Below are 55,730 nucleotides of genomic sequence, written 5' to 3'. Positions count from 1 at the left end.
CCTCCACCCTCACGCTGTCCGTCGGCTCGTCGGCGGCGCAGGGCAGCTACCGCATCACCGTGACCGGTACGGGCTCGGCCACGCACACCGCCGTCTACACCCTCCAGGTGGGCACATCGACCCGCGACTTCTCGATCTCGGCGAACCCGGGCTCGGGCACCGTGCAGGCGGGCTCGGCGGCCACCACCACCATCGGCACCACCACCACGGCCGGCACCGCGCAGGCGGTCAACCTGTCGGCGACCGGGCTGCCGACGGGCGCCTCCGCCGCCTTCAACCCCGCCTCCGTGACGTCGGGCGGCTCGTCCACCCTGACGATCACGACGGCGCCGACCACCCCGGCCGGCTCCTACACCGTGACGGTGACGGGCACCGGCGAGACGGCGTCCCGGACGGTGACGTACGCGCTGACCGTCCAGGGCACCTCGGGCGGCCGGACGTTCACCAACGGCACCAACTACACGATCTCCGACTACTCCACCGTGCAGAGCCCGATCAGCTCCACGGCGACGGGCACCGCGACCTCGCCCGTCAAGCTGTCCGTCACCATCAGCCACACCTGCGCCGAGGACCTCGACATCTGGCTGCGCGGGCCGAGCGGCCAGTGGTACGCGGTCGACCGGTACGGCGGCACGAGCTGCACCTCCTACGGCACCAGGACGTACACGGTGCCGGTGAGCCAGCAGGCCGCGGGCACCTGGACCCTCGAGGTCACCGACGAGTACCTCGGTGACACCGGGTTCCTGGACTCCTGGAGCATCACCGTCTGACCCGCACACCGAAGGCCCCGGCCCGGGAGGAATCCCGGCCGGGGCCTTCGCCCGTCACGACGGCAGGATCACGTCGTTGCGGGAGCGGACGCCGAGCTTCTGCAGCACCTTGGCCACGTGCGTGTCGACCGTGCGACGCGACAGGAACAGCACCTCGGCGATCTCCCTGTTGGTCCGGCCCTGCGCCACCAGCCCGGCCACCTCCCGCTCCCGCGGTGACAGCCCGCCGCCGGGCGCCTTGCGCGCCTTGCGCGGCGGCGCCCCGACGCCGATCTGCCGCAGCTTGTGCCGGCAGCGCGCCGCGTCGTGGGTGGCGCCGAGCGTCGCGTACCGCTCGGCGGCGTCGGCCACGATCCGCGCGGCCTCCTCCCGGTCGCCGAGCTCCAGCAGCGCGGCCGCCTCGGCCTCCGCCGCCCGCGCCGCGCCGTAGGGCCGTGGCATCGCCTCGTACGCCGCCCTTGCCCGGCCGTGGCACGCCACCGCCTCCTCCAGCCGGCCCGCGTCCCGTGCCAGCGCGCCGCGGACCACCTCCAGCGCCGCCATGGCCGACGGCGCGTCGCGGCCCTCGATGCCCTCCGCGAACTCGGCCACCAGCTCGGCCGCCTCCTCCCGGCGCCCGGCCGTCAGCAGCGCGCCGACGGCGGGCGGCACGAGCTGGTCGCCCCACACCCACACGCCCTTGCGGCGCAGCCGGGCCACCGCGCCACCCGCCTCGGCCAGCGCGGCCTCCAGCCGGCCGTGGATCAGGCAGAGCTCGATCAGGCCGCCGGACGCGGTGGCGGCGACCGGGAGGAACGCCGAGTCGCCCGCCCGCACCCCGGTGGCCTCCAGGCGCAGGCCGGCCTCCTCCCACTCGCCGCGGGCCAGCGCCAGCATGCCGAGGACGAGCTGGGCGTCCACGCCCAGCAGCGGCGCCTCCGGCATGATCTCGACGGCCGCGACCGCCCGCTCCCGCAGCCCCTCCCAGCGGCCGGTCAGCCAGTCGAGCCTGATCGACGACATCTCCACCAGGTACACCGGGTACATGGCGCCGCTCTCCTCGGCGATCCGCCGGCCCAGACGGGCGTACCGGCCGGCCGCCGCGTAGTGGCCGAGCGGGATCGCCGCGTCGCACAGGTTGGAGTAGGCGCGCGCCACCTGCCGGCGCACCCCGGCGGACGGGTGGTTGTCCGGCAGGGTGTCCGCCAGCGCGAACGCCTCCGGCGAGCCGACCAGCATGGCGAAGGCGACCTTGTTGGCGTGCACGGTCGCCGCCAGCTCCACGTCCTCGTCGGCGACGACCAGGCTCTCGGCCTGGTCCATCCATTTCTGGTGGGTGGCGATCGGCTCGCCGCCCCAGGCCGGTATGGCCAGCAGCGCCAGCCCCCTGGCGGCCATGCCCGGCCGGTTGGCCAGGTCGGGAAGCGCGGCCAGCACCTCCTGCCGGCCCTCGGCGATGGCGCCCGCCTGGTTCGACAGCAGCACGCCCAGGTTGAGCCGGGCCTCGCCGCGTACCTCCGGTGACAGGAAGTCGTCCGACATCAGGTGGCGCAGCAACCGGGCGACGCGCCGGTGCGACAGCCCGACCGCGGCCAGCCTGCTGAGTTGCAGGGCGAACGGGCCGCGCGCGTCGCGCGGCAGCTTGGGGTCGGCGAGCATCCCTTCGAGCAGCTCGACGGCGAGCGGGACGTCGCCGAGCGCCGCGGCCTGCTCGGCGGCGGCGCCGCCGTGCCGCCGCCAGGCGTCGAAGTCGCCCGCGCGCCGGGCGTGGTAGGCGAGCTGGACCAGCGGCGGCGGCTCCAGCGCGGCCAGCGCGGCCATGGCCCGCCCATGCAGCAGCCGCCGGTCGGGGCCGGGGATGGAGTCGTAGACGGCCTGCTGGGCGAGGGCGTGCCGGAAGCCGTACTGGCCGTCGGGCTGCTCCAGCAGCACGCCCGCCTTGAGCGCCTCACGCAGCTCCATGTCGTCCGAGACGCCGGAGACCCGCGAGACCGTGGCGATCAGCGGCTCGTCCGCCGGCAGCTTGAGCACGGCGGCCGCGTGCACGGCGCGCAACGCGTCGGCCGACAGCCCGGCGAGCTGCTCCGCCATCGCCTCGCGCAGCAGCAGCGGCACCGCGATGCGGTCCAGGGCCGCCTGCTCCGCCTCACCGCCCTCCCCGGGATCGGTGAGCCGGCCGGCGTCGTCGATCAGCGAGCGGACGACCTCCTCCACCACGAACGGGACTCCGGCGGTGTGCTCGTGCAGCATGGCCGCGAACGAGGCCGACAGCTCCGCCCGGCCGAGCAGCGTGCCCGCCATGCGCCTGACGCCCTCCACGTCCAGGGGCGCCAGCGCCACCACCTCGCTGTTGACGCCCTGCGGATGCCTGTAGGCGTGACCGAACGGCAGCTCCGGCACCGGCAGCCCCTCCCGCCGGAAGGTGACCACCAGGGCCAGGCCCGCGGGCGGCTGGTCGGTCAGGAACCGCAGCAGGTCGCGCGTGCCGTCGTCGGCCCAGTGCAGGTCCTCCACCACCAGCACGACGGGCCCCGCGGCGGACAGCAGCGCGTGGACGGCGCGGAACAGCCGGTGACGCTCGGCGCGCGGGTCGTCGACCGGCGGCGGGGGCGGCGACGGCGGCAGGTGCTCGGCCAGCTCCGGCAGATAACCGCGCAGCGCCCCCGTCACCGGGTTGAGCGCCGACCTGCCGGGCAGGGCGGGCGCGGCGTGGCGCAGCGCGTCGAACACCGGCCCGTAGGGGAACGGCTCCCGGAGCTGGTGGCAGTGGCCGACCAGCACGGTTCGCTCCCCGTCGGGAAGGAGCTCCACGGCGGCCCGTACCAGCCGGGTCTTGCCGATCCCCGCCTCGCCCTGCACCAGGGCCACCGCGGGCGGGCTGGTGATCGCGTCGAGGAGCGCTCTGAGCTGCGTGTCACGTCCGACCAGCGAAAGCGGGGCGGGACTCGTCATCGGAGGCTCCGAACCGTGCGGTGTTCTGCCCGTGCCGGAACTCCGTTATCCACTAACCGTCAAGTTCGGTCAACCCTCTCCTTACTCCCCGGCCACCCGAGCGTGCGCCCGGGGAGGGTTTTGCCGTATCCGGACGCGCCCTGTGCGGGCCGGTCGTTGAGCGGAGGGGCGGCGGCGCCTAGATTCCATGGCCCAACCGTCACCCGTCTGGTGGTCCCGACGTGAAGCACAACCGGTCGAGCATCGCCCACCAAGCCCGCTACGCCCTGACGCACCCGGAGCGCATCGCCCCGCACCTGCGCCGGCTGGCCCGCGACACGTGGCTGCGGCTGCGCACCCGCGACCACGTCGCGTACTACCGGGCCGTGATGAGGTCCGACACCGCCCGCAGCCCCGAGGGGGCCGTGGGCTCGCACTCGCACAAGCGCTGGCTGGCGCTCGGGCGCATGCAGTTCGACTACCTGAAGCAGCACGGGCTCAAGCCGGACCTGCGGATGCTGGAGATCGGCTGCGGCAACCTGCGCGCCGGACGCCTGTTCATCGACTACCTGGACACGGGCCACTACTACGGCGTCGACATCTCCCCCGACATCCTCATCGCCGCCCAGGACACGCTCGCCGCCCACGGCCTGCGCGACAAGCTGCCGCACCTGACGCCGGTGCGCGACCTGCGCTTCGCGTTCCTGCCCGACGAGCACTTCGACGTCGTGCACGCCCACAGTGTCTTCTCCCACTCGCCGCCGCACGTCATCGAGGAGTGCTTCGCGCACGTCGGCCGGATCATGCGGCCGGACGGCTGGTTCGACTTCACCTTCGACCGCACGGAGGGCGAGGAGCACCACGTGCTGCGCGAGGACTTCTACTACCGCACCGAGACGCTCGTCGCCCTCGCCGGCCGGTACGGCCTGGACGCCGTCCTCATGGAGGACTGGGAACGCCTGCCGCACAAGCAGTCGAAGATCCGCGTCACCCGGCGGGCGTGACCGCGGGTCACGTACGCGGCTCCTGCGGGGCCGCGCCCCGGGAGACGACCTGGTCGAGCATCGCGCCGGCGGCTCAGACGGCGCCGGCCGGCTCGGAACCGCCGTGGCCGGGGAAGAGGGTCGCCGCGACATGCCCGGTGTCGGCGTACTCGACGACGGAGACGATCCTGCCGTCGCGGACCATGTAGATCCCGACGCAGCGGTTGTCGTAGGTGCCGCCGTACACGGTCCGCGCCTTCGAGGTCCACTCGGCGACCACGCGGTCGCCCTCGGCGATCGTCCCGACCAGCTCGATCTTCATGGTGCCGGGAACGAGGACGGGACCCATGCCGCCCAGGAAGTCGTTGATGATCGCGTCGCGGCCCCGCCACACCTTCGAGATCGGCAGGTCGCCCGGGTAGTGCCAGGTCGCGTCCTCGGCGAAGCTGTCGTGGATGACGTCGGCGTCGCCGTCGCGGACGGCCTCGACGTAGCGGATGACGACGTCCCTGGGCTCGGTGGTCATGGTGCGAACTCCTTGTCTGGTCGTTCAGAGATGCGGGCGTTCAGGACAGGGTGAGCACGGCCTTGCCGCGGATGCGGCGGTCGCGCAGGTCGGTGAGGGTGGTCGCCGTCGCGGACCAGTCCGCGACGCGGCCGATCTCGGGGTGCAGGCGGCCTTCGGTGGTCAGCCGGACGAGCGTCGCGAGGTCCTCGCCGAGACCGGTGTCGGCGTCGAGGTAGTGGAAGTGGCGGATGACCGCCGACTCGGGCCCCTGGAAGAAGTCGAAGAAGTCGAGCGTCGCCGGGGTCCGGCTGGCCTGCCCGAACCAGATGAGCGTGCCCCGCTTGGCGAGCCGCGCGAGCGCCAGGGGAAGGGCTTCGCCACCCGTCGACTCCAGCACGATGTCGTACGGTCCGCGCGCGTCGGCCGGGTGGTGGACGATCTGGGTCGCACCGAGCTCGGTGAGCCGGGCACCGCGCTCGGCGTCCCGGGTCACGGCCGTGACCTCCGCCCCGGCGGCGGCGGCGAGCTCGGTCACATAGTGCCCCACGCCTCCCGACGCCCCGGTCAGCAGCAGCCGCCGGCCCAGTACCGGCCCGGCCGCGCGCAACAGCCGCAGCGCGGTGAGCCCCGCGAGCGGCAGCGCCGCGCCCTGGACCGCGGAGACGCTGTCCGGCAGGACCGCGAGGGCGCCGGTCGGCACGGCCACGTACTCGGCCCAGCCGCCCGCCATGGGGTGACCGACGACGCGCGCGATACCGGCCGGCCCGCTGCCGTCGGCGGCCGGCTGCACCACCAGCCCCGCGATGTCCTTGCCGGGCCGTTCGCTGGGCACGGGCGCTTCCAGCTTGAACGTCTCGCCGCGGTTGACCGAGTACGCCTCCACCCTCACCAGCGCCTCGTCGGCGCGCGGGGTGGGCTCGGGGACGTCGGCGAGCACGACCGGTTCGGCGGGGTCTCCGGTCGGTACGAGAGCCTTCATGGTCATTGCCTCCTGGGTGGTGTCTCGAGAACACTTCACCGGGTGAGGCGGCGGTCGGGCCAACAACGGAGCTCCCACGCCGACAACGCCGGGTTGTCGCATATGGTCAGCGGCATGGATCTCGACCTCGCCCTGGTCCGCGCGTTCGTCGCGACGGCCGAGACGCTGCACTTCGGGCGCGCCGCCGACCAGCTGGGCACCAGCCAGCAGGCGCTGTCGAAACGCATCGCGCGCCTGGAGACGCTGCTCGGTGTCCGCCTGTTCGAACGGGAGGGCGGCACGCGGTTGACCGAGGCCGGTGAGCGGTTCGAGCCGGCCGCGCGCGAGGCTCTCGCGGCGGGTGACCGCGCGGTCGCGGCGGCGCTGGGCGCCGGGCAGGTCGTACGTCTCGACGTGTGGGGCCATCTCTACGCGCCGATGCGTACCGTCGCGCAGGCGGTGGAGAGGCTCGACGCGACACGCCTGGAGACCGGCCCGGCACGCGACTGGCCGTCGGCCGCCGAAGCGCTGCTGCGTGGTGACGCCGACGTGGGTTTCGGCCGGGTGCACCCGCTGCCCGGCGGCCGGGACGCGGGCATCGCCCAGCGGCTCGTCCGCCTGGAGCCCGTCGACGCGGTCGTCAGCGCTTCCCACCCGTGGGCCGGCGCGGATGAACTGCGCCCCGCCGACCTGCGCGAGAGCACCCTGTGGTGCCCGGCGGAGCTGACCCGCCTCGACTTCCTGCGGCGCTTCGCGGACGAGTTCGGGATCACGCGTCGCCAGGACGGCCCCAACCTGGGCCCGGACCACCTCGTCCAGCACATTCGCACTGATCCGACGTGTTTCACGCTTTTTCCCAGCGACGCGCCCCTGCCCGGCTACGCGGATCTGCGCTCGATCCCGCTCACCGCGCCGACCCCGCTGTACGCGTGGTCGCTGGCGTGGCAGGAGTCGCGCCGCCACCCGAGCCTCGACACCCTGCTGCGCGGCTTCGCCGAAGCGGGCCGTACCCGGCGCTGGCTGGACTACGCACCAGAGCGCGACTGGCTCCCGGACACCGACCACGCGGAACTCGCGCGCCTGACGGGTGACTGACCGGCAAGCCGGGCACGAGCGACGACCTCGAAGCGCCGCGAAGGGCTAGTTCACGCGGGTGACGCGGCCCAGGGCCGGGGCCGGCAGCGGGCTCTTGGCCCGGAGGTAGGACTCGAAGGCGTCGATGTCGCGTACCTTCTCCACCCGGTCGGTGCCCTCGGTCAGCACGGAGAAGCCGTCGCCGCCGTTGGCGATGAAGGAGTTGGCGGTCAGGCGGTACTGCGCGGCCGGGTCGACGACGGTCCCGTTGAGCTTGACGGTGGCCGGGTCGATCCTGTCGCAGGCCGGCTTGGCGTTGTCGTAGGTGTAGGTCAGGCCCTTGGAGATGCCGAGCACGCGCGCCGTGACCTGCCCGCACCACTGCTGTTCCAGCAGCCGCTCCAGTTGCGTGCCGGTCAGGGTCATGGTGACCAGGGCGTTCCTGAACTGCTGCACGCGCATGGCCTCGCCGTGGGTGACCAGGTTGGGCAGGTCGTTGCCGGTGGCCGAGACGTACAGGTCGCCGCCGATGCCTCCGCCGTAGGGAGGCTGGATCGCGATCTGCGCCCCGCCGTTCTCCGGCGCCGAGGTGGCGAAGAGCCGGGCGTCGGCCAGGGCGTGGCCCATCGTCGACTCCCCCGCGGCGTTCCTGGCCGCCGTGAGGTCACCGGTGATCATGCCGACCGGCTTGTCCAGCCGGCGATGAGCCTCCTCCTCGCTCCTGCGGCGCAGCACGGAGATCGGCCCGTTGGGCTTGATGTCGTGGGTGACCGTGATGTTCTCCGCCTTCGCCGCGACAGGGTTGCCGGTGGCGCGGTCGACGGTGAGGTTGAGCCGGGTGAGCTCGCGGCTGAACCCCGACGTCTGGGTGACGGGGATGCCGTTGATCACGCAGTTGTAGGCGTTGTGGGTGTGGGCGGAGAAGACGGCGTCCACCTCGGGGTCGAACTTGGCGACGATGTCCTTGACCGGCCCGGCCAGGTTGTTGCACTGGTTGGGCAGGCCGCCGCCGGTCTGGCCGCCGCCCTGGTGGAGCAGGACGACGATGGTCCGCACGCCCTTGGCCTTGAGCTCGGCGACGTAGGCGTTGACGGTCTCGGCCTCGTCACGGCCCTGCAGGGGCGCCGTGGGCGAGGGCGCCTCGAACAGCGAGTTCTTGTGGGTCAGCCCGATGATGCCGACCTTGACGCCGCGCACCTCCTTGACGAGGTAGGGGTCGAAGGCGGGCTTGCCCGTGGTGGTGTCGACGATGTTGGCGCCCAGGAACGGGAAGGAGGCGCCCTTGAAGCCCGGCACGCTGCAGCCTTCGACCGGGTGACAGCCGCCGTTCTCCAGCCTGCGCAGCTCGGTCAGCCCGCGGTCGAACTCGTGGTTGCCGACACTCGAGGCGTCCAGGCGCATCAGCGACAGCGCCTCGATGGCCGGCTCGTCGTTCATGACCGCCGAGGCCGGGCTGTTGATGATGTTGTCCCCTGCGGCCAGGCGCAGGGTGCCGCGGGGGTTGTCCTTCTGCAGCCGGTCCATATGGGCCGCGAGGTACTCGGCTCCGCCCGCCTCGACGGGGCCTTCCGGGGTCATGGCGAGGCTCGACGGCAGGGACGAGTGGAAGTCGTTGAAGGTCAGTAACTGGATGTCGACCGTGTCGGCGCGGGCGGGCAGCAGGCTGGTGCTTCCGAGCACCAGCGCCAGGAGAAGGTTGCGCATGGCCTCGAAAGTGACATGCTCCCAATGAATCACGCAAGGGGGAAAATTTCTAACATCGTATGTCGAATGTGAACTATTGACATACCTGCCGGGAAGCGGGAAGGTCCTCCCATGTCACCGATCCTGGCCAGAATCCGGGGGGTCGAGCCCACCCTCACCGCGGCCCACCGGCGCATCGCCGAGACGATCCTCGCCGAGCCCGCCGTCGTGGCCGCCTCGACCATCGGTGAGCTGGCGGAGCGGTGCGGCACCTCGCTCACCACCATCACCCGCTTCTGCCGCGAGCTGGGCCTGGCCGGCTACCCCGAGCTCAGGCTGGCGCTGGCGGCCGAGCTCGGCCGCAACGACGCCGCCCCGCGCGAGCAGGGCCTGATCGCCTTCTCGCCGGACGACCCCGCGAGCCTGGTGCTGCGCAGTCTGCTGGCCAGCGATATGCGCGCGATGGAGGAGACGGCGGCCCAGCTCGACCTCGAAGCGGTGGACCGGGCGGTCTCCGCCGTGGTGCGCGCCAGGTTCATCGACTTCTTCGCGGTCGCCGGCAGCGCCGGCGTCGCCATGGACCTGCACCTGCGGCTGCACGCCATCGGCCGGCCGTGCGTGCTGTGGACCGACGTGCACAGCGCCGTCTGCAGCGCCAACGCGCGCAGCCGGCAGGACGTGGCGATCGGCATCTCCCACTCGGGCACCACGGCCGAGGTGGTCGAGCCGCTGACCATCGCCAGGGAACGCGGCGCCACCACGATCGCGGTCACCAACTTCCCGCGCAGCCCGCTGGCCGAGGCCGCCGACATCGTCCTCACCACCGCCGCGCAGGACACCCCCTTCCGCGCGGGCGGCGTGGCCGCCCGCCACACCCAGATGCTGGTCCTGGACTGCCTCTACATCGGCGTCGTCCAGCGCACCCATGCCACCAGCAACGAGCTGCTGACCACAGCCACCGACGCGGTCGCCAAGCACCGCCTGCCCCCCCGCTAGGAGCCCCTCATGCGCCTCGCCGCCGCCGCTGTCGCCTTGGCGATGGCGGTCACCGCCTGTGCCCCTTCGACCACCACCCGTGCCGACGACGGCAAGACCACCCTCTCGGTCTGGGGGTGGGGCCCCGAGGCGAACTTCGACAAGATGTTCGCCGAGTACGAGAAGCTCCATCCCGGCGTCGACGTCGACGCCCGTTCCTTCACCACCTCCACCGAGTACGACACGATCCTGTCCACCGGCCTGGCCGGCGACAGCGGGCCCGACCTCGCCTGGCTGCGCGCCGGACCCCAGCTGCAGCCGCTCGTCGAGGCGGGCCGGCTGCTCCCCCTCGACACCAAGGACGTGCCCGGCCTGGCGAGCTTCGACGAAGGTGTCCTGCGCGCCGCCAAGGGCGACAAGGACGGCAAGGTGTACGGCGTGCCGTTCGCCGTGCAGACCCTGCAGGTGATCTACAACAAGAAGATCTTCGCGGACAACGGCCTCACCCCGCCGAAGACGTACGACGAGATGATCTCCACCGCCGGCAAGCTCAAGGCCAAGGGCGTCATCCCGTTCGCCTTCGGCGGCAAGGACGACTGGATGCTGCCGATCGTGGCGAGCATCTTCGGCACCGCCCACTGGGGCGGCGACGAGTTCATCGCCGCCGTCAAGGCCAAGCAGAAGAAGTTCGCCGACCCCCGCTTCGTCGAGGGCATCGACCAGCTCAACAAGCTCAAGCCGTACTTCCCCGACAACGCCGCCGGCGTCTCCTACACCGACGCGCAGATCCTGTTCTCCTCCGGCAAGGCCGCCATGTTCCCCGGCGGCCTGTGGGAGCTGAACTTCTTCAGTGAGAACGCCAAGGACGTCGAGCTGGGCGTCTTCACGCCGCCCGCGCCGGAGGGCCAGGGCCTCATGCCCGGCTTCACCGACGGCTCCTACGGCATCAACGTCAAGACCAAGCACAAGGCCGAGGCGCTGAAGTTCGCCGCCTGGCTGGCCTCCAAGGACTACGGCCGGCTCTACACCGACACCCAGCGCACGTTCTCCGCCGTGCCCGGCGTCACGCCCAAGGACCCCCTGCTCGGCGAGGTGGCCGCCACCTTCGGCCGGCACGGCGCGACCTACTTCATGAACGAGTTCGCCTACGGCAACCCCTCCTCCGCCGCCGTGTTCTCCAAGGCGCTGCAGGAGATGCTGCTGGGCCGCATCACCGCCAAGGAGGCGGCGGAGCAGCTCGACAAGAGCGTGTCCACATGGCTCTAGGCGCGCGGCGGGGAGCCTCGTACCTGTTCCTGATCCCCGCCTTCCTTCTCTACTCGGTCTTCGTGGTCTACCCGCTGTTCACCGGCCTGACCTACAGCTTCTTCTCCTGGAAGGGCACGCTGCGCGGCGGCTTCGCCGGGGTGGACAACTACGCCGGCCTGCTGTCGGGCGCCTTCCTCGACCAGCTGCTGCCGGCGCTGGGACACAACGCCCTGCTCTTCGCGGGCACCATGCTCGTGCAGAACACGCTGGGCCTGGCCTTCGCGCTCGCCCTGTCCCGAGCACGGCGCGGCAAGCGGGCGCTGCAGACCATGTTCGCCCTGCCGTACCTGGTCAATCCGCTGGTCATCGGCTACCTGTGGACCCTGCTGCTCAGCCCCGCCTTCGGCCCGGTCAACGCGCTGCTCAAGCCGCTCGGCCTGGCGATGCCGTGGCTGGGCGACCCCGGCACCGCGCTGCCGACCGTCATCGCGATCACCACCTGGCAGTGGGTGGGCTTTCCGATGCTGCTGTTCAGCGCCGCCCTCGCCGGCATCCCCCAGGAGTACGGCGAGGCCGCCAGGACCGACGGCGCCGGCTCCTGGCAGGTGTTCTGGCGCATCACGCTGCCGCTGCTCAAGCCGGCCATGGCCACCGTCACGATCCTCAGCTTCATCGGCAGCATGGGCACCTTCGCCCTGGTCTACGCCCTCGGCGGCTCCAACGGCGCACCGGCGGGCGCCACCGACGTGCTCGGCCTGCTGTTCTACCGGACCGCCTTCGCCTCGGGCGACGTCAACGCGCTGGGCACCTCCTCGGCGCTGGCGGTCTTCATGTTCACCTTCATCTTCGGCTCGACGCTGCTGCTCGAGCGGGTCCTGAGGAGGAGAGCGTGAGAGCGCTGGGCATCAGGATCCTGCTCTGGGGCTACGCCGCCTTCTCCATGGCGCCGCTGGTCGTCATGGTGCTCAGCTCCTTCCGGCCCACCAGCGAGATCTTCGATCAGCCGCTCGGCTGGCCCACCGGGTTCGGCAACTACGCCAAGGCGTGGACGGAGGCGTCCTTCTCCACGTACGTGGTCAACTCGACGGTCGTCGTGGTCTGCGCGGTGCTGCTGGGCGCCGTGGTCTCGCTGCTGGCCGCGTACCCGCTGGGCCGCAGGGAGTTCCGGGGCCGGAGCGTGTTCGCCGCCTACTTCGTCTCCGGCATGACGTTGCCCGCCCACCTGGGCGTGCTGCCGCTGTTCTACCTGCTGGAGAGCATGGGGCTGGTCGACTCGCTGGCCGGGCTGGTGCTGGTCTACGCGGCCGGGTCGGTGCCGTTCAACGTCTTCGTGCTGACCGCCTTCTTCCGTCAGCTGCCGTACGAGCTGGACGAGGCCGCCGCCCTGGACGGCGCCGGGCCATGGGCGACCTTCTGGCACGTGATGCTGCCGCTGGTCCGGCCCGCGCTCGCGACGGTGGTGGTCTTCCAGTTCGTACCGATCTGGAATGACTTCTTCTACCCCCTGGTCCTGATGCGGGACGAGAGCAAGCTGACCCTGCCGGTCGGCCTCACCCACTTCTTCGGCCAGTTCCAGAACGACTGGGGGACGATCTTCGCCGGTCTGGTGATGACGACCATCCCCCTGGTCGTGCTCTTCGTCCTGGCCGCGCGCCAGATCGTCGCCGGGCTGACCGCCGGCATGAACCGTTGAGGAAAACAGTTGATGGATCTTGTGATGGCCTTCGCCGACGAGGCCCGCTCCCGCCTGGACCGGCTGGTGGCCGGCCAGTCGCCCACCATCAGGCAGGCCGGGGCGCTGATCGCCGCGACCGTGCGCGCCGGCGGCGTCCTGCACGCCTACGGAACGGGCCACTCCGAGGCGGTGGCGCTGGAGGTGGCGGGCCGGGCGGGCGGTCTCATCCCGACCAACCGGCTCACCCTGCGCGACCCGGTGGTGCTGGGCTCGGCCGACCCCGGCGCGTTCGACCCGCTGGCCGAGCGCGACCCGCGCACCGCGCACCAGGTGCTGGCCCTGCACACGATCGAGGAGTCCGACGCCTTCGTCATCGCCTCCAACTCGGGCGGCAACGGGTCCACCGTGGAGATGGCCTGGCTGGTCAAGGAGCGCGGCCTGCCGCTGATCGCGATCACCTCCCTGGCCCACTCCAGCGCCATCACCTCGCGCCATCCGTCGGGGCATCGGCTGTTCGAGCTGGCCGATCTCGTGATCGACAACCTCGCCCCGTACGGCGACGCCGTCCTGCCCACCGAGCACGGCCCCATCTGCGGCATCTCCTCGATCACCTCCGCGCTGATCGTGCAGCTGATGGTCGCCGAGGCCATCGGCCTGCTCCTGGCCGACGGAACGATCCCGCCGGTCTACCGGTCGGCCAACATCCCCGGATCCGACGCGCACAACGACGCCCTCGTGGCCCGCTACGCCGGGCGGATCAGGACCGGGGCGCTGTGAACCTGACGATCGCCGCCTTCTGGCCGCCGCCGCCCCACGAGACGACGGCCGCCCGCTACCGGGAGATCGCCGACGCCGGCATCGACCTGGTCATCACCGGCAACTACCTCAACGACCGCGTCATCCTGCGCCACGCGCTGGCCCGCGCCGAGGAGGCGGGGCTCGGCGTGCTCGTCGCCTCGGACCCGCGCGTGGACGTGCTCATGCGCGACCTGGACACGGACCCCGCGCCGCTGATCGGCCAGGTGGTCGAGGACTACCGCCCGTTCCGCTCCTTCCGCGGACTCAGCCTCATGGACGAGCCGCACGCCGAGCAGTTCCCCCGGGTGGCTGCCGGGGTGGCCGCCGTGCGCGCCGCCGGCGCCCTCGCCTACGCCAATCTCCTGCCGAGCCACGCCACCGGCCCCTACGACGCGTACGTGGGCGAGTTCACCAGGCTCGTCCGGCCCGACGTGCTCTCCTTCGACCGCTACCCGTTCCTGGCCGACGGCTTCGACGAGGACTACCTCGCCGACCTGGCCACGGTGCGCGAGCACGCGCGCCGAGCCGGCCTGCCCGCCTGGATGTACGTGCAGACGCTGGCCTACGACGGGCACCGCGAGCCGTCGGCCGCCGAGCTGGCCTGGCAGGTCAACACCGCGCTGGCCCACGGCTACACCGGAATCCAGTACTTCACCTACTGGACGCCCGACCCGGCGCGCGGCGAGGGCTTCCAGCCCGCGCTGATCGACGGGGACGGCGCGCCGACCGAGCGCTACGGCATCGTGCGCGACCTCAACACCCGCTGGCTGCGCCCGGTGGACGCGGAGCTGCCCGAGTGGACGTCGGTCGAGCACACAGGCGACGCCCTGGTGGGCCGCTACGGCGAGCGCCTGAGGTTCGTCTGCAACGCCCGCTTCGACCAGCCGGTCGAGGTCACGATCGACGGGATCACCGAGGCCTTCGACCCGGCGACCGGTACCTACGCGCCCTGCGGCACGGCCTTCACCCTCGCGCCCGGCGCGGCGCGGCTGGTCCGGTGATCCTCTTCGCCGGCGTCGACGCCGGCGGCACCACCACCCGCGCCGCCCTGCACGCGGCGGACGGCACCAGGCTCGGATACGGCACCGCGGGCCCCGGCAACCCGGCCGCGCACGGCGCCTCGGCGGCCGGCGCGGCGATCGAGCAGGCCCTGCGCCGCGCGCTCGACGGCCTGGACCCGTCGCTGGTGGCCGCCTCGGTGGCGGGGGTGGCGGGCGCGGACGACGGCTTCGCCGAGGTGCTGCGACACATCTGGGCCGGATGCGGCATCGCGTCACCGCCCAGGCTGGTGGGTGACGTGGACGTCGCCTACGCGGCCGGCACCCCGGCGCCCTCCGGCACGCTGCTGCTCGCCGGGACGGGGGCGGCGGCCGCCCGCTTCTCCGGCCGCGCGGTGACGGCCGTCGCCGACGGGCTCGGGTGGCTGCTCGGCGACGAGGGCGGAGGGTTCTGGATCGGCCGGGCCGGGGTGCGCGCGGCCGTCCACGCGCTCGATCGCGGCCTGCCGTCCGGACCGCTGGCGGAGCTGGTCAGCGCGCACTTCGGCGTGACCGGCGAGCCGCGGCGCCGCGCCGACCGCATCGTACGGCTGGCGCAGGCCGACCGGATGCTGGTGGCGGCCGCGTCCCCGCTCGTGGCCGAGGCGGCGGGGGCCGGGGACGGGGGCGCGGCGCGGATCGTCGGCGAGGCCGCGCGGCGGCTGGCGGCGACGGCGGGCCGCGTGCCCGGCGAAGGGCCGATCGTGCTGGCGGGCGGCGTGCTGACCGCAGACGGCCCGGTACGCACGGCGGTCATGGCGCTGCTGGGCGAGCGCGAGGTGGTCACCGCGCGGGACGGGGCGGGCGGGGCGAGCTGGCTGGCCGCGCTCGACCGGCTGGGCGACCTCGGTACGCACGCGCGCTTCACCGGTCCTGGTCAACACGCGCAGAGTGCCCGGGGCCGGGCCGTTAGTCGCGCCTGCCGTTGATCACCCACCTGGGTATGGATGATGAACCGACTGGGCCGTGTTCTTCTCGATGGCCGTCGCCGCGCCGGCAGTGAACCCGCCCCTGAAGGAGAGACATGACATCGTCGAGCATCGTCGAGCGCATCACCACCGTGGCGTCCTTCGACTTCGGCGCCGGTGAGACACCGGAGAACATCGTCGTCCTGACGGACGGCACCATCTGCACGACGCTGCTGACGGGCGGGACGGTCTGGCGTTCGACGACCGGTGTGGAGCACGTCGCCGGGCCGGGCGCGGACGCGATGGCGGTGGGCATCGCCTCGGACGCCGACGATCGCCTCTACGTCGCCGTGCGCAGCGAGGACGCGAACGTGGCGGGGATCTGGAGGCGCGACGCCGCCGGCCACTGGGCCCGGTTCGCCGCCGCCGCCATCCGCACCGGGCTCAACGGCATCACCTTCGACGAGGCGGGCACCCTGTTCGCGGCGGATTCCGTCAACGGGGAGATCCTCTTCCTGCCGCCCGGCGACGACACACTGCGGCCCTGGCTGGACGACGACCGGATGAAACCGACGTCGCCGCACGACCCCGTCTCATCGACGGGAGTGAATGGCCTGAAGGTCTGGGACGACGACCTCTACGTGACGAACACGGCGCAGGCCACCGTGCACCGCGTCGACATCCAGGACGGCCGGCCGGGCAAGGTCACCGAGGTGCATGCGAACATCCCGGCGGACGATCTCGCCTTCGACGCCGCCGGCAATCTCTATCTCGCCGTGCACCCGGAGAACACCGTGCGGCGCATCGCCCCCGACGGAACCACGACTGTCCTGGCGACGGCCGACGACGGACTCGACGGCCCCACGGCCATCGCCGTCGTCGAAGACGGACTTCTCGTGACGAACCTCGGCATGCTGGGGACTCGGCACACGCCCAGCCTGCTCCGGCTCACCATGGAAGTCGGCGCCCCCGTGCTGCCCAGGCCGGCGCTGCCCCGCTGACCGCGGCGCGCTCACAGCTCAGGATGACGCTCCGTACCGGGTGGCGATCGCGGCGGCGCGGTTGCGCAGGGAGGTGCGCAACCACTGCGGGGCGAGAGCCTCCGCGCTGGTGCTGAGCTGCCACAGCGCCCATTCGGCGTGTCTGGGGTCCTGGAAGGTCACCTCCAGCCGTAGCCAGCCGTCTGACTCGGGTTCCTCGGCGAGGACGGCCAGCGCCGTGCCCACCAGGTCCTCCCGCCGCGCGGGGTGCAGCCGTACCAGCACGGTGACCTGGTCGCCGCCGGTCCGGAACCGCTTGCTGCGTTCCTGCCAGGCCCGGTCCAGATCGACCCGGTCCGGTCGCTGTGCGGGTTCGGGGAGTTCCTTGGCGGCCAGGACCCGGGACAGCCGGTAGGTGCGGTCCGCGCCGGACCTCGTGGCGAGCAGGTAGCCCCGGTCACGGATGGTGACCAGGCCGATCGGGTCCACCGTGCGCCACTTCGGGGGCTGGTCCACAGCCGCGTAGTGGATCTGCAGTTTGTGTCCGGCGAACACCGCGCGCAGGATCTCGGCCGCTATGGCGTCAGGGACCTCCTCATCGACCAGCCGGCGCGAGAGCAGGTCGGTCTCCGGGTCGATGAGCAATCGCTCCGCCGCCCCGGCCGCGGTGGCCCGATAGCTGTCGGGCAGCGCGTCGACCACCTTGAGCATCGCCGAAGCGAGCGCCGAGCCGAGGCCGAAGGCCTGCGCGCCGCGCCGCGATCCGGCGACCAGCAGGGCAAGGGCCTCGTCGGGGTTCAGTCCGGTGAGCTCGGTCCGGAAACCGGGCAACAGCGCGAAACCGCCGTGCCGGCCGCGCTCGGCGTAGACCGGGACGCCGGCCGCGGACAGCGCCTCGATGTCACGCAGCACGGTGCGGGTGGACACCTCCAGCTCGCGGGCCAGCGCGGCCGCGGACAGCTGACCGTGCCGCCGCAGCAGCAGCACCAGCGAGACCAACCGGTCGGCGCGCACACGAAAACCCTACCGAAATACACGACACAGGATGTCGTGATTTGTTGGGAGGCTCAGCGACGCGACGTCGAAGATGGCGGCCACCGAGCCGATCGACGTACGTACTCCCCGACGAATCGAATGGAGCCGATATGGCGATGGAACGAACGGCGGTCAACCCGTGGGCGTGGTCGACGGAGCTGGGGTACAACCAGGGTGAGCTCGTCTCCGGGCACACCCGGACCTTGTATGTCTCCGGGCAGACCGCGATGAGCGGCGACGGCAAGCCCCAGCATGACGACGACATGGCGGCGCAGTTGGCGCTGAGCCTCGACAACCTGGAGGCCGTGCTCGGCGAGGCCGGCATGTCCCTCGCGCATCTCGTCCGGCTCAACGTCTACACCACCGACGTCGATCGGCTCTTCGAGCACTACGGCGTGCTGGCTTCGCGGTTGGGCGCCGCCGGGGTGGCACCGTCCACCACGATGCTCGGGGTGACCCGCCTGGCGATCCCCACCCTGATGGTCGAGCTTGAGGGAACCGCCGTCGCGTGATGCGACCTCGCCGCCTCCGGCAGGGCTGCCGGAGGCGGCACTCGCGCCGGCGGCCACCGGCGGTGTCCGGATCTGCCAGAAGACCGTCATGGCGGACATAAGGCGACACCGGGGACAATGAGTGCATGTCCGCTCCGCACCGTGTTGTTGTCGCCGTGTTCCCCGACGTCGATCTCCTTGATGTCACCGGGCCTGCGGAGGTGTTCGCGGTCGCGAACCGGGAGATGTCCGGACAGACGCCCTACCAGGTGCTCCTGGCGGGAGCCGGCGGCGGCCTGGTTCGCACCAGTGCTGGGGTCCGGCTCGCCACCGACCTGCCGTTCGACCAGGTCGGTGAGCGAGTGGACACCCTCGTGGTGCCCGGTGCGGTCGACGCCCGCGGCATGCCAGTGATCGATCCGGCCCTGGTCGACTGGATCGCCGAGACATCCCGGCATGCCCGCCGGGTGGCCTCGGTGTGCGTCGGCGCGCACCTGCTGGCCGCCGCGGGGCTGCTGTCGGGCCGGACGGCGACCACGCACTGGGCCACCGCCGGCCTGCTGGCCGCCGAGCACCGCGACGTCACCGTGGACCCCGACCCGATCTACATCCGCTCGGGGAACGTGTGGACGGGCGCGGGCATCACCGCGTGCATGGACCTCGCGCTCGCTCTGGTCGCCGAGGACCACGGCGAACGGCTCGCCCTGGCGGTCGCCCGGCAACTGGTGATGTACCTCAAGCGGCCGGGCGGGCAGAGCCAGTTCAGCGTCCCGCTGTGGCAGGCCCCGACGGAGCGCCGTGACATCGACGAGCTGCGGGCCTGGATCGCCACGAACCTCCTCGCCGACCTGTCGGCGGCGGCGCTCGCCGAACGGATGTGCCTCAGCGAGCGGCACTTCGCCCGCGTCTTCCGCAAGGAGAGCGGCGTCACCCCGGCCGCCTACGTGGAGGCGGCACGGGTGGAGGCCGCGCGGCGGTTGCTGGAGGGCACCGACGAGCCGCTCGACCAGGTGGCCGCCGCGTGTGGCCTGGGCTCGGTGGAGACGCTCCACCGGGCGTTCCGCCGGCGGCTCGGCACCACCCCGGCGGCCTACCGGCGACGGTTCCGGACCGCCGCCTGACCTGACCTGTCTCCCCGTTCTCCGGCCTGCCCCGCGCGGCCGGTGACTCACCCTGCCGGCTTTGCCCGCGCCCGCCGAGAAACCCCCGGGTCGGGCTCCAGGAAGCCCCGGCCGGATGCCCCGAAGATCCCAGGAGGATGAAATGACCACTGTTTCGACGACACCCGTTTCGACGACCCTGCGCGACGTGATCGGCCTGGACGGCGCGTTGCCGGCGCTGTCCACCGGCACCCTGATCATGATCGACTTCCAGAACACCTACCGCACCGGAGTGATGGCGCTCCCGGACGCCGCCCGTGCTCTGGACGCCGCCGCCCACCTGCTGAGCCGGGCCCGCGCTGCGGGGATCCCTGTGGTGCACGTCGTCAACGACGGTGGCGAAGGCAGCCCGTACGACATCCGCGCCGAGATCGGGCAGATCGCCGCGGAGGTCGCGCCGCGGGACGGCGAGCCGGTCGTGGTGAAGCGCTTCCCGAACTCCTTCCACGAGACCGACCTGCTGGAGACGTTGCGCCGGCTGGACGCGGGCCCGGACCTGGTGCTGGCCGGCTTCATGACCCACATGTGCGTCCAGTTCACCGCCCAGGGCGCCTTCAACCTCGGCTACCGGCCCACCGTCGTGGCCGAGGCGTGCGCGACCCGGCCCCTGGCGGGCCCGGACGGCACGCCGATTCCGGCGGACATGCTGCACGCCGCCGCCCTGACCGCGATCGGTGACTTGTTCGGCCGGATCGCCGCCCGCGTGGCCGACCTGCCCGCCTGACCCACCCCCGGGCCTGAGCCGTGCCACGCGCATCCGCCGCGACCCGCGCGGGACCCTCAACGTCCTGCGCGGGCTCGGCCGGTCGGCACCGGCTAGAGGGAGGTCGTGCGGTGGCGGGCGCGGAACTCCGCCAGGAGCTCGTCGGTCACCTCCGCGCCGGCCGCCACGGCGGCATGCACCTCGCGGAAGTAGCCCTCGTACCCGGCCGGCGTGTAAAGGCACAAGGCGCGGACCGGCTCCGTCCCCGCGTTGCGGAAGCCGTGCGGGGTTCCGCGCACCGCGGCGAGCAGGTGCCCGGGGCCGACCGTCACCTCCCCGTCGCCGTGGTGCAAGCTCAGATCACCCTGCAGGACGTAGAAATACTCGTCGTGCCCGTGATGTATGTGCGGACGGGCCCCCACCATGCCCCCGGCCAGGGTGAACTCCTCGAACGCGAAGCGGCCGCCCGTGTGCTCACCCGTCAGCCGGAAGAAGTGGGCCACTCCCGCCACGTCGATCAGCTCGCCGTCCTCGGGACGGCGCAGTAGGGGGCGCGGCCCCGGCATCTGCTTGTCGATCATCTCGGCATTATCGATGCTCCGTCCTCACAACCCCTCCCGCCGCCCGTGGGATCATGTCCGGATGACCTGGACCGCTCCCGAAGTGACCCGCCCCGAAGGGTCGCTCGTCGCACCCGAGGCCGAGCTGCTGCGCGGCCTGCTCGACTGGCATCGCTCGACCCTGCTGCACAAGTGCGCCGGACTCACCGGCGAGCAGCTCGCCGTCGCGCCCGTCCCCGGCTCCAACCTGTCGCTGCTGGGCCTCGTACGGCACCTGGCGAAGGTGGAGCGCATCTGGTTCCGACAGCGCTTCCGCGGCGAGGACGTACCGAAGCTGTACTCCACGCCCGAGCGACCCGACGCCGACTTCGAGGACCTCGACCCCGCCCGCGCCGAAGCCGACTACGCGCGGTTGCTGGAGGAGCAGGAGCTGGCCCGGCAGGCGTCGGCCGGGGCCTCGCTGGACACCACGTTCGAGGTGCCGAACTGGGGGGCGGTCTCGCTCCGTCTCGTGTTCAACCACATGATCGGCGAGTACGCCCGGCACAACGGCCACGCTGACCTGATCCGGCAGGGCGTGGACGGCGTCACCGGCGCCTGACGGCCTTCGGGGAGGATCGCACCGGATCTTGGCGCTGTGCAGCCGCCCGAGGTCAGCCGGACCGGTCAGGCTGGGTCCCCTGCCCGGGGCGCGCGCTACGTGGGGCACTGGGGGCAGGCGACCGGGCTGCCGGGCGCCATGCCGGCCGTGGCGGCACTCGCCGCGGCCTTGGCGCTGCCGGCGTGGCCCGCGCTCAGAGCCGTCGTCCCCACCCCCGTGCGGCGCACGCGTGTACGACCCGAGCGGGCACCGGGGCCGCGCCGGGATCGCCGAGTCCGAACGCGCGTACATCGGGGAGAAGCCGCTGGAGGGCCAAGCATCTCCGGACAGAGCGCCTGACATTCCGGAGAGCTGTGTCGTCGTACTGCCGAGACGGACCTATGGAAGGCAGTCGATCATGGAACCCGTGAACGTCGCGATCATCTACTACAGTGCCACAGGCACCGTGCATGCCTTGGCGCAAGCCGCCGCCGAGGGCGCGGAAAAGGCCGGCGCGCACGTGCGACTGCGCAAGGTCGCCGAACTGGCCCCACCGGAGGCGATCAGCGCCAACCCGTCCTGGGTCCAGCACCGCCAGGACACCGCCGACGTCGCCGAGGCCGGCCACGACGACCTGGACTGGGCCGACGCGGTGCTGTTCGGCACTCCCACCCGCTTCGGCAACCCGGCCGGCGCGCTCAGGGCGTTCATCGACACCACCGGCCCCCTGTGGTTCCAGGGCAAGCTCGCCGACAAGGTGTACTCGGCCTTCACCGCCTCCAACACCGCCCACGGCGGACAGGAATCCACCATCCTGGCGCTGGGGAACACGTTCTACCACTGGGGCGGCATCATCGTGCCCCCCGGCTACACCGATCCCGTCCAGTTCCGGTCGGGCAATCCCTACGGCACCTCCCACGTGGCCGGCGACGGCCCGCCCGGCGACGTGTCCTTGGAGGCGGCTCGCCACCAGGCCCGTCGCGTGGTTGAAACCACCGCCGCACTCAAGGCCGGCCGCGCCGCCTGAACCCAGACCGACACGGCCGCTCCGGCTTCCCCGCCGTCAGCAGGGCGAGCAGCCCCGCAGACCGGCCGCCACAGCCGCGACTTCCGAAGGCGGCCCCACCTCACATTCCAGGCGGCTGCGTCGTCGGAGCACTGAACTCACAGGGATCGCGGTCAGGCGACCTGGTTGCGATCGAATTCTTGATCGGAGGGATGCGATGACTTCGAACGATGCCGAAGTTGCAGCGTTCTTGAGCAGTCGAGTCGATGCCTGCCAGCAGAAGGACATTGATCGACTCATGTCACATTACTCATCCGACATCGTCTATTACGATGCCGTTCCCCCTCTTCAGTTCGCGGGGCCCGAAGAAGTCCGTCGCAACTTCTTGCGATGGTTCGATGGATACGACGGCCCCATCGGCTTGGAGACGCACGACCTCAAGATCGCGACGAGCACCGACGTCGCGTTCGCTCACATGCTGCACCTCGACTCCGGAACCCGTAAGGACGGACTCCAGAGCGCGGTATGGGTGCGATCGACCGTTTGTTGCCGACGGTCGAACGGCAAGTGGTCGATCACGCACGAACATATCTCCATGCCGATCAACCCCGAGAACCTGCAAGCCTGGTTTCCGCCGGAGCTGTAAGCCGGCCGTATCGGCCCATATTCCGGTCTGGGGTTGGAGGAGGAGGTCCGGCGCCTCGTCCAACCCCAGATGCGAAAATCGGTCAGCGATTTCCAGGAACACGGCAGGGCCTGGGACTTTGCGCCGGCGTGTCGTGGGCCTCGATACGCCGTGTTCCTCTATGAACGCCTCACCGGTCGGACGAGGACGACCGCGTCTCGACCCGATGGCCGGTCACAACCTGCCGAGGGCCTTGGCCAGCGCAGCTGCGGTGGAGGCGATCACCTTGTCGTCGTTCGGCGTGTTGGTGTTGTTGCGGTTGGTGAACACCGACAGGATGATCGGCGCCTTCGACCCGGGTGTCCAGACGATCGCCAGGTCGTTGGCGGTGCCGTAGTTGCTCGCGCCGCCGCTGCCGGTCTTGTCGCCGATCGTCCAGTCCTTGGGGAGTCCCGCCCGGATCCGGTTGGCGCCGGTGCGGTTGGCCTTCAGCCAGCCGACCAGCCGCGCTCGGTCGAGGGTGTGAAGGGTCTTACCGGTGGTGAGCTTGGTGAAGGTCTGCGCGGCCGCCGCGGGAGTGGTGGTGTCGCGCTCCTCGCCGGGCTTCCACTCGATCAGCCCGGGCTCCGGTCGGTCCAGGCGGCTCGTCCGGTCACCGGTGGCGCGGAAGAACTCGGTCAGCCCGCGCGGCCCGCCGATCTGCTTCAGCAGCATGTTGCCCGCGAAGCCGTCGGATTTGGTGATCCCGGCGCGGCACAGCTGCGCAGATGTCATGCCGGTGTCGGTGTATTCGGTGGTCTCCGGGGAGTTCGCGGTCAGCTCGGCCATCTCGGCAGGCTTCCAGCGGATCACCCTGTCCATCAGCCCTGGGTCGTCGGTGCGCGCTTTGTGCAGTACTGCCGAGCACGCGAACACCTTGAACATGGAGTTGAACGGGAAGCGCTCGTCCGCCCGGTAGCCGACCGTTCTACCGGTCCCCAGGTCGATGCCCACCGCGCCGATGCGCCCGTCGTAGGACTTCTCGAGCTCCTGCAGCGTCGTGGTCAGGTCGGCGCCGGAGGGGGTGTCGCTTTCCGTCCGGGCGGCGACGCTGGAGGTGCTCGTCTCGGCGGTGGCGGCAGCTGCCATGTAGGCGGGAGCGCCCAGCAGCGCGGAAGTGGTCAAGGTGACGACCGCTGAGCGCAGTCGGAGATGTCGTGTCATGCCGAAGAGAAGATCAGAAGCTGCGCAGAGATGTCCAATATCGCTATGAACCATTCCTTCATATAGATATGGATATCAATAGTCCGAATGACCGCCACCGTGATGGACCTGGCCTCATGCCAGGGGCTTCCGCGGTACGGCTCCGTCCTGCGAGCGGTAGAGGTCGCGCAGCAGGGAAATCTCGGCGCCGTGATGGATCAGCTCCCTGTTGACGTGCAGGACGATGCCCTCCATGGGAAACCGCTCGGGACCCACCGTGGGCGGATCCTCCAGGTCAGCGTCCGAGAGCTCGCGGACCCCCGCGTTCCATCTCCCATACATCTCATCGAGCTGCTTCAGCGCCTCGTCAGCGGTCCCCGCGTAGGCGAATGTCCGGGAGTCCATGTCCTGGCCGCCGAAGTGCCATCCGACCCGATAGCCCAGGCACGAGACGATGATGTGTGCCAGCCGCCAGGCAATCGTGGTCACCGGCGCCGGCACCGGGTCAGGGGACGCGAAGTCCACCGTCCACTCCCCCGAACCTGCCGACATCGGTGCGGCCGACGTGCCACGTGGGCGGATGCTCCAGCAGCCGCGCACCGGCTCCCAGAAGTACTCCTCATCGGTGAGACCATCCAGCCGCGGCCGCAGGTTCTTGCGCCAGTGCCGGTCCAGCTGCTCCGCGAGCCGCTCGCTTCTTGCCATTTCCGCACACTACAGACAACGGAGAACCCTCGCGGAGGCCGTCGTCGGCCGTGGGCCGCGAGAGCGTACCGCACCGGGAGATGACGCTGCGATCAATGGCTAGCAGCGTCTATGTCCGAGGTGTGGTTCGTGACAGGAAATTCGCGCGGTCCGGGTCGCGCATTCGTCGAGGCCGCGCTCGAAGCGGGTGATCGCGTGGCGGCGACGGCGCGCCTTCGAGGACCACGTGGACGCCGTTCACCCCTCCCGGTCGGCGGAGTCGGTGAAAGCCTCGTGGGCGAGGTCCAGGAACAGGGCGGCCGACCAGCCGAACCCGCTCGTCGCCCGGCCCGCCCGGCGGCCCGTCAGCGGGTTCCAGTACTCGTACAGGCCGCCGCCGTCGCGCACCATCGCCAGCGTGCGATCGCGCAGCTCGCGGGCCGTCTCGGGATGGCCGGACCGGCGCAGGCCCTCGATGAGCAGGTAGTTGACGTTGAGCCAGACCGGTCCGCGCCACATGGCGTCCGGGTCGAACCGGGGGTCGTCGAACGCGACCGTGGGCACCGGCCGTTCGCCCCAGAAGCTCGGCGAGCGCAGGTCGGCCACGAGCCGGTCGGCGACGTCGGCGGGCAGCCGCCCGGTGAGCAGCGGCAGCAGCTCCAGCGGGGTGCGGACGTCCGCCTCCCGCCCGCCGACCAGGGTGACGAAGCGGGCGCCGGTCCACCGCCTCGCCACCATGCGGTCCACGAGCGCCTGGGCCCTGGCCCGCCACTCCCCCGGGTCGCGGCCGAGCGCGGCGGCGATGTCGCCCAGCCGGTCGTACTGCAGGGCGAGGTAGGAGTTGAGGTCGGGGGGCTCGGCGCGCGGCCCGTCGTCCCAGATCGGGCTGTCGTCCAGACCCGAGGAGTACGGGTGCAGGTACTCGGCCAGGCCGTCGCCGTCGGGGTCGGAGCGGGTGAACCACCATTCCTGCGCCCGGACCAGCGGCTCGTACACCTCGGCGAGGAAGCCCGGGTCGGGGTCGGCCTGGTGGATCTTCCACACGGCCCACGCGGTGAGCGGCGGCTTGGTGACCGGCACGGCCTCGCGGACGGGCGGCCCGCCGACGTGCTGGGCCAGCCGTGCCAGGTCGGAGCGGGGCAGGTCGGTGGTCTCGGCCAGCACCCCGTGGTCGTGGACCACGTCCGGGATCAGCCCGTCGGGGCGCTGGTGATCGAGCAGGATGCGGATCTGCTCCCTGGCCAGGCCCGGGTCGGCGTGCCGCAGGGCGATGGCGTGGAAGTAGGAGTCCCAGTTCCACAGGCCGACGTAGCCGTACTTGGAGGGGACCAGCGACTGCCGGCCCTGGATCGGCACGAGGTTGACCGCGAGCGTCCACCACGCCTGCTCGGCCCGTTCCCGCAGGCCGGAGGGGACGGCGGGCATGCGGGCGAACCAGTCGCGCCAGCGCGCGGCGGCCGCCTCCAGCACCGCCCGGCCGTCGGGCGGCGGACCGCCGGGGGCGGCCACGTGCGCGCCGTCCCGGCCGGGTCCCACCAGGACGAGGCCGCCGCCGGCGGGCGCCCGGCCGCCGTCCCACACGGCATGCACGCCTTCACCGCCGTCGCCGGTCAGCACGAGCGTGTCGGGGCCGGCGAAGGCCAGGGCCGCGCCGCCCTCGAACTCCACCCGGTCCGGCAGCGTCCGCCGTACGGGCAGCTCCCGGTCGCCGGCGAGGACCCGCAGGCCGGTCAGGACGGTCGTCTCGCGCAGCGGGGTCTCGTAACGGGCGGCGGCGATCCACAGGGAGCCGTCGTCGGCCGCCATCACCAGCAGCCGCGACCCGCGGTCGGTGAAGGGTCGTTCGCGCAGGTCCAGCATCATCGCCCGCCCAGTCCGGAGGCCGCCATCGAATTGATGATCTTCCGCTGGCCGATCAGGAAGGCGATCAGCGTGGGCACCACCGCGATCGCCGACCCGGCCAGGATGAGCCCGTAGTCGACCGCGGTGTGCTGCCCGGAGAACTGGCTGAGCAGCAGCGGCACGGTGGCCAGCTCGGGCGAGTTAAGGAAGATCAGGGGGAAGAAGAACGAGTTCCACGAGGCCAGGAAGGCGATGATGCCCAGAGCGCCCAGGCCCGGGCGGATGTTGGGCAGCACGACGCTCCAGAAGCACCGCCAGCGGCCCGCCCCGTCGATGCGGGCCGCCTCCTCCAGCTCCACCGGCACGGCCCTGATGAACTGGCGCAGCAGGAACACCGCGAAGGGGTTGGCCACCGAGGGCAGGATCAGCGACAGGTGGGAGTCGATCCAGCCGAACCGGGCCAGCATGAGGTACAGCGGCACGATCGTCACCTGCGCCGGCACCATCTGGGTGGCCAGGAACACCACGAACAGCACGCCCGAGCCGCGGAAGCGGATCCGGGCGAAGGCGTAGGCCGCCATGGCGGAGGTGAACAGGGTGAGCGTGACGTTGAGCGCGGCGATGTAGAAGCTGTTCCAGTACGCGGTGCCGAACGGCATCGCCGCGAGCGCGTCGGGGTAGTTCTGCCAGTGCCAGGGCTGGGGCAGCCAGTCGAGCGGGTTGTTCAGCATCTGCCGCACGCCCTTGAACGACGTCAGCAGCATCCAGGCGAACGGGAACACCATGGCCAGCCCGCCGGCTGTGAGCGCGGCGTGCAGGGCCGCCTGCCGGAGTCGCATCAGCTCTCCCTCACGAGTCGTAGTGGACCAGGCGCTTCTGCGCGGCGAACTGGACGAGCGTCACGAGCAGCGTCAGGGCCAGCAGGATGAGCGTGGCGGCGCTGCTCATGCCGAACTCGAAGTCCTTGAAGCCCAGCTCGTAGACCTGGTAGACGATCGTGCGGGCGCCCCCGTTGTCCTCCGGCCGCACCAGCACGTAGATCTGGTCGAACGCCTGGAACGAGCTGATCACGGCGACCACGGTGGAGAAGAAGATCGTGGGCGAGAGCAGCGGCAGGGTGACCGAGCGGAAGATCCGCACGCTGCCCGCGCCGTCCATCCGGGCGGCCTCGACGATCTGCGGCGGGATGGTCTGCAGCCCCGCCAGGAAGATCACCACGTTGAGGCCGAGCGACGACCAGATCGTCACGACGGCGATGGCCACGATCACCCAGCCGGTGTCGCCGAGCCAGTCGGGCGGGGTGAGGCCGAACCAGCTCCGCAGCGAGTTGTTGAGCACGCCGTTCTCGTCGCCGGCCAGGATGATCTGCCACATCAGCGCGACGGCCACCGAGCTGGTGACCACCGGCATGAAGTAGAGCGCCCGGTAGAAGGAGCCGCCGCGCACGTTGTTCAGGGCGATCGCGATGAGCAGCGCGAGGGTGAGGCCGACGGGCACGGTGAGCAGGGCGAGCTTGACCGTGTTCCACACCGCCAGCCCGAAGTCGGGATCGGAGAGCTGGGCGGCGAAGTTGTCCAGGCCCGCCCACTCCTTGCGGCCGAGGCCGTCCCAGCGCATGAACGCCAGCACGACGGCGAAGCCGAGCGGAAAGACCAGGAACACGGCCAGGGCCGTGACCTGCGGGGCGAGGAAGAACGCCGCCCACCAGCCGTCCCGGTTGCGCACGCCGGGGGCCTGACGCCGGCCCGCCCGGGGGCGGGCACGGGTGAGAACAGCCACGGCCTCAGCCCAGCTTGCTCTGGACGAGTTGCTGGAGCTCGGTCATGCCCTGGTCGAAGCCGACCTTGCCGCTCCACATCTTCATGAGGTGCTCGTTGATGGCGGCGGTGAGGCCCGGCACCGCGACCTCCTCGGGGTAGTTGGCGAAGCCGGTGTCGCGCACGTCGATGAAGGTCTGGGCGTGCTTGGGGTAGCCGTCCGCGAGGACGACCTGCTCGGCGCCCTTGACGGACGGCACGGCGCCGCCACCCTTGAGCCGCAGGGTCTGGCCCTCCTTGCCGACGAACTCGGTGAGGAACGTGAACGCCTCCTTGGGCAGCTTCGTGTCCTTGTTGAGCGCCAGGTAGGAGGCGGCCACCGCGCCCGGCATGGGTTCGCCGGTCGGTGAGGGGAACGGCGCGATGTCGTAGTCGTCGAGCTCGCCGCCCTTGCGCAGGGAGTCGATGACCCAGCGGCCGCCCGCGTAGAAGCCGGCCTTGTGCTTGAGGAACTGGGTGCTCGGGCCGTTGCTGGCGGGCAGCGTGTCGGCGCTGAGGAACGTCTTGTCCTGGTAGCCCTTGGCGAGCGTGCTCAGCGCCTCGCGGGCCTTGGGGTCGGTGGTGGCGACGAACTTGCCGCCGTCCCAGACCTTCCCGCCGAAGCCGTTGATCACCGAGTACGTGGAGCCGTACCAGTTCCAGAAGATGGAGCCGGCCTTGCCTGCGGCCTTGAGCTTGGCGTTCATGTCCAGATATTTCGGCATGGTCCACTGGCCGGTCTCGTTGAGCGTGGCCGGGTCCTCGGTGATGCCGGCGTCCTTGAGCGCCTTCTTGTCGTACCAGAGCACCTCGGGGTTGGTGTCGTTGGGGACGGCGTAGATCTTGCCGTCGCGCTTCGCGCCGCCGTACACGCCGTCGAAGAAGTCCTCGGGGCGGCTCTTGGAGTCGGGGCCGGCGAGCTTGTCGTCGAGCGGCGTGAGCACGCCCGCGGAGACGAACTTGCCGATGTTGTCATCGCCGACGAAGAACACGTCGGGCGCGGTCTTGCTGGTGAGCTGGGTGAGCAGCTTGGGGTGATAGTCCTCGTACTTCGCCACCGACTCCAGCTTGAGCCGGATGCCGGGGTGGCGCCGCTGGAAGTCCTCGGTGAACTTCTCGTAGAGTTTCACGTCCTCGGCCGATCCCCAGGTGGACCAGCGCACGGTCACCGGGCCCCGGCCCTCGCCCGTGCCGGGAACGTTCCCGCCGCTTCCGCTGCACGCGGTGGTGGCGAGGGCGAGGGCGCCCAGGACGGTCAGCGCACACTTCAAGGTGGCTCCTTCGATCTTTCTTGCGGGGGGTGTCAGGCGAGTCCGCCGCCGTCGACGACGAGGGCGGATCCGGTGACGTAGCTGGAGGCGTCGCCCGCCAGGAACAGCACGGCGCGGGCGATCTCCTCCGGGGTTCCGGCGCGGCCCATCGGCCGGTCGGCGGCGTCGCTCGCGAACGCGGTCCAGTCCTCGCCGAGCTGGCGGGCCTCGTCGCGCAGCATGGGCGTGTCGGTGTCGCCGGGGTTGACGGAGTTGACCCGGATCCCGGCGCGGGCATGGTCGATGGCCAGCGCCCGGGTCATGTTGACCACGGCCGCCTTGGAGGCGCAGTAGGACAGGGCGTTGCCGCCGCCCTTGAGGCCCCAGCCCGACCCGGTGTTGACGATCGAGCCGCCCTCGGTCATCGCCGGGACGGCGTACTTGCACATGAGGAAGACGGAGCGGACGTTGACCGCCATGACGCGGTCCCACTCCTCGACGTCGAGGTCCAGGGCCGTGGTGCGGCGGATGATGCCGGCGTTGTTGAACAGGACGTGCAGCCCGCCGAAGGTCCGGGTGGCGGTGTCCACGACGAGCCGGCAGTCGTCCGGGGCGGACACGTCGGCGCGCACCGCCATCGCGGCCCCGGGCCGGGCGTCGTTGATCCGCGCGACGGTCGTCTCGGCTCCCGGGCCGTCGATGTCGGCGACGACCACCCGGGCGCCCTCCTCGGCGAAGAGCAGCGCGGTGGCGCGCCCGATGCCGGAGGCACCGCCGGTGACGATCGCGACCTTGCCCTCGAGCTGGGCGTTCATCGATTCGACTCCTCACTTGCCGCACTGAGGCGGTAGATCGTGCTTTCGTGGTAACCGGTGATCACCTGGACGTGCCCGGCGAGCATCCGGTCGAGGTCCTCGTCGCCGCTGTCGGCGAGCAGCGGGCGCCCGCCGAGCGCGGCCAGCTTCTGCTGGGTGGCCAGGACGAGCAGCCGCCCGGTTCGCGCGCCCGCCGCGTCCCCGGGCGCGTCCCCGAGGACGGTGCGCAGCACGCGCGGCGACCCCTGCTGGTTGCCGCGGCCGAGCACGAAGCCCTGCCCGCCGATCACCGACAGCACGAGGACCGTCTCCCGGCCGCCGACCAGCCCGGACAGCTCCGCCTCCGAGACGTCGGCCGCCACCAGCCGGCCACCGGCGCCGTCGCGTTCGTCGCGTTCGACGACGTCCACGCCGAGCAGGGTGGTGGCGAGGCCGAGCTCGCGGCCGACGGCCCGCGTGGTGGCGCCGGGTCCCAGGACGTGGCGGACGCCGGGCCGCATCCGGGAGACGACCTCCCGGGCGATGCCCTCGACCGTGCCGGGCGCCGTCCCGGAGGAGCCGGCCTTGCGGCCCGACAGCGCGGCAGGGGCGGCGGGAACCGGCAGGGCGCCGTAGAGGACCGGGCTCACCAGCCCCTGCCGGTAGCGGTCCTCGTCGAGGTCCACCACCTCTGCCTCGGCGAGCGCCGCCCGCCCCGGCTCGCGGCCCGACATCCCGGAGATTCCGGACGTCCCGGATCCTCCCGACGCCCCGGATGCTGCCGACGCCCCGGAGACGTATGCGGCGGCGAGCAGCCCGGCCGCGGCCGGGCTGACGGCGAAGCATCCCGAATACACCTTCACCCCGGCCGGGATCCCCAGCACGGGCGGGACGCGGTCGCCGCGCTCGCGCAGCTCGCGGACGGCGTCGAGCACGTCCCGCGCCGTCCCGTCGCCGCCCGCGAACAGCAGCAGGTCCACCCCGGCCATCGCGAGGACGGCCTCCCGGGTGTCCCGCGCCGACGTGGCGCCGGACGGTCCCGGCTCCGCCGAACGGCTGGAACGTACCAGATCGTGGGGGGCGCCGGCGGCGCGGGCGCTGTGCTCGCCCATCGGGCCCGGCGCCGTGACCAGGCGCGTGCCGGGACGGCGCGACAGCAGCGCGCGCACCGCCCGCGCCGCCCGCTCCCCCGCCCGCGGCGTGGCGCCCCGGGCCAGGGCCGCGCGCTGCACCTCGGCACCGTCGCTGCCCTTCAGACCCGCCGCCCCGCCCAGCCCGGCGACCGGGTTGACGACCAGGCCCACCGACACCCCTCCGCTCATGACAGGTGCTTGCGGACGTAGGCGCGCCAGGTGGGCGCCCACGCCTTGGGGTCGTCCAGCGGCGACGGGTCGATCTTGTGCACGCTCTGGTTGTAGGGCGCGCCCCTGACCAGCTCGGGATCGCGGCGCGCCTCGTCCGCCACGTGGGCCAGGATCGCGGCGTACTCGTCGAGGTCCTCCTTGGAGTACGACTCGGTGGGCTCCAGCGTGAACGGCTCGGGCACCAGGTACGGGTGGTGGCTGGTCCAGTAGTGCACGCCGAAGTCGGATGCCCGCACGCCGATCTCCTCGGAGTGGACCCCGGTCTCCTCCGACAGCTCCTGCCAGGAGTAGCGCGCCTGCTCGATGCGCCGCGTGCCCCAGGGCGCCGACGCGCCGGGGATGGCGAGGATCTTGCCCATCAGGTAGTTGTTGTTGAGCGCGGCCGTCTCGGCCACCTGGCGCAGGCCCTCCGCGCCGAGCGACATGATCCAGGCGTAGGCGCGCACGATGTTCTGGGTGACGCCGAGGAACGGCCGCACCTTGCCGATGGAACGTTCCGGGGTCTCCAGCTTGTACGCCGAGCCGTCGAAGACGACGACCGGGCCGGGCAGGAAGGGCGCCAGGTCGGCCGACACGCCGCACGCCCCGGCCGCGGGCCCGCCGCAGGCGTGCGGGGTGGAGAAGGTCTTGTGCAGGTTGAAGTGGCACAGGTCGAACCCGGCGTCGCGGGCCCGGGTGATGCCGAGGATGCCGTTGGCGTTGGCCTGGTCGTAGCAGGCCAGGCCGCCCGCCTCGTGGACGAGGTCCACGAACTCCCGGATGCGCGGGTTGAAGATGCCGGTGTCCTCCGGGTTGGTGATCATCAGGGCGGCGGTGCGGGGCCCGACGGCCGCGCGCAGCGCCTCGATGTCCGGCAGGCCGTCGGCGTCCGGCATCAGGGTGATGACCTCGAAGCCGGCGACCTTGGCGCACGCCGCGTTCGACGGGTGGGAGAACATCGTGGTGATGACCTGGTCGCGGTGGGTATCGCCGCGGGCCGCGTGGTAGGCGCGGATCATGGCGACGTTCGCGTAGATGGCGGCCGAGCCGGAGCCCGGCTGGAGCGAGACCCGGGACATGCCGGAGATCTCGGCCAGCATGCGCTCCATCCGCCAGTAGATCTCCAGTACGCCCTGCACGGTGTCCTCGTGCTGGAGCGGGTGCAGCTCGGCGACCGCGGCGGCGAACCGGTCGTTGACCTTGGGGCTGTACTTCATCGTGCAGGTGCCCTGGCCGACGTCGATGTTGAGGTCGTGGCCCAGGTTCTCCTGGGACAGGCGCAGGTAGTGGCGCACCACGTGCGGTTGCGCCAGCTCGGGCAGCTTCGGCGGCTCGGCGCGGCGCACCGACTCCGGCAGCTCGACGCGGGGGGCGCCGGGCTCGGGCACGGCGATGCCGCGGCGGCCCGGCCTGGACAGCTCGAAGATGATCGGCTCGTCCCAGCGGGCCTGGTGGAAGCGGCGCAGCGGCGGCTTCGGCGCGACGGGCAGCTCGGCGAAGGGCTCCGCGGTGTTCACAGCGTCTCCTGGATGGCGGCGATCTCGGCGATCTCTGCGGCGAGGCGGTCGATGTCGGCGATGGAATGGCGCTCGGTCACGCAGACCAGCACCGTGCGGTCGTCGAGGGGCACACCGCCGTAGATGCCGCGCTCGCGCAGCCGGTCGAGCAGGGCGGCACTGGAGGGCACCTGTACGGCGAACTCGCGGAAGTGCACCGCGTCCGGATGCAGCACGGTAACAGACCGGGCCAGGGCGTCCATCGCGTACCTGGTGCGGGCCAGGATCGTCTCCCCCAGCTCCCGCATGCCGTGCGGGCCCATGAGCGCGAGGTAGACGCCGGCCGTGATGCCCCACAGGGCGGCGGCGGTGCCCACCCACTCCTTGCCCTCCTCACGGTGGGCGAAGGAGGTGCGGTCGTAGAAGACGTCGCCGAAGCCGTACTCGCCGGGCACCTTCGTCGGCGCGATGCCGAACAGCCGGGAGGGGAACTCGGCGACCAGCGGCTCGTGGTCGTGGGTGGCGATGTAGCCGGCGTGGCCGCCGCCGAAGCTCTGGTGCATGCCGAGCGACTGGATGTCGCCGCAGGCGATGTCGGCGCCGTACGCGGCGGGCGGGGCGAGGACGCCCATAGAGATCGGGTCGGCGCCGACGACGAGCAGGGCGCCGTGGGCGTGGGCCAGGTCGGCCAGCTCCCGGCCGCGCGTCTCGACGACGCCGTACACGTTCGGCGTCTCCAGGTAGATCGCGGCGTACGAGCCGTCGAAGGCGGGGACGGCCATCTGACCGTCGTCGCCCACGGGGGCGGGCACGATCTCGATGTCCGGGGCGAGGAAGTCGCGCAGCTTGCTCAGCTTGTCGGCGGTCACCGCTTCACTGACCAGCACCTTCGAGCGGCCGGTGTAGCGGCAGGCCATGCGCAGCGCGGTGCCCGCCGCCTGGAAGCCGTCGTAGGTGGGGACGTTGACGACGTCCATCTCCAGCAGCTCGCCCATCATGCTGACGTACTCGAACAGGGCCTGGAAGCGGCCGTGGTCCTCGTACGGCTCGCCGGCGTACGCGGTCAGGAACTCGCTCCTGGAGTTGACCTCGTCGCAGACGGCGGGCACGTGGTGCGGGTAGCAGCCGTGGCCGAGGAAGCTCAGCGCCTCGTCGGTGCCGGTGGTCCGGCCGAGCAGGCCGTTCATGTGGCGGACCAGGTCGGGCTCGGCCGTGAAGGGCGCAGGCAGGTCGAGCGGCCGGTTCAGGCGCAGGTCCGCGGGGATGTCGGCGTAGAACTCCTCGATGCTCTCCGCGCCGATCGCGGCGAGCATCTCGGCCCGCACGCCGGGTTCGGCGTTCGGGATGTACGGGTGCGTCACGTGTCTCCTTCGATCCTGAGCACGACGGCGTCGCGCGGGGCGAGGACGGCGTCGCCTCGCAGGTCGGTGTCGGTGAGCAGGTCCCGGCCGGGGTACGGCAGGGTGATCCGCTGCTCGTCGGTGGTGTGGTTGAGCAGGAAGAGGTGCCGGCCCCGCCGGACCGCCTCCACCCCGGCGGGCACGGCGATCGCCGGGACTCCGGCGAGCACGCGGTCCAGCACGGGCGTCAGGTCGGCGGGCAGGCAGCCGAGGTAGGTGGCGTTCCCCTTGCGGGTGATCGCGGGCAGCCCGTCCAGGTCGCCGCCCTCGAAGCGGGCGAGCACGGCCGTGCCCTGGTCGGGGCGCAGCCACTCGGCCCAGGTCCGGGCCGCGCCCGCGCCGCCGCCGGCGTGGCGCAGGGGCTGGGTGAGGCCGTCGGGCAGCGGCCAGAACTCCTCGACCGCGACGCCCAGCAGGTCGCGCAGCGGGCCGGGCGCGCCGCCGTCGTGCACCTGGTCGGCCTCGTCCACCACTCCGCTGAACGGGCCGACGACCAGCTCCCCCGTCACGGCGGCGAGCGCCTCGGCCTGCTCGGCGGTGCACAGGTAGAGGTTGGGCACGATCACCACGCGGTAGCCCGACAGGTCGGCGCCGGGCGGCGCCAGGTCGACGGCGATCCCACGGGCGTGCAGCGGCGCGTACCAGGACAGCAGCAGGTCCTTGAGCCTGAGCCGGTCGGAGGGCATCGACTCCGGGGCCTCCAGCCCCCACCAGCTGTCCCAGCCGAACACCAGCGCCACGTCGGCGCTGGTGTGGCCGCCCGCGACCTCCGCGAGCCGCCGCAGGTCCGCGCCGAGCCGCAGCGTGTCGCGCCAGCCGCGCGTGGCGGTGCCGCCGTGCGGCACCAGCGCCGAGTGGAACTTCTCCGGCCCGTACCTGGCCTGCCGCCACTGGAAGAACATCACCCCGTCGGCGCCGTGGGCGACGGCCTGCAGGCTGTGCAGGCGCATCACGCCGGGCGGCTTGGGCGCGTTGACCTCGCGCCACGACACGGCCGACGGCGCGGACTCCATGAGCAGCCAGGGCCGCCGCTTGAGCGAGCGCATGAGGTCGTAGCTGAGCGCGACCGCCATGTGCGAGGACGGGTCGGCCGGGTCGGGGTAGGCGTCGTCACTCACCAGGTCCTCGGCCTCCGCCCAGGCCCAGTAGTCGAGGCCGTGCAGGATGCTCATGAAGTTCGTGGTGACGGGCACGTCCGGGGTGACGGCGCGCAGCGCGTCGCGCTCTGCGGTGAACAGCTCCAGCAGGGCGTCGCTGCAGAAGCGCCGCCAGTCGAGGAGCTGGGCGGGGTTGACCGGCCCTGGCGCCCTGCGGGGCGGCTCGACCTGGTCGAAGCCGGTGTAGTGCTGGCCCCAGCAGGACGTGCCCCAGGCGGCGTTGAGCCCGCCGACCGTGCCGTAGCGGGCCTGGAGCCAGGCGCGGAAGTGGCGGGCCGACTCGGGGCAGAAGCATTCGAGGGTGTGGTCGGCGTACTCGTTGCCCACGTGCCACAGAGCCAGCGCCGGGTGATCGCCGTACCGGGTGGCCATCGCGGTCGCCAGCCGTACGGCGTGCTCGCGGAAGACCGGCGAGCTGGGGCAGTAGCCCTGCCGGGAGCCGAACTCCAGGCGGGTGCCCGCGGCGTCGACCGGCATGACCTCCGGATGGCGGCGCACCAGCCAGGGCGGCGGGGTGGCGGTCGCGGTGGCGAGGTCGGCGGCGATGCCGTGCTCGTGCAGCAGGCCGAGCACGCGGTCGAGCCAGCCGAAGTCGTACGCGCCCGGCTCGGGCTCCAGCCGCGACCAGGCGAAGACCGCCACGGTGACCATGGTGACCCCGGCCTCGGCCATGAGGCGCACGTCCTCGGCCCAGACCTCCTCAGGCCACTGCTCGGGGTTGTAGTCGCCGCCGTACAGCAGCCCCGGAACCCGGGTCAGACCCACTCGACACTCCCTCCTGTGTTTTGTATTCAGAATTCATAGTGCAGTATTTTGAATCACGTCAAGGGCTAGTATGGGCACGGCCGAAACCGAAGGAGCGTCATGCCGATCGACCGGCGACCGCTACGCGAGCAGATCCGCGAAGAACTGCTGGGCAGGCTGGACCGGGGAGACTTCGCCGCGGGCACCGACATCAACGAGGTCGCGCTGGCGGCCGAGCTCGGTGTCAGCCGCACTCCCCTGCGCGAGGCGCTGATCACGTTGGCGGGCGAGGGCGTCCTGGAGAGCAACCAGGGGCGCGGATTCCGGTTCGCCCCGATGAGCAGGAAGGAGTTCAGGGAGCTCTGCGAGATCGTGGCGGGGCTGGAGGCGCTGGCCCTCGACCGTTCCGACCCGGCCTACCTGCGCGAGATCGCGCCCGAGCTGCTGCGGCTGGCGCGCGACTTCCCCGACCGGATCGCCGAGCAGCACGTGATAGAGCGCCACGACGACGAGTGGCACGACCTGCTCGTCAGCGGCTGCCGCAACGAGCGGCTGATCGACCTGATCACCAGCGTCAAGGCGGGGCTGCGCCGCTACGCCCACCTGCTGGCGGGCGACGACACGCCGCTCGAACGCGAGGCCGCCGAGCACTGCCGGGTGGCCGAGCTGCTCATGACCGGCGACCGGGCCGCGGCCGTCCAGGCGTTGCACGACAACTGGGTCAACGGCATGGAGCGCATGATGTCCCGCATCCCCGCCTCCTGATGTGAGCTACCGGAGGGCGCCTGATGGCCGCTGGTGAGGAGCCTGTTGCCGAACTCGATCGCGCCGTGCAGGCTCATCTCCGCGGTGGGGACAGCCTGCTCCACCAGGGCGCCCGCCGGAGGTGACCGGGCCGGGCCTGACGTAGGGCCCGATCTGGCCCTCCACGATCGGCCGAACCAGCCGAGGGTCGGTCTCGGGTCAGGAGGTCGGGGGGTGCGGTGCCTGCCGGGTGTGGTGGTCCAGCAGGCGGGTGAGCAGCTGGACGAACTGGTCGCGTTCGGCAGGGGTCAAGGGGGCGAGCAGCTCGTCGTGGAGGTCGTCCAGGACCTTGTCGAGGCGGCGCAGGTGCCGGCGGCCCTGGGCGGTGATCGTGATGACGTTGCGGCGGCGGTCGTCGGGATCCGGCATCCGCTCGACGAGGCCGCGCTCGGCCAGTTCGTTGAGAACGCCGACCATGTCGCTGCGGTAGATGCCGGTGCGTCGGCTCAGCGTCGCCTGGCTGCCCGGGCCGTGCTCCTGCAACGAGGCGAGCACGGCGTAGTGCCACTTGCGGGCGTCGGCCTGGGCCAGTCCCTCGTTCATGAGCCGGTCCGACTGCGCGGACACCCCTGAGAGCAGGCGACTGGCCCGCCGGCGCAGCCTCTCCGGCGTCTTCGTCTCGCCGTCGTACGGCATGTCCGCGGCTTCGGCTCTGCTGCTCATGACGCTGATCCTATCCCCTTGCGTTCGTCCGACTAACGATGTAGATTCGTTCATGACGGAAACGTTAGAGACATAAACGTTAGTTCGACGAATGAACGAGGGCGCCATGTCCACCGATACCCTGATCGCCGACCGCATGGAGATCGCCGACCTGTTCTCCCGCTTCGCGCGGCTGCTCGACGAGAAGCGATGGGAGGATGCGGGCACCGTCTTCACCGACGATGTGGCGGTGCACTCGCCGCGCGGGGGCGAACTCCGCGGCATCGACAAGGTCGTCGGCTTCATGCGACAGAGCGAGGTCGAAGGGCAGCAAGCCCAGCACATCACCACTGACCTGCTGGTGGACGTCGACGGCGATCAGGCGGCTGCCTCGGCGTACTCACTCGTGCACTACTACCGCGACGGCCAAGCACCCCACTTCACAGGCGGCCTGCGAATGACGGGCACCGCGGTGCGGACGCCGGCGGGCTGGAGATTCCGTGAGCAGCGGATCACGCCCGCCTGGACCCGCGAGAGCTGATCCCCTGGCGACCGGCGACGGCCACAGGGCCAACGCCGTTCCAGCCCGCGCCTGAAACCCTCATCTCAGAAGGAATCCACCTCATGCCCACGATCGACGTCCTCGACTCGACGATTCACTACGAAGACCACGGCAGCGGAGCCACCGTCGTCTTCCTGCACGGCAATCCCTCCTCCTCACACATGTGGCGCAAGGTGCTGCCCCTGGTCGGAGCGGGACGGCTGATCGCGCCCGACCTGATCGGCATGGGCCGCTCGGGCAAGCCCCTCGGCGACTACCGGTTCGCCGACCACGCCCGCTACCTCGACGCGTTCTTCGACGAGCTCGGCCTGGACGACGTCGTGCTCGTCGGCCACGACTGGGGCGGCTCGCTCGCCTTCGACCGGGCGGCCAGGCACTCCGATCGGGTGCGCGGTCTCGCCTTCTTCGAGACGATCGTGCGTCCGATCGCCTCGAACGAACTCTCCGAGCAGGCGCGCGCCCGCGCCGCGAAGCTGCGCGCCACCGAGGGCGAGTCCCTGGTGCTCGACTCGCACTTCCTCATCGACACCGCCTACACCGGGGGCGTGCTGAACCCGCTCAGCGAGGAGGAGCTCGACCTCTACCGGGCGCCGTACCCCACCCGGGAGAGCCGTCGCCCGTTGCTGAACTGGACCCGTTCGCTGCCGATCGACGGCGACCCCGCCGACGTGACCGCCCGGATCGACGCCTACGGCAGCTGGCTGGCCTCCAGCCAGGACGTCCCCAAACTTCTGCTCACCTTCGACTCCTCACCAACCCTCCTCGTCACCCCGGAGGTCGCCGCCTGGTGCAAGGACCACATCGCCGGCCTCCAGATCGAACACTGCGGTCCAGCCGGTCACCACGCCACCGAAGACCAGCCTGAAACGATCGCCGCGGCGATCTCCACCTGGCTGGACCAGCAGAACCTCCGCTCTCATCGTTGAGAGGCTCGAGCCGGTACGGGGGCCTTCGTTCAGTTGGGTGCCGTGGGCCGGCGCCGGGGCAGCAGCAGGCTGGTCGCTGCGATGGCCAGTCCGAGTCCGGCCGCGATGAGGAAGACACGGTCGTAGCCGGCGGCGAGGGCGACCGGGGAGCTCTCGCCGGCCGCCGTCTGGGTGGCGGCGGTGGCGAGCACCGCCAGGCCCAGCGATCCGCCTGCCTGGCCGGCGGTCTGGGCCAGGCCGCCGATGGTTCCCGCGTCGCGGTCGGGTACGTCGGCGGTGGTGGCGGCCATGAGGGTGGGGAAGGTCAGTCCGATGCCGGTGGCGATGAGCAGGGTGGGTCCGAGGATGCCGACGAGGTAGCCGCTGTCGGTCTGGGCCTGGGCGAGCCAGCCGAACCCGGCCAGGAAGCAGGCGCTGCCGGCCAGGATCAGGGGCCGTACGCCGGTGCGTGGCAGCAGGGCGGCGGCCGATCGCGCGATTACCATGAACGTCACCGCCGCGGGGGTCTGCCCGAGCCCGGCTTGAAGCGCGCCGTAGCCGAGGACGTTCTGCAGGAACAGCGAGGTGAAGTACCACATCGCGATGCCTATCCCGCCGAACAGCAGCAGCATGGCGTTGCCGACGGCCACCCCGCGGATGCGTAGCAGCCGCAGGGGCATCATCGGGTGGGTGGCGAAACGTGCCTCCACCACGGTGAAGACGGCGAGCAGGAGCAAGCCGGCCACGGCCGGCACCAGGACCGGCGCGGACGTCCAGCCGTGGTCGGTGCTGTGCATGATCCCGTAGATCAGCGCGGCCAGCCCTGCCGTGCCGGTGACCGCGCCGACGATGTCGAGGGTTTCCCGTCGGGCGGTTCGGGTGCTGGGCAGCCCCCTCAAGGCCGCGGCGATCAGTGCCACGCCGATCGGCACGTTGATCAGGAAGACCCACCGCCAGGACAGGCCGGTGGTGAGGGCGCCGCCCGCGACGGCGCCGGCCATTCCGCCGACACCGCCCGCGGCCGACCACGCGCCGAACGCGCGGGCGCGCCGGCGACCCTCGGTGAAGCTGGTGTTGATCACGGCCAGCGTCGCCGGGGCGAGCAACGCGGCTCCCACGCCTTGTGCGACGCGGGCGGCCACCAGGACGTCGGGAAGGGTCGCCAGGCCGGCGACCAGGCTTGCGGCGCAGAACAGCACCAGTCCGCCGGTCAGGATACGGCGCTGGCCGAACAGGTCGGCGGCTCGGCCGCCCAGCAGCATGAAGCCGGCGAAGGTGAGCAGGTAGCCGTTCACCACCCAGGACAGGCCGGCGGGTGCGAAGCCGAGATCCCGGTCGATCGAGGGAAGCGCGACGTTCACGATGGAGGAGTCCAGGATCACCATGAACTGGCAGGCGCACACCAGCGCCAGGATCAGCCACTCGGGGCCGGTGCGTGTTCCGGCCTGGTCGCTGATCACGGGGGACGCGGAAAGTCGCGAGGTCACAAAAGTCTCCTGAGGGCAGGATTCGGTCGAGGTGCCGGCGCCGCTCACGCGGTCCGGAGGGTGGTTGCGGGCTCGGCCGCGCGGGCGTCCCCGTCCCCGTCCCCGTCGGTGCCGGTGACGTGGCTGCCCGCCAGCAGCCGGATCGCGGTCCGGGCCAGCCGCTGTCCCTGGTAGCGGGCGGCGTCCAGCGCCGCGCCCTTGAGGTCGTCTCCGGTCGGTCCGGTCACGGCGGAGACGCCGTAGGGGTTGCCGCCGGCGGCGTACACGGCGGGGTCGGTGAACCCGGGCGGGACGATCAGCGCGCCCCAGTGGTAGAACACGTTGCCCAGCGACAGGATCGTGGCCTCGCTGCCGCCGTGCCGGTTGTACGCCGAGGTGAAGGCCGTCACCGGCTTGTCGGCCAGGCCGCCTTCCTGCCACAGCCCGCCGGCCTGGTCGATGAACTGCTTGAGCTGCGCGGCCGGCGCGCCGAACCGCGTCGGCGTCCCGAACGCGAACGCGTCGGCCCAGGCCAGGTCCTCGACGGTGGCCTGGGTGAGCGACGTGGTCGCGTCGGCGTGCCGCCGCCACTGCGGGTTCTGGTCGATCGTGCTGTCGGGCGCCAGCTCGGCGACCCGCCGCAGCCGCACCTGGGCCCCGGCCGAGGCGGCGCCTTCGGCAACGGCCTGGGCGAGGGCGTGCACGGTGCCCGTCGCGCTGTAGTAGATGACGGCGACCTTAGCGGTCATGTCGGCTCCCGATGGTTGCGTAGGATTAGTTATGCGAATAACGTTATCCGCATAATAGTTATCCGCGTAACGAACTTGTCAAGAGGAGCGTCCGTGGACTTCGACCAAGCCGACACCATCAACCAGGCCATCCGTCTGCTGACCCTGCGTCACCGGGCCAGGGCCGCCGAACTGCTGGCCCCCCTCGGGCTGCACCCCGGCCAGGAGGCGCTCCTGCTCGAACTCGCCCGTACCGGCCCGATGATCCAGGCCCAGCTGAGCGAGGCTCTCTGCGTCGAGCGGCCCAGCGTCACACTCATGGCCCGCAAGCTCGAAGCGGCCGGTCACATCCGGCGCAGCCCCGCCCCCGATGACCAGCGCGCCACCGTCGTCGAACTCACCGACGGCGGCAGAGCCCTGACCGAGGAGGTCAAGCGGCTATGGTGCGCCCTGGCGGAGGAGACCCTCGCCGGCCTGCCCGCCGAAACGGTGGCAGGGCTACCCAGCCTTCTCAAGACCCTGACCTCCAACGTCGACACCAGGCGCCCCCACAATCGCCACGCCGCCTCGGCGGCGCGAGCGTCGTCGGACGGCACGCCTCCCGTTCTGTGACCCATGCCACATGCAGTTCCTGTCAGCAATCGGGGCGCCGTTCCGCTCAACTCACCGGGAGCAAGCGAACCGACAGGAGCACCACATGAAGCACCGCATCGTCGTCCTCGGCGCCGGTTATGCCGGGGCCTACGTGGCCGGGAACCTGGCCCGCCGGCTGTCCACGGCGGACACCGAGATCACCGTGGTCAACGCGGTGCCGCACTTCGTCGAGCGGCTGCGGCTGCACCAGTTGGCGGCCGGCCGGGAGATCGAGACTCAGAAGCTCGCCGACGTCTTCGCGGGCACGGGGATACGGCTGCGCGTGGCCCGTGTCACCGACGTCGACCCCGAGCGCCAGGTCGTCGCCGTGGCCGACACTGACGGCGGCGGCGAGCTCGGCTACGACACACTTGTCTACGCCCTCGGCAGCCACGGCGCCGACCAGGGCGTCCCCGGCGTGGCAGAGCACGCGTTCGATGTCGCCGCCCGGCCCTCGGCGCTGCGCCTGCGCGAGCGCCTGGACAGCCTGGAGAGGCTGGACAAGCGGGGCAGGCGAGGCGAAGGCGGGAATGTGCTGGTCGTCGGCGACGGGTTGACCGGCATCGAGACCGCCACCGAGATCGCCGAAGCCCGGCCCGGCCTGTCGGTCGGGCTGATCGCCCGCGGCGAGCTGGGCGCCCGGCTGTCCGCCGCAGCCCGCGGCCACCTGCGCCAGGCCTGCGACCGGCTGGGCGTCACCGTCCTGGAGCACACCAGCGTCGAAGCCGTCGAAGCGACGCGGGTGCTGTGCGCCGACGGCACCGCCCTGGCATCCGACGCAACCGTGTGGACGGCCGGGTTCGAGGTCAGCCCCATCGCCGCCGCCGGCGGGCTGGAGGTCACCGAGAACGGGCAGATCGTGGTGGATCGCACCATGCGGTCGGTCTCGCACCCGAACGTCTACGCCGCCGGTGACAGCGCCTACGCCATCGGCGACAACGGCCGGCCGCTGCCGATGTCCTGCGCTTCGGCCGGCTTCACCGGCGGGCAGGCGATCGCCGCGATCGTGGGACATCTGACCGGCCGCAAGGTCCCACACACCAAGCTGGTCTACTCCTACAACCACATCAGCCTCGGGCGGCGGGACGGGATCCTGCAGATGGTCGACGACGAAGGGCAGGCAAAGCCGAAGTACGTGGGCGGCCGGAAGGCCGCGCGGATCAAGGCGGGCATCCTCAAGGTCTCGCTGTGGGCCAACTCGCACCCGACCTTCGGCCTGCCCAAGCGCAGGCGCCGCCTGGCCGCCACGCCGGACGCGTCCCCCGAGAAGGCGACCGCTTTCACGCCGGACGCGCCCGCCGAGAAAGCGGTCGCCTGACCGCCTCCTAGGGTTGATCCGCATGGACGCCACCGCCACTGATCGCTTCGACACCGGTCGGTTCGAGGCCAGCCGGAACCGGCTGGCCTCACTGGCCTACCGGCTGCTGGGCTCGGCAGCCGACGCCGAAGACGCCGTTCAGGATGCGTTCCTGCACTGGCAGGCCGCCGACCGGCAGCGGATCAAGGTGCCGGAAGCATGGCTGACGAAGGTCGTCACCAACCTGTGCCTCGACCGGCTCCGCTCGGCACAGGCTCGCCGGGAACGCACCGTCGGCGCCTGGCTGCCCGAACCGCTCCTCGACGGCGACCCGATGCTCGGCCCGGCCGGCACTTTCGAGCAGCGTGAATCGGTCTCCCTGGCCGTGCTGACTCTCATGGAGCGCCTGTCACCCCACGAACGGGCCGTCTACCTCCTGCGCGAAGCGTTCTCCTACAGCCACGCCGAGATCGCCGAGATCCTCGACATCACCGAGTCCGCAAGCCAGCAGCACCTCCACCGGGCCCGGCGCCGCATCACCGCCGCACGCCGCGGCAGCGGCGAGATCGACCCCGCATCCGCCCGCAGGATCGTCGAGGAATTCCTCGCCGCTGCCTCCTCGGGCCGCACCGAACGGCTGGTGGAGCTGCTCACCGACGACGCGACCGCGATCTCCGACGGCGCCGGCCTGACCGAGAGGCTGCTGCGGTACGACACTCCGCAGCGCATCGCCGCCATCGTCCGGGCCGGCTTCACACCCACACCCGCGAAACGGCGACTTGCCGGCGGCACGTCCGCCGTCCACTACGCGCTCGTCAACGGCGCCCCCGCCATCCTCTTCGTGCCCGGCGACCAGGTCGTCGGGGCCGTGACATTCGACATCACCAACGGCAGGATCGCAACCGTGCGCGGCATCGCCGCCCCCACCCGCCTCGCCCGGCTCACCGAAGCCTGGCGGCAGCACGAACCGGACACGCCGCTCATCACCCACTGGTGACCCGACGCCGACACGCCACCGCAGTCACCGCTGCCCGGCCCACCCTGACCCTGACGAAAGTAAGGGCTCGACCCGGCCTTTCGGGCATGTCGGGCAGGGTGCCGTCATTCCTACAGTGCTGCACATGATCAGAACTCGACGCAACCCCGCAGCCCTCCTCCTCGCCTTGGCACTGGCCCTACCGGTGTCGGCCGCGGCGGCCGCCTCGACGTCCTTGCCCGCCGCCGCCTCCTCCACGGGGACCTCCGACGTGCGCTTCGCCATCCCTCGCCCCACGGGCCGGTACGAAGTCGGGCGCGACACCCTGCATCTCGTCGACGTCGGCCGCCGCGACCCGTGGATGCCCGCAGCCGGCGCACGCGAGTTGATGGTGTCGATGTACTACCCGGCTCGCGCCGGTGGGAGCGCCGCGCCGTACATGACCGTGGACGAGGCTCGTCTCCTCCTCAAAGGGCAGAAACTGGACACCGTCTTCAAGGCCGAGCAACTCGCCGGTGTCAGCACGAACGCACACGTGGGCGCCCGCCCCGTCGGCGGCAGGCACCCCCTGGTGGTGCTTTCCCCGGGATTCTCCCTCAACCGCGCCACCCTGACCACACTCGCCGAAGAGCTCGCCTCCAAGGGCTACGTCGTCGCCCTCGTGGATCACGCCTACGAGTCGTTCGGCACGACCTTTCCCGGCGGCCGCACCCTGACCTGCGTCGCATGCGAGACGGTGGAGAAGGCCCCCTCCGATGAGGCGGAGAAGGCACTGATGGCCAAGGCCGCAGTCAACCGGGCAGCCGATCTGTCCTTCGTCATCGACCGGCTGACCCACCCCGCACGGTCCGCGCCCGCCTGGAAGCGCTCGCGCATGATCGACCCGCGCCGGATCGGCGCCGCCGGCCACTCGCTCGGCGGCAACGCCGCAGCGAGCGTCATGGCCACCGATCAGCGCGTCAGCGCCGGGGTGAACCTGGACGGCTCGTTCTTCGCCCCGGTCCCGGTCTCCGGCCTCGGCGAACGGCCGTTCCTCATGCTCGGCACCAAGGCCCAGCACTCGCCCGGCTCCGCCGACGCCACCTGGCCGCGGAACTGGCGACGCCTGGACGGCTGGAAGCGCTGGCTGACCGTGGCCGACTCCGGCCACTTCACCTTCATCGACCTGCCCATCCTGGGCGGGCAGGCCGGGATCACCGACCCTGCCGCGCCCCTGTCGGGCAAGCGGTCGGGCGAGATCACCACGGCGTACGTGGGCGCCTTCTTCGACCAGCACCTCAACAGCGAGCACCAGCCCCTGCTGGACGGTCCCTCCCCCACCAACCCGGAAGTGACCTTCCAGAACCCCTGAGGCCACGCGCCCGGAGGGCAGACAGCCGGCTCCGTACATGCCCCGCCGCTTCAGCGCCGGTCACGGCCGGGCGAGGCGACCCCGGACGCCCCCTCCTGACCTTCAGGGCGCCTGAAGCTTCGGCTAAGCTTCAGGCAATCTGAAGGTCGGAAGGATCGCCCATGGAACATGTCCTGTTGTCGGTGCACGTGCTCGCGAGCATCGTCTTCGTCGGAGGGTCGGCCGTCGCCGTGAGCCTGTTCCCTCGGTACGCGCCGATCGCCGTCGCCGTCCCCGCGGGCACCGGAGGGGCGGGCTCGGTGGGGGCGGACTCGGAGGGGGCGGAGCCAGAGGTGCGCAACCGCGCGGTGGCCGTCGCGCTGCACCGCGTCACCGGGGGCTACGCCGCCTTCGGGCTGATCGTTCCACTGGCCGGGATCGCCCTGGCGACCCTCCAGGGTCGGATGGGCGAGATCTGGATCACCGTGTCCATGCTGCTCACAGCCGTCGCGGGCGGCCTGCTGGCCACGCAGATCCACCCGCGCCAGCGCGAGGCTCTCCGCGCCCCCGGCGACGGCCGGGCGCTGCGCACGCTGTCCGTGCTCGCCGGTGTCTACAACCTGGCGTGGGCCGTCGTGGTCATCATCATGATCGTCCGCCCCGGCTCGGGCCGATGAGCGCGACCCCGGCAGGCGCTGCCGGGATGAGCGCGGCGCACCTGCGCGTGCTGCGTCTCGCGTCCGGCGTCGAGGCGCTCTCCCTGGCGACGCTGCTGGTCAACCTGCTCACCGTCCACGCCAAGGCGATCACCACGTTCGGCGGGCCGCTGCACGGCATGTCGTACCTGGTCGTCATCGGCGCGGTCTGGATGGCGCCGGCCGCCGCCGGCTCCGGAGCGCGGTGGCGCGCCGTCGTCCCCGGCGTCGGCGGCCTGCTCGCCCTGCGGCGCCTGCGGGGCCGCCCGGCCCCGCCGGACTTCGCCCCCGGCCTGCCGCCTCAGGACGGCTGAGGCCGTCACCGGGTACGGCTCAGCAGGCGGACGGTGACGGTGTCGCCCGCATCCTTGCCGATCGCGCGGCGGACCTCGGCACGGACCGGCAGCTTGTGAATGCCGCCGCCCATGGCCATGAACGAGCTCTCGAACGGGTGACCGTCGATCGTCGCCCGTACCTTCACCAGACCCCGGGTCCCGAAGAACCCGGCCGACTCGGGCCAGACGACGTAGGTGTGGCCGCCCTTGGCCGGGCTCTTCCGCAGCGTCGCGGTGAACTCCTGGTCCAGCGCCTGCGGCTCGTCGTGGAGCCGTCCGGTGTCCGCCATCGTGGGTCCTTTCCCGTTCACTGGACGATCTCGAGGCCGTTGCCGTCCGCGTCGCGGAAGGCGAACATCGGCGGGACGCCCTCCCACCGCAGCAGCTCGCCGACCGCGATACCGTGCGCGGCCAGCTCCTCGTGGAGGGACGCGGCGTCCGCCGTCGTGAGACGGATCCCGGTCTCGACCCCGGTGTTCGTACGCTCGCCCGCCGGGACCAGGGCGATCGTCGTCGCCGATCCCGGCGGCGCCACCTCGATCCAGCGCCCGCCGAGCCGCCCCAGGGGGACGTCCACGCGCTTCTCCAGGCCCAGCAGGCCCACGTAGAACTCGACGGCGCGGTCCTGGTCGGCCACGGGAACCCCGATGGTCCTGACGCCGGTGATGACGATGCTCATCCGCTCGCTCCCCTCGCTCCGGGCCGATGCCTCTCACCGTTCCCACTCTCTGGACGAACGGCTACGCCCGTTGACGACATTCGGCGAGCCGATTCGCCGAACTTTTCTCGGCCACCACGAGTGCTGCGGCGCGTCGCGGGGGGCTCCCCTGGGTGAGGCAGAATCGTGGCTCGTGAGCGAGGTTTCCGCAGATGACCTGACATGTGCCCGGCAGGGGGACGGCGACGCGTTCGGCCGGCTCGTGGAGCCGCTGCGCCGGGAGCTGCACGCGCACTGCTACCGCATGCTCGGCTCCGCGCACGACGCCGACGACGCCCTTCAGGAGGCGCTGCTGCGCGCCTGGCGGGGGCTCTCCCGTTTCGAGGCCCGCGGCTCGCTGCGCTCCTGGCTGTACGCCGTCGCCACCCGCGCCTGCCTGGACACGATCGAGGCGCGCGGCAGGCGGGCGCTGCCCGTCGACCTCGGCCCCTCCAGCGACCACACCGTCGTGGACGCCGCCCCGCGTGACGACGTGGCCTGGCTCGGCCCCTACCCCGACGCGGCACTGGGCGACGGCCCGCTCGGTCCCGACGCCCGTTACGAGCAGCGCGAGGCCGTCGAGCTGGCGTTCGTCGCGGCCCTGCAGCACCTGCCGGGCAACCAGCGGGCGGCGCTGCTGCTGTTCGAGGTGCTGGGCCTGTCCGCCGCCGAGATCGCCGCCACGATGCGGACCTCGACCACGTCGGTCAACTCCGCGCTGGCCCGGGCCCGCAAGGTCATCGCCGACCGGGTGCCGGCCCAGAGCCAGCGGCAGGCCGTGCGCAAGCTCGGCGACGCGCGGCTGCGCGACCTGGTCGCCGGGTACGCGGCCGCGATGGAACGCGGTGACGCCGCGGCCCTGGCGGCGCTGCTCACCGAGGACGTCACCTGGTCGATGCCGCCGCTCCCCCACTGGTACCGGGGCGTCGAGGCGGTCATGAACTTCGCCGTCCAGGTCCCGCTGACCCGCTGCGGCTCGTGGCGGCACCTGACGACCAGCGCGAACGGCCAGCCCGCCGTGGCCTCCTACCTGCGCCACGGCGGCACCGGGCCGCACCGGGCGTGGTCGTTGAACGTGCTGACCGTCCGCGGTGACGCCATCGCCGCGATCACCTCGTTCCTCGGCCCGGAGCACGCCGCCCTCCTCGGCCTGCCCGGGGCCCTTCCCGGATGACTTTCGGGAGGGAGACCGTCCCCCTCGTCAGGGGGCGGGCGGCGTCCAGGCGGGGTCGCGGCCGGTGAGGCCGAGCAGCCGGTCCATGAGCGGGGCGTCGCCGGGCACGGGCACCGGCGGCCCGAACAGGCCGGGACTGCCCTGCGGAGAGCCGGCGGCGACGGCGCTCACCCACGCGTACGCCTCCCGCAGGGCCTCCGCCAGTGCGGGCTCCTCGCCGGGGTAGGGCTGCCCCGTGGCCACGGCCACGTCCCAGCCGTGGATGACGACCTCGTCGACGGCGGCGGCCCCGGCGACCTCGGCCGGCATCCGGCCGCCGCCCACCTCCGCCGTCCCGCTCCACGCCGACGGAGCCCGCCACGCTCGGGCCAGCTCGTCGAGGCGGGCCGGGATGCGCTCACGCCAGTCGTCGCCCAGCCGCGACGCGTCGGGCGTCCGGGCACGGCCGCCGTCCTCCAACGGCGTCTTGGTGGCGGCGGCGGCGAACGCCACGCAGAGACCGTCGATGTGGTCGAGCAGCTCCGCCACGGTGATGCCACCGGAGGGCGTCGGGGCGGAGAGCCGGTCGCCGGGCAGGCTCCTGATGATCGCGGCGAGGGCGTCCGTCGCGGGCCCGAGGTCGGCCGTCATCGCCGCACCACGTCCATCAGGGTGTGTTCGTGGCGTACTGCGGGAAAGCTGACGGGCTCTGCGGGCATGAGGCCTCCTCGTCCGCTCCACCAGCCCGGCGTCCAGCTCCGGAGCATCCTCCACCCTATGGTCGAGGATGGTGGGGCTCAACGCACATGACCATGAATTCAGAAGGCGTTGACGAGGACGACGTAGACGGCGGTGCCGATCCCGACGCTCAGGATCGTGCGGCGCCCGAAGGCGAGGTGCACGCCCGCGGTGACGGCGACCGCGAGCAGCGCGTACGGCATCGCGCGTGGTTCGGCGGAGACGGTGCCGTGCAGGGCGGTCGCCGCGAGGATCGCGAGGATGCCCACCGGCATCCACACGGCCAGGTTCCGCACGACGGCGGAGCTGTGCAAGGTGCGCAGCAGGGCGAAGGGGACGGCGCGCAGGGCGAAGGTGATGGTGAAGACGATCGCCAGGACGGCGACGAGATAGGAGCTGCTAGGCATCGACGGTCTCCGGGGTGGGCTCCTGGGCGGGCTGCCGGGCGGGCTCCTGCGCCGGGCGGCGGGTGGTGAGCGCGTGGCGGGCCAGCAGCAGGGCGACGAACAGCAGCAGCGCGGTGAACATGGCGGCGCCCGGAGTGGCGATGAGGGCGACGGTCACGCTGGCGCCCGCGAGCAGTGCCGGGGCGATCTCACGGCGGGAGCGGAAGGCGTCCAGCGTGAGCACGGTGAACAGGGCGCACAGCGCGAATTCCAGCCCCTTGACCGGCGCGGGCAGCGCCGCGCCGATGGCGACGCCGACCAGCCCGCCGCCCACCCAGTAGGCCTGGGAGGAGAGCTGCATCGCCAGCAGCCGCGGCGCCGAGCGCTCCGCCGCGGGCAGTGAGGCGCTGACGGCGTAGGCCTCGTCGATCATCGCGTAGATGGAGTACGCCTTCGCCAACCGGCCCCTGACCAGGTGCAGGGGGAAGGAGAAGGCGTAGAAGACGTGCCGGAAGTTGACCACCAGAACGGTCAGCGCGACGGCGGCGAGCGGCGTGACGCTCGCGATCATGCCCACCAGCAGGAGTTCGAGGGATCCGGCGAACGCGGCCAGCGACAGGGCGGGGGTCAACCACCAGGGCAGGCCGGCCTGGAGGATCAGCAGGCCGAGGGCGATGCCGAGCGGGAAGATCCCCAGTCCTGCGGAGAAGGAGTCGCGCACTCCTGCGACGATCTGCTGCCTCCGGGTGATCGGAGCGCAGATGAGCGCAGGTGTGGCGATATGGGGCCGAACGTTCGATTGCACCCCTCTATGGTCTCGCAGAACCCTCGCCATGTGGTTGCGAGTATTGCCCTCACGCGGGCGGCTACGGCAATGTTCGACACATGGATGCGGTGGACAGAGCAATTATCGCCGAGCTGGAGCGGAACGGTCGGCTGACGAACGTCGAGCTGGCCACGCGGGTCGGGCTCACCCCCGGGCCGTGCCTGCGGCGCGTGCAGCGGCTGGAGGCCGAGGGCGTCATCCGCGGGTACCGGGCGGTCATCGACCCCGCCTCCGTGGGCCGCTCGTTCGAGGTCCTGGTCGACCTCACGCTCGACACCCAGGACGCCGAGACCGTCGAGCACTTCGAGCAGACGTTGGCGCGGGCCGAGGCGGTCGTCGAGCTGCGCCGGCTGTTCGGCAGCCCCGACTACTTCGCCCGCGTGGCCGTCGCCGACCTGGCCGCCTACGAGGCCTTCCTCAGCCGGCATGTCATGACCATCCCGCGGATCAGGAACGTCACCTCGCACTTCACGATGAAGAACGTCAAAGTCGCCACGGGGTGAGCTCAGGTGCGCGGGGCGGACCCGGCGTGAGATTTCCGTAACGCCGTCCGTAGCCGGTCAGCAGGGGTTCATAACCGGTCGCCGCCAGGGTGAGGTCAACCGACCGGACGGGCGCGGTGTTCTCCCACCGCACCGTCCGTCCCTTCCTCCCCTGGAGCCACCCTCATGGCCGCCGCCCCGAACCGCTGGTGGGCACTGCCCGTCGTGCTGGTCGCCGTCTTCATGACGACGCTGGACTTCTTCATCGCCAACGTGGCCGTCCCCTCGATCAGGACCGGGCTGCACGCCGACGGCTCCGAGGCCCAGCTCGTGATCGCCGCCTACGGGCTGGCGTACGCCGCCGGGCTGGTCGTCTCCGGCAGGCTCGGCGACCTGTACGGGCCGCGCCGGGTCTTCTCGGCGGGCCTGGCGCTGTTCACGCTCGCCTCGGCCGCGTGCGGGGCCGCGCCGGCCGCCTGGGTCCTGGTGCAGGCCAGGGCCGTGCAGGGGGTGGCCGCGGCGCTGCTCGCCCCGCAGGTGCTGGCCCTGCTCGGCGGCCTGTACCAGGGGGCGGACCGGGCCAGGGCCTTCGGCTGGTACGGCACGGCGGTGGGGCTGGCGGGCGTCAGCGGGCAGGTGATCGGCGGGCTGCTGATCGCGGCGGACCCGGGGGGGCTGGGCTGGCGGGCCTGCTTCCTGGTCAACGTGCCCCTGGGCCTGGCCGCGCTCGTGGCGACCGCGCGTGTCCTCCCCTCTGCACCGCCTGTCCGACCGGAGGACGGGCTCACGGCCGGCGCCGGGCGGGGGCTGGACGTGGCCGGGGCGGGACTGGTCGCCGCCGGGCTGGTGGCGGTCGTCCTGCCGCTGGCTCAGGGGCGCGAGCACGGCTGGCCGGCGTGGACGTGGCTGTGCCTGGCGGCCTCGGCTCCCCTGCTCTGGGCGTTCGCGCACCGGCAGCGCCGTCTCGCCGCCGCCGGGCGGCAGCCGCTGCTGGACCTCGGCGTGTTCCGGGAGAAGGGGTTCGCGGGCGGGCTGGTGGCGGTGGCGCTGCTGTTCGGCGGCTCAGCGGGGCTGTCGTTCGTGCTGGCGCTGTACCTCCAGGAAGGGCTCGGGCTCGGGCCCGCGGCGGCCGGGGCGGTGTGCACGGCGCTCAACGGCGGGTTCCTGGCCGCCTCCGCGCGGGGGGCGGCCATGGCCGGGCGCCTGGGGGCGCGGCTGCCCGTGGCCGGAGCCGCCATGCTGCTGCTCGGGCTGCTCCTGCTCGACCACGCCGTGGCCGGACACGCCGGCGCCGCTTCCGGGGGCGGGGCGATGGCGTGGCAGGTCGCCGGAGCGCTGCTCGTGACGGGCGGCGGGATGGGGCTGCTCATGCCGCCGTTGCTCTCCACCGCGCTGGCCCGGGTACGGCCGGCGCTGGCCGGGGCGGCGGCGGGCGTGCTGGGGACCGTACAGGAGACAGGGGGCGTGCTCGGCGGCACGCTCACCGGGACGGTCCTGCTGGGCTCGCTGGAGTCGGGGTGGGGGCCGGCCGCTCGGGCGGGGCTGGCCGTGCCCATCGCGTGCGCCCTCGGCGTGCTCGCCATGACCGCGCTGACCCGCCGGCACACCCCGGCGGCTCGCGCGGCGTCGCGGCCCACCACCACCGGCGGGGCCGGGGCAAGAACGAACACGACGCCATGACCTGCGCGGGCGCCGGGACAGCCGTGCACGGCGGACGGACCGGAGTAGACTCGGGCTACCGAGGACTTTCTTGTGCGTTGGCAGCGGGCCGGCGTCGCCCACGGCGATAGAACACTTGGGGCCTGAGTGGCCGCCGGGCATCCCACATGTGTTCTCTGTGCTGTGACAGGAGGCTTCCATGCGCATTTTCTCGCCGGCTCGTCCCGGCAGAGCCGGTCCGGTGACCACCATCGTGTACCTGACCGGCGAGATCGACATCTTCACCGGCGAAGCCCTCCGGCGGCGACTGCTGCGCGCCCTGCCCTGCGAGGGCGGCCGGCTCGTCGTGGACGTGTCCTCGGTGTCGTTCTGCGACGCCTCCGGCTTGGGGGTCCTGGTCGGCATCCAACGCGAGGCCCGGTCGCGGGGAGTCGCGCTCGCCCTGCGGGCGCCGCGCCCGCACATGAGCAGGCTGCTGCGCATCACCGGTTTGCACCGCAGCCTCACAGTCGTACCGTAATCGCGCTGACCTGCCGCCCAGCACGTCGAGCAGGGCGGTCAGGTGGGCGCGGGTGAGGTTCAGCGCGTGATCATCCCGGGATGCGCGGCGTCGAACTCGGCGAGCCCTTCAGGGGTGAGCCTCAGGTAGAGGCCGCCGGGAACGTCCACCACCAGAGGCGTGCCCTTGCCATGGAGCACGATGGAGATGTCCAATTCGAGATACGTGTTCTCGTGCTGCTTCTCCAGGAAGTTGCGTTCGATGATGTCGGCGTTCCGCGATCCGGCTTCGTCCGCCGTCTTGGTGCTGCCACCGATGCCGCCGAAGCCCAGATTCCCATCGGTCGATCCGGCGGACCCGCCTCCTCGGACCGCCTGGCCCCGGCCACGCTCCTGGCCGTGCCCGCTGGTGGTCATGGTCTGCGCGTAGACGCGTTGCTTGACCAGCGCGCTGGTGATCTCGTGGGCCCCGTTGACGTCGATCCCCACCTTGCCGATCCCGGGAATCTCGTAGTCATGCGCGAGCAACTGCTGCAGATGGGCGCGCATGGTCCTTTCCTTGGTGACCTCGGCAAGGGACATGCCGGCCGGGCTGGAGAGCTCGAATCCGTTGGGCCGGTCGGCCAGCGAGGGCACCTCCGCCCGGAGCTTCGGCGGTACCGCGGCCATCGGCGCCCATTGCTCCACCAGTGTGGCGGCCGGGAACGCGACCTGGCTGACGTCTCCCTTGGGGACACCCTCCCTCAGGGTGGTGGACATGGTGTTGGGCCCTGCCGTCTCCGCCCATCGCGGGTCCGCGGCGACGACCGGCGTAGGCGCCGCGACCGGGGTGCCCTGCGGCACCTCCGTGGTGAGGTGTCCCGGCACCAACACGCCGAGCCCGCCGTTCGCGACCGCTCTGGACGTCGAGACGACCCCGACATGCCTGTCGAAGAGCCTCCCGGCTCCGTCGTGTCCGGTTACCTCGCCCACCTTGAGCACCATCCTGCGGGCCGCGCTCTGCATGGGTTCCAGGACAGGGCGGACCGGGACGCGCTCAAGCGTGATCTCGTAGGCGACCGGATGCCTGAACTCCTGCGGGGCTTCGCGTGTCTGGTAACGGTTGATCTCTTTCACACCTGCTCCCTGCGCGTCCGCGGTGTGGGAGTCGCGATGGTTCGCGTACCCCGCTTCGCCTCCCCTGAGATCGCCGTCCGAAGACTGCAGGTAGCGCGCGAGTACCTCCGCGCCGTGGTCCGAGCCCACTTCGCGCACCCTCAAGTCGCCACCGAGGCGCTCGCTGCGGAGCATCAGGCCGGTGTCAGGACGCTCACCGACGTGTACTCCGTCACCGATCTCGGCGGTGACCCGGATACCCACGCGTTCGGTGACTCGGCCGTGTTCATCTGTGACGAACAGCCAGGATGACACTCCGTTTCCGCGAAGCTCCCCCAATTTCGTACCGAGCGCGTCCTGGCCGTAGTGGCCTCGCAGGTGCTCCGCCACTGGGTGGTTCGTGAACTCCTGCTCCGGGAAGAGAAGGCCATCGTCGCGGAGCATCTCGACGATCTTCGGGAGTACGGCATGCGCGTCGAGATGCTGAACGGAGGCGGTGTTCATCGCCGCCTCGGGCGCGGCGTAGGCGCGGGCCGTGTCCCCCGCCTGCTGGGCGGGCTCCACCGCCTCCGGGCCGTCCAGTCCGTGACGGCGTGCCACCTCGTCCGGAAGGACGAGGTCCATGATCTCCTGCACCCGGACGTACGTGGTCGGGCCCCGTTCGACCGTTTCCCCGCTGGTTCTGGTCGGTGTCACCTCCAGAACCAGGTCCGCGCGGTACCAGTGCGAGGTGCTCCCATCTGCGTAAGTAACCCGGGCTACGTCGCTGCCGCCCAGATAGGAGCTTTCCTGCGCCATCCGCTTCGAGGTGCCATGCACCCCCGCTCGCGCCACGACCTTTCGCTTGGTTCCGCTGGGCTCCTCGTCTCCTCGCGTGTGACCCGCCGACTCCCCATCGCTGCCGAGGGTGACGCGCAGACCGGTACGGGCGTGCCCGCCCAGGGACTGCCTGCTGCGCTCGCTGTTCGTCACCCTCGAATTACTGTTCGAGTAGCTTTCGAGCTCTACTCCGTTCTCCGACTTGACGTGCTCCAACCCGGCCACGTGCGCCTTCACGTGCACATCGTGCCGCGATCCCCCTCGATCGGAGACGGTGTAGTACAGGCCGTCAGGGTGAGATGTGATCATGGTTTCCAGCCTGATCACGTCAGTGGCGGTTTCGAACACCGGCGGTACGTCCAGACGCTCCGCAGGCACCGGCAGTCCCGCCCACCTGGAATATGCCTCCGCCACCGCCCGAGGCAGGTCAGGCATGGCACCCAGACGGACGATGGCGGACAGCTCATCGTCACGAGGACTCCATGCATCACGGGGCGGCTCGATCGACGACTCGATACGTCCCAGCTGCGCGACGTCCTGCGCGAGCACCGGCGCCTCCGGCAGGTGGGCATACGGTACGAGGAACTCCGCCTTGCTGCCGTGCACCTCCCACGACGCGTTCGTCACCTCTGTGCCATTTCGCGAGGTC

General features: G+C 71.7%; 56 protein-coding genes (2 of these 56 only partly in view). 30 read left to right on the top strand and 26 right to left on the bottom strand.

The annotated features are described in order from the left end of the window. A protein-coding gene (locus MTP10_RS22025; protein WP_310711422.1) for a M4 family metallopeptidase crosses the window boundary here: on the top strand, positions 1-770 show its final stretch. Its footprint begins 1,789 nt before the window's first position; only the last 770 of its 2,559 coding nucleotides appear in the window; its start codon lies off the left edge, out of view; the stop codon is at positions 768-770. A 54-nt stretch (positions 771-824) separates the two neighbouring features. Here MTP10_RS22025 and MTP10_RS22020 read toward each other — a convergent pair whose 3' ends face one another. Then, entirely contained in the window at positions 825-3,701 is a 2,877-nt protein-coding gene (locus MTP10_RS22020; protein ID WP_310711421.1) for an AAA family ATPase, read from the bottom strand. A gap of 221 nt (positions 3,702-3,922) precedes the next feature. Between MTP10_RS22020 and MTP10_RS22015 the strand changes: the two genes are divergently transcribed. Beyond that, entirely contained in the window at positions 3,923-4,684 is a 762-nt protein-coding gene (locus MTP10_RS22015) for a class I SAM-dependent methyltransferase (RefSeq protein WP_310711420.1), read from the top strand. A 73-nt stretch (positions 4,685-4,757) separates the two neighbouring features. On the opposite strand, the gene MTP10_RS22010 is transcribed toward MTP10_RS22015, so the two are convergent. After that, complete coding sequence (locus MTP10_RS22010; RefSeq protein ID WP_310711419.1) at positions 4,758-5,189, bottom strand: nuclear transport factor 2 family protein; 432 nt, start codon at positions 5,187-5,189, stop codon at positions 4,758-4,760. A gap of 40 nt (positions 5,190-5,229) precedes the next feature. Next, positions 5,230-6,150: a zinc-binding dehydrogenase gene (locus MTP10_RS22005; protein WP_310711418.1), complete on the bottom strand. Its 921-nt coding sequence runs from the start codon at positions 6,148-6,150 to the stop codon at positions 5,230-5,232. A gap of 114 nt (positions 6,151-6,264) precedes the next feature. On the opposite strand from MTP10_RS22005, the gene MTP10_RS22000 reads away from it, so the two are divergent. After that, on the top strand, positions 6,265-7,224 hold the full coding sequence (locus MTP10_RS22000) for a LysR family transcriptional regulator (RefSeq protein ID WP_310711417.1): 960 nt from the start codon (positions 6,265-6,267) through the stop codon (positions 7,222-7,224). Positions 7,225-7,269: 45 nt separating this feature from the next. Here MTP10_RS22000 and MTP10_RS21995 read toward each other — a convergent pair whose 3' ends face one another. Then, positions 7,270-8,907 carry a bifunctional metallophosphatase/5'-nucleotidase gene (locus MTP10_RS21995; protein WP_310711416.1) on the bottom strand — a complete coding sequence of 546 codons (1,638 nt, stop codon included), beginning with the start codon at positions 8,905-8,907 and terminating at the stop codon, positions 7,270-7,272. A 111-nt stretch (positions 8,908-9,018) separates the two neighbouring features. Between MTP10_RS21995 and MTP10_RS21990 the strand changes: the two genes are divergently transcribed. The 8 genes from MTP10_RS21990 to MTP10_RS21955 all read left to right on the top strand — a co-directional run bounded on the left by MTP10_RS21990 (position 9,019) and on the right by MTP10_RS21955 (position 16,528). Further along, positions 9,019-9,882, top strand: coding sequence for a MurR/RpiR family transcriptional regulator (locus tag MTP10_RS21990; RefSeq protein WP_310711415.1), 864 nt, complete (start codon positions 9,019-9,021; stop codon positions 9,880-9,882). A gap of 9 nt (positions 9,883-9,891) precedes the next feature. Then, positions 9,892-11,127 (top strand): extracellular solute-binding protein, encoded by a 1,236-nt coding sequence (locus MTP10_RS21985; protein WP_310711413.1) that lies wholly within the window; start codon positions 9,892-9,894, stop codon positions 11,125-11,127. Further along, positions 11,118-12,002: a sugar ABC transporter permease gene (locus MTP10_RS21980; protein ID WP_310711412.1), complete on the top strand. Its 885-nt coding sequence runs from the start codon at positions 11,118-11,120 to the stop codon at positions 12,000-12,002. Before MTP10_RS21985 ends, MTP10_RS21980 begins: the two co-directional genes overlap by 10 nt. Next, the gene (locus MTP10_RS21975; RefSeq protein WP_310711411.1) at positions 11,999-12,802 is read left to right on the top strand and encodes a carbohydrate ABC transporter permease; all 804 of its coding nucleotides are present in this window, start codon (positions 11,999-12,001) and stop codon (positions 12,800-12,802) included. The genes MTP10_RS21980 and MTP10_RS21975 overlap by 4 nt, the downstream gene beginning before the upstream one ends. A 12-nt stretch (positions 12,803-12,814) precedes the next feature. Next, the gene (locus tag MTP10_RS21970; protein ID WP_310711410.1) at positions 12,815-13,561 is read left to right on the top strand and encodes an SIS domain-containing protein; all 747 of its coding nucleotides are present in this window, start codon (positions 12,815-12,817) and stop codon (positions 13,559-13,561) included. Beyond that, positions 13,558-14,583, top strand: coding sequence for a hypothetical protein (locus tag MTP10_RS21965; protein WP_310711409.1), 1,026 nt, complete (start codon positions 13,558-13,560; stop codon positions 14,581-14,583). Before MTP10_RS21970 ends, MTP10_RS21965 begins: the two co-directional genes overlap by 4 nt. Continuing rightward, the gene (locus MTP10_RS21960) at positions 14,580-15,548 is read left to right on the top strand and encodes a BadF/BadG/BcrA/BcrD ATPase family protein (RefSeq protein WP_310711407.1); all 969 of its coding nucleotides are present in this window, start codon (positions 14,580-14,582) and stop codon (positions 15,546-15,548) included. Before MTP10_RS21965 ends, MTP10_RS21960 begins: the two co-directional genes overlap by 4 nt. Before the next feature lie 95 nt (positions 15,549-15,643). Further along, the gene (locus MTP10_RS21955; protein ID WP_310711406.1) at positions 15,644-16,528 is read left to right on the top strand and encodes a hypothetical protein; all 885 of its coding nucleotides are present in this window, start codon (positions 15,644-15,646) and stop codon (positions 16,526-16,528) included. A gap of 18 nt (positions 16,529-16,546) precedes the next feature. On the opposite strand, the gene MTP10_RS21950 is transcribed toward MTP10_RS21955, so the two are convergent. Then, positions 16,547-17,521 (bottom strand): WYL domain-containing protein, encoded by a 975-nt coding sequence (locus tag MTP10_RS21950; RefSeq protein ID WP_310711405.1) that lies wholly within the window; start codon positions 17,519-17,521, stop codon positions 16,547-16,549. Between the two features lie 137 nt (positions 17,522-17,658). Here MTP10_RS21950 and MTP10_RS21945 point away from each other — a divergent pair, with 137 nt between their 5' ends. The 3 genes from MTP10_RS21945 (at position 17,659) to MTP10_RS21935 (ending at position 19,917) form a co-directional block, all read left to right on the top strand. After that, positions 17,659-18,054, top strand: a complete 396-nt coding sequence (locus MTP10_RS21945; protein WP_310711515.1) for a RidA family protein — start codon at positions 17,659-17,661, stop codon at positions 18,052-18,054. 125 nt (positions 18,055-18,179) lie between these two features. Continuing rightward, positions 18,180-19,154: a helix-turn-helix domain-containing protein gene (locus MTP10_RS21940; protein WP_310711403.1), complete on the top strand. Its 975-nt coding sequence runs from the start codon at positions 18,180-18,182 to the stop codon at positions 19,152-19,154. Between the two features lie 142 nt (positions 19,155-19,296). Next, the gene (locus tag MTP10_RS21935; protein WP_310711402.1) at positions 19,297-19,917 is read left to right on the top strand and encodes a cysteine hydrolase family protein; all 621 of its coding nucleotides are present in this window, start codon (positions 19,297-19,299) and stop codon (positions 19,915-19,917) included. 92 nt (positions 19,918-20,009) lie between these two features. Here the strand turns inward: MTP10_RS21935 and MTP10_RS21930 are convergent, their stop codons facing one another. Further along, on the bottom strand, positions 20,010-20,477 hold the full coding sequence (locus tag MTP10_RS21930; protein WP_310711401.1) for a cupin domain-containing protein: 468 nt from the start codon (positions 20,475-20,477) through the stop codon (positions 20,010-20,012). Positions 20,478-20,538: 61 nt separating this feature from the next. Between MTP10_RS21930 and MTP10_RS21925 the strand changes: the two genes are divergently transcribed. The 3 genes from MTP10_RS21925 to MTP10_RS21915 all read left to right on the top strand — a co-directional run bounded on the left by MTP10_RS21925 (position 20,539) and on the right by MTP10_RS21915 (position 22,688). After that, positions 20,539-21,057, top strand: a complete 519-nt coding sequence (locus MTP10_RS21925) for a DinB family protein (RefSeq protein WP_310711399.1) — start codon at positions 20,539-20,541, stop codon at positions 21,055-21,057. Positions 21,058-21,454: 397 nt separating this feature from the next. After that, positions 21,455-22,063: an NAD(P)H:quinone oxidoreductase gene (wrbA, locus tag MTP10_RS21920; RefSeq protein WP_310711398.1), complete on the top strand. Its 609-nt coding sequence runs from the start codon at positions 21,455-21,457 to the stop codon at positions 22,061-22,063. 196 nt (positions 22,064-22,259) lie between these two features. After that, on the top strand, positions 22,260-22,688 hold the full coding sequence (locus MTP10_RS21915; protein ID WP_310711397.1) for a nuclear transport factor 2 family protein: 429 nt from the start codon (positions 22,260-22,262) through the stop codon (positions 22,686-22,688). Positions 22,689-22,901: 213 nt separating this feature from the next. On the opposite strand, the gene bla is transcribed toward MTP10_RS21915, so the two are convergent. The 11 genes from bla to MTP10_RS21860 all read right to left on the bottom strand — a co-directional run bounded on the left by bla (position 22,902) and on the right by MTP10_RS21860 (position 36,376). Further along, positions 22,902-23,870 (bottom strand): class A beta-lactamase, encoded by a 969-nt coding sequence (gene bla, locus MTP10_RS21910; protein ID WP_310711396.1) that lies wholly within the window; start codon positions 23,868-23,870, stop codon positions 22,902-22,904. Between the two features lie 114 nt (positions 23,871-23,984). After that, entirely contained in the window at positions 23,985-24,554 is a 570-nt protein-coding gene (locus tag MTP10_RS21905) for a DinB family protein (protein WP_310711395.1), read from the bottom strand. A gap of 237 nt (positions 24,555-24,791) precedes the next feature. Beyond that, complete coding sequence (locus MTP10_RS21900) at positions 24,792-26,396, bottom strand: MGH1-like glycoside hydrolase domain-containing protein (RefSeq protein WP_310711394.1); 1,605 nt, start codon at positions 26,394-26,396, stop codon at positions 24,792-24,794. Beyond that, positions 26,393-27,214 (bottom strand): carbohydrate ABC transporter permease, encoded by an 822-nt coding sequence (locus tag MTP10_RS21895; protein WP_310711393.1) that lies wholly within the window; start codon positions 27,212-27,214, stop codon positions 26,393-26,395. Before MTP10_RS21895 ends, MTP10_RS21900 begins: the two co-directional genes overlap by 4 nt. 10 nt (positions 27,215-27,224) lie before the next feature. After that, positions 27,225-28,154, bottom strand: coding sequence for a sugar ABC transporter permease (locus MTP10_RS21890; protein WP_310711392.1), 930 nt, complete (start codon positions 28,152-28,154; stop codon positions 27,225-27,227). Between the two features lie 4 nt (positions 28,155-28,158). After that, entirely contained in the window at positions 28,159-29,442 is a 1,284-nt protein-coding gene (locus MTP10_RS21885) for a sugar ABC transporter substrate-binding protein (RefSeq protein ID WP_310711391.1), read from the bottom strand. A gap of 32 nt (positions 29,443-29,474) precedes the next feature. Next, a complete protein-coding gene (locus tag MTP10_RS21880) occupies positions 29,475-30,236 on the bottom strand; it encodes an SDR family NAD(P)-dependent oxidoreductase (protein ID WP_310711390.1) in 762 nt (253 codons plus the stop codon). Then, the gene (locus MTP10_RS21875; protein WP_310711389.1) at positions 30,233-31,537 is read right to left on the bottom strand and encodes an NAD(+)/NADH kinase; all 1,305 of its coding nucleotides are present in this window, start codon (positions 31,535-31,537) and stop codon (positions 30,233-30,235) included. The genes MTP10_RS21880 and MTP10_RS21875 overlap by 4 nt, the downstream gene beginning before the upstream one ends. Beyond that, positions 31,534-33,075, bottom strand: a complete 1,542-nt coding sequence (gene gcvPB, locus MTP10_RS21870; RefSeq protein WP_310711388.1) for an aminomethyl-transferring glycine dehydrogenase subunit GcvPB — start codon at positions 33,073-33,075, stop codon at positions 31,534-31,536. Before gcvPB ends, MTP10_RS21875 begins: the two co-directional genes overlap by 4 nt. Then, positions 33,072-34,415 carry an aminomethyl-transferring glycine dehydrogenase subunit GcvPA gene (gene gcvPA / locus MTP10_RS21865; RefSeq protein ID WP_310711387.1) on the bottom strand — a complete coding sequence of 448 codons (1,344 nt, stop codon included), beginning with the start codon at positions 34,413-34,415 and terminating at the stop codon, positions 33,072-33,074. The genes gcvPB and gcvPA overlap by 4 nt, the downstream gene beginning before the upstream one ends. Then, positions 34,412-36,376, bottom strand: a complete 1,965-nt coding sequence (locus tag MTP10_RS21860) for a beta-galactosidase (protein ID WP_310711386.1) — start codon at positions 36,374-36,376, stop codon at positions 34,412-34,414. Before MTP10_RS21860 ends, gcvPA begins: the two co-directional genes overlap by 4 nt. Positions 36,377-36,475: 99 nt before the next feature. Between MTP10_RS21860 and MTP10_RS21855 the strand changes: the two genes are divergently transcribed. Further along, entirely contained in the window at positions 36,476-37,120 is a 645-nt protein-coding gene (locus tag MTP10_RS21855) for a GntR family transcriptional regulator (RefSeq protein ID WP_310711384.1), read from the top strand. Between the two features lie 198 nt (positions 37,121-37,318). On the opposite strand, the gene MTP10_RS21850 is transcribed toward MTP10_RS21855, so the two are convergent. Continuing rightward, entirely contained in the window at positions 37,319-37,822 is a 504-nt protein-coding gene (locus MTP10_RS21850; protein WP_310711382.1) for a MarR family transcriptional regulator, read from the bottom strand. 91 nt (positions 37,823-37,913) lie between these two features. On the opposite strand from MTP10_RS21850, the gene MTP10_RS21845 reads away from it, so the two are divergent. Then, a complete protein-coding gene (locus MTP10_RS21845; protein ID WP_310711381.1) occupies positions 37,914-38,342 on the top strand; it encodes a nuclear transport factor 2 family protein in 429 nt (142 codons plus the stop codon). A gap of 83 nt (positions 38,343-38,425) precedes the next feature. Then, a complete protein-coding gene (locus MTP10_RS21840; RefSeq protein ID WP_310711380.1) occupies positions 38,426-39,289 on the top strand; it encodes a haloalkane dehalogenase in 864 nt (287 codons plus the stop codon). 29 nt (positions 39,290-39,318) lie between these two features. On the opposite strand, the gene MTP10_RS21835 is transcribed toward MTP10_RS21840, so the two are convergent. After that, entirely contained in the window at positions 39,319-40,755 is a 1,437-nt protein-coding gene (locus MTP10_RS21835) for an MFS transporter (RefSeq protein WP_310711379.1), read from the bottom strand. A gap of 44 nt (positions 40,756-40,799) precedes the next feature. Next, the gene (wrbA, locus tag MTP10_RS21830) at positions 40,800-41,483 is read right to left on the bottom strand and encodes an NAD(P)H:quinone oxidoreductase (RefSeq protein ID WP_310711378.1); all 684 of its coding nucleotides are present in this window, start codon (positions 41,481-41,483) and stop codon (positions 40,800-40,802) included. A gap of 93 nt (positions 41,484-41,576) precedes the next feature. Here wrbA (MTP10_RS21830) and MTP10_RS21825 point away from each other — a divergent pair, with 93 nt between their 5' ends. The 6 genes from MTP10_RS21825 (at position 41,577) to MTP10_RS21800 (ending at position 46,707) form a co-directional block, all read left to right on the top strand. Then, positions 41,577-42,074: a MarR family winged helix-turn-helix transcriptional regulator gene (locus MTP10_RS21825; RefSeq protein WP_310711377.1), complete on the top strand. Its 498-nt coding sequence runs from the start codon at positions 41,577-41,579 to the stop codon at positions 42,072-42,074. Between the two features lie 85 nt (positions 42,075-42,159). Then, positions 42,160-43,413: an FAD-dependent oxidoreductase gene (locus MTP10_RS21820; protein WP_310711376.1), complete on the top strand. Its 1,254-nt coding sequence runs from the start codon at positions 42,160-42,162 to the stop codon at positions 43,411-43,413. Positions 43,414-43,435: 22 nt separating this feature from the next. After that, positions 43,436-44,389 (top strand): sigma-70 family RNA polymerase sigma factor, encoded by a 954-nt coding sequence (locus tag MTP10_RS21815; RefSeq protein WP_310711375.1) that lies wholly within the window; start codon positions 43,436-43,438, stop codon positions 44,387-44,389. Positions 44,390-44,513: 124 nt separating this feature from the next. Continuing rightward, positions 44,514-45,719 (top strand): alpha/beta hydrolase, encoded by a 1,206-nt coding sequence (locus MTP10_RS21810; RefSeq protein WP_310711374.1) that lies wholly within the window; start codon positions 44,514-44,516, stop codon positions 45,717-45,719. Positions 45,720-45,880: 161 nt separating this feature from the next. Next, on the top strand, positions 45,881-46,375 hold the full coding sequence (locus MTP10_RS21805) for a hypothetical protein (protein WP_310711373.1): 495 nt from the start codon (positions 45,881-45,883) through the stop codon (positions 46,373-46,375). Then, entirely contained in the window at positions 46,372-46,707 is a 336-nt protein-coding gene (locus MTP10_RS21800) for a hypothetical protein (protein ID WP_310711372.1), read from the top strand. The genes MTP10_RS21805 and MTP10_RS21800 overlap by 4 nt, the downstream gene beginning before the upstream one ends. A gap of 5 nt (positions 46,708-46,712) precedes the next feature. Here the strand turns inward: MTP10_RS21800 and MTP10_RS21795 are convergent, their stop codons facing one another. Next, a complete protein-coding gene (locus MTP10_RS21795; protein WP_310711371.1) occupies positions 46,713-47,018 on the bottom strand; it encodes a DUF1905 domain-containing protein in 306 nt (101 codons plus the stop codon). Between the two features lie 17 nt (positions 47,019-47,035). After that, positions 47,036-47,407, bottom strand: coding sequence for a VOC family protein (locus MTP10_RS21790; protein ID WP_310711370.1), 372 nt, complete (start codon positions 47,405-47,407; stop codon positions 47,036-47,038). Positions 47,408-47,579: 172 nt separating this feature from the next. Between MTP10_RS21790 and MTP10_RS21785 the strand changes: the two genes are divergently transcribed. Continuing rightward, positions 47,580-48,599: a sigma-70 family RNA polymerase sigma factor gene (locus tag MTP10_RS21785; protein WP_310711369.1), complete on the top strand. Its 1,020-nt coding sequence runs from the start codon at positions 47,580-47,582 to the stop codon at positions 48,597-48,599. 27 nt (positions 48,600-48,626) lie between these two features. On the opposite strand, the gene MTP10_RS21780 is transcribed toward MTP10_RS21785, so the two are convergent. From MTP10_RS21780 to MTP10_RS21770, 3 genes are all read right to left on the bottom strand, one after another. After that, complete coding sequence (locus tag MTP10_RS21780) at positions 48,627-49,229, bottom strand: TIGR03086 family metal-binding protein (RefSeq protein ID WP_310711368.1); 603 nt, start codon at positions 49,227-49,229, stop codon at positions 48,627-48,629. A gap of 167 nt (positions 49,230-49,396) precedes the next feature. Further along, complete coding sequence (locus MTP10_RS21775; protein WP_310711367.1) at positions 49,397-49,723, bottom strand: AzlD domain-containing protein; 327 nt, start codon at positions 49,721-49,723, stop codon at positions 49,397-49,399. Next, a complete protein-coding gene (locus tag MTP10_RS21770; protein ID WP_310711366.1) occupies positions 49,716-50,423 on the bottom strand; it encodes an AzlC family ABC transporter permease in 708 nt (235 codons plus the stop codon). Before MTP10_RS21770 ends, MTP10_RS21775 begins: the two co-directional genes overlap by 8 nt. A gap of 164 nt (positions 50,424-50,587) precedes the next feature. On the opposite strand from MTP10_RS21770, the gene MTP10_RS21765 reads away from it, so the two are divergent. The 3 genes from MTP10_RS21765 to MTP10_RS21755 all read left to right on the top strand — a co-directional run bounded on the left by MTP10_RS21765 (position 50,588) and on the right by MTP10_RS21755 (position 53,189). Beyond that, on the top strand, positions 50,588-51,031 hold the full coding sequence (locus MTP10_RS21765; RefSeq protein ID WP_310711365.1) for an Lrp/AsnC family transcriptional regulator: 444 nt from the start codon (positions 50,588-50,590) through the stop codon (positions 51,029-51,031). A gap of 165 nt (positions 51,032-51,196) precedes the next feature. After that, positions 51,197-52,690: an MFS transporter gene (locus tag MTP10_RS21760; RefSeq protein WP_310711364.1), complete on the top strand. Its 1,494-nt coding sequence runs from the start codon at positions 51,197-51,199 to the stop codon at positions 52,688-52,690. Between the two features lie 178 nt (positions 52,691-52,868). Beyond that, positions 52,869-53,189: an STAS domain-containing protein gene (locus tag MTP10_RS21755; protein WP_310711362.1), complete on the top strand. Its 321-nt coding sequence runs from the start codon at positions 52,869-52,871 to the stop codon at positions 53,187-53,189. Between the two features lie 59 nt (positions 53,190-53,248). Here MTP10_RS21755 and MTP10_RS21750 read toward each other — a convergent pair whose 3' ends face one another. Then, positions 53,249-55,730, bottom strand: the 3' end of a protein-coding gene (locus MTP10_RS21750) for a hypothetical protein (protein ID WP_310711361.1). 3,329 nt of this gene lie beyond the right edge of the window; 2,482 of the gene's 5,811 nt are visible here — the last part of the coding sequence; its start codon lies off the right edge, out of view; it ends in the stop codon at positions 53,249-53,251.

The organism is Nonomuraea sp. 3-1Str (assembly GCF_031570565.1).
In the GTDB taxonomy this organism is placed as follows: Bacteria; Actinomycetota; Actinomycetes; order Streptosporangiales; family Streptosporangiaceae; genus Nonomuraea.
This window is presented reverse-complemented; position numbering and strand designations above follow the sequence as displayed.

Coding starts and splice junctions, on each gene's coding strand:
- MTP10_RS21970 (WP_310711410.1), top strand. CDS start 12,815: ATGGATCTTGTGATGGCCTTCGCCGACGAGGCCCGCTCCCGCCTGGAC.
- MTP10_RS21845 (WP_310711381.1), top strand. CDS start 37,914: ATGAACGAGGGCGCCATGTCCACCGATACCCTGATCGCCGACCGCATG.
- MTP10_RS22005 (WP_310711418.1), bottom strand. CDS start 6,150: ATGAAGGCTCTCGTACCGACCGGAGACCCCGCCGAACCGGTCGTGCTC.
- MTP10_RS21850 (WP_310711382.1), bottom strand. CDS start 37,822: ATGAGCAGCAGAGCCGAAGCCGCGGACATGCCGTACGACGGCGAGACG.
- MTP10_RS21780 (WP_310711368.1), bottom strand. CDS start 49,229: ATGACGGCCGACCTCGGGCCCGCGACGGACGCCCTCGCCGCGATCATC.
- MTP10_RS21925 (WP_310711399.1), top strand. CDS start 20,539: ATGACCTGGACCGCTCCCGAAGTGACCCGCCCCGAAGGGTCGCTCGTC.
- MTP10_RS21760 (WP_310711364.1), top strand. CDS start 51,197: ATGGCCGCCGCCCCGAACCGCTGGTGGGCACTGCCCGTCGTGCTGGTC.
- MTP10_RS21840 (WP_310711380.1), top strand. CDS start 38,426: ATGCCCACGATCGACGTCCTCGACTCGACGATTCACTACGAAGACCAC.
- MTP10_RS21995 (WP_310711416.1), bottom strand. CDS start 8,907: ATGCGCAACCTTCTCCTGGCGCTGGTGCTCGGAAGCACCAGCCTGCTG.
- MTP10_RS22020 (WP_310711421.1), bottom strand. CDS start 3,701: ATGACGAGTCCCGCCCCGCTTTCGCTGGTCGGACGTGACACGCAGCTC.
- MTP10_RS21990 (WP_310711415.1), top strand. CDS start 9,019: ATGTCACCGATCCTGGCCAGAATCCGGGGGGTCGAGCCCACCCTCACC.
- MTP10_RS21915 (WP_310711397.1), top strand. CDS start 22,260: ATGACTTCGAACGATGCCGAAGTTGCAGCGTTCTTGAGCAGTCGAGTC.
- MTP10_RS21945 (WP_310711515.1), top strand. CDS start 17,659: ATGGAACGAACGGCGGTCAACCCGTGGGCGTGGTCGACGGAGCTGGGG.
- bla (WP_310711396.1), bottom strand. CDS start 23,870: ATGACACGACATCTCCGACTGCGCTCAGCGGTCGTCACCTTGACCACT.
- MTP10_RS21875 (WP_310711389.1), bottom strand. CDS start 31,537: ATGAGCGGAGGGGTGTCGGTGGGCCTGGTCGTCAACCCGGTCGCCGGG.
- MTP10_RS21775 (WP_310711367.1), bottom strand. CDS start 49,723: ATGCCTAGCAGCTCCTATCTCGTCGCCGTCCTGGCGATCGTCTTCACC.
- MTP10_RS21895 (WP_310711393.1), bottom strand. CDS start 27,214: ATGCGACTCCGGCAGGCGGCCCTGCACGCCGCGCTCACAGCCGGCGGG.
- MTP10_RS21900 (WP_310711394.1), bottom strand. CDS start 26,396: ATGATGCTGGACCTGCGCGAACGACCCTTCACCGACCGCGGGTCGCGG.
- MTP10_RS21940 (WP_310711403.1), top strand. CDS start 18,180: ATGTCCGCTCCGCACCGTGTTGTTGTCGCCGTGTTCCCCGACGTCGAT.
- MTP10_RS21755 (WP_310711362.1), top strand. CDS start 52,869: ATGCGCATTTTCTCGCCGGCTCGTCCCGGCAGAGCCGGTCCGGTGACC.
- MTP10_RS21980 (WP_310711412.1), top strand. CDS start 11,118: ATGGCTCTAGGCGCGCGGCGGGGAGCCTCGTACCTGTTCCTGATCCCC.
- MTP10_RS22000 (WP_310711417.1), top strand. CDS start 6,265: ATGGATCTCGACCTCGCCCTGGTCCGCGCGTTCGTCGCGACGGCCGAG.
- MTP10_RS21905 (WP_310711395.1), bottom strand. CDS start 24,554: ATGGCAAGAAGCGAGCGGCTCGCGGAGCAGCTGGACCGGCACTGGCGC.
- MTP10_RS21800 (WP_310711372.1), top strand. CDS start 46,372: ATGAGCGCGACCCCGGCAGGCGCTGCCGGGATGAGCGCGGCGCACCTG.
- MTP10_RS21985 (WP_310711413.1), top strand. CDS start 9,892: ATGCGCCTCGCCGCCGCCGCTGTCGCCTTGGCGATGGCGGTCACCGCC.
- MTP10_RS21790 (WP_310711370.1), bottom strand. CDS start 47,407: ATGAGCATCGTCATCACCGGCGTCAGGACCATCGGGGTTCCCGTGGCC.
- MTP10_RS21815 (WP_310711375.1), top strand. CDS start 43,436: ATGGACGCCACCGCCACTGATCGCTTCGACACCGGTCGGTTCGAGGCC.
- wrbA (WP_310711398.1), top strand. CDS start 21,455: ATGGAACCCGTGAACGTCGCGATCATCTACTACAGTGCCACAGGCACC.
- MTP10_RS21820 (WP_310711376.1), top strand. CDS start 42,160: ATGAAGCACCGCATCGTCGTCCTCGGCGCCGGTTATGCCGGGGCCTAC.
- MTP10_RS21810 (WP_310711374.1), top strand. CDS start 44,514: ATGATCAGAACTCGACGCAACCCCGCAGCCCTCCTCCTCGCCTTGGCA.
- MTP10_RS21880 (WP_310711390.1), bottom strand. CDS start 30,236: ATGAACGCCCAGCTCGAGGGCAAGGTCGCGATCGTCACCGGCGGTGCC.
- wrbA (WP_310711378.1), bottom strand. CDS start 41,483: ATGACCGCTAAGGTCGCCGTCATCTACTACAGCGCGACGGGCACCGTG.
- MTP10_RS21955 (WP_310711406.1), top strand. CDS start 15,644: ATGACATCGTCGAGCATCGTCGAGCGCATCACCACCGTGGCGTCCTTC.
- MTP10_RS22010 (WP_310711419.1), bottom strand. CDS start 5,189: ATGACCACCGAGCCCAGGGACGTCGTCATCCGCTACGTCGAGGCCGTC.
- MTP10_RS21930 (WP_310711401.1), bottom strand. CDS start 20,477: ATGATCGACAAGCAGATGCCGGGGCCGCGCCCCCTACTGCGCCGTCCC.
- MTP10_RS21935 (WP_310711402.1), top strand. CDS start 19,297: ATGACCACTGTTTCGACGACACCCGTTTCGACGACCCTGCGCGACGTG.
- MTP10_RS21855 (WP_310711384.1), top strand. CDS start 36,476: ATGCCGATCGACCGGCGACCGCTACGCGAGCAGATCCGCGAAGAACTG.
- MTP10_RS21805 (WP_310711373.1), top strand. CDS start 45,881: ATGGAACATGTCCTGTTGTCGGTGCACGTGCTCGCGAGCATCGTCTTC.
- MTP10_RS21765 (WP_310711365.1), top strand. CDS start 50,588: ATGGATGCGGTGGACAGAGCAATTATCGCCGAGCTGGAGCGGAACGGT.
- MTP10_RS21795 (WP_310711371.1), bottom strand. CDS start 47,018: ATGGCGGACACCGGACGGCTCCACGACGAGCCGCAGGCGCTGGACCAG.